Source organism: Streptococcus suis, assembly GCF_016743335.1.
GTDB lineage: Bacteria > Bacillota > Bacilli > Lactobacillales > Streptococcaceae > Streptococcus > Streptococcus suis_Y.
Genome location: NZ_WCJE01000015.1, coordinates 1 through 50,791 on the forward strand (window position 1 = coordinate 1; position 50,791 = coordinate 50,791).

The following is a 50,791-nucleotide window of genomic DNA, read 5'->3' on the forward strand; positions in this document are numbered from 1 at the left end:
ATTATATTGATGGAGAATTACTCAAGAGGCTGAAGAGGACGGTTTGCTAAATCGTTAGGTCGGGTAACTGGCGCAAGGGTTCGAATCCCTTATTCTCCGTAGTGAACGAGATTATCGCTTGATATTCTCGTTTTATTGTATCTTGGTGAGGGTCTATTATGAATAAATTTTCAAAATTAGTAGTAGTTGTTTCTATCTTTTTATTACTGTCATTTTCTCTTTTGTTTGTGACTTTCTCTAAGGGGTTACAGGTACCATATTTAAATAATATCGTTAGGGTTGTTGTAACGCCAATTCAAGCGGTTATTTCAGTGCCTACTAGATTTTTTTCTGAGCAGAAAGATGTCTTGACAGATTTGATGAACGCTTACGAGGAAAATAAACAATTAAAGGAAGCTATTATGAGCCTTGAAGGGATGGCTGCTGAAAATACTAGCTTGAAAGAAGAGAATGCATCACTTCGTAGCAGTTTAGGTGTGGTATCTGATTTTCCTGAAAAACAACTTATTCCAGGATCAGTTTTGGTGAGGACTCCTTCAGCGTGGTCGGAGCATATTGCAATTAATATTGGTGAGACTAGTGGTGTGACATCTAATGCACTTGTGGTTGCTAATGGTGGATTAGTTGGAATCGTGAGTTCATTGAGTTCAGATTCGGCGGTTGTTACCTTATTTACGAATTCGGATGAATTCACGAAGTTGCCTGTGAAAATTTCTGTTGATTCTAAGGAAATTTATGGTATTTTATCGGGCTATGATGCAGATACAAATAGTTTTATCATTAATCAGTTGAACTCAGCTGATGAAATTGCAGTGGGTAGCAATGTTGTAACGAGTGATTTGGCTGGTGCGACTTCGGCAAATATCCAAATTGGTAAAGTTTTATCGGTTAAATCAAATAGTAACAGTTTAAATAGAGAAGTATATGTTGAGCCGACAGCTAGTTTTTCAAATATTTATTCGGTTTTAGTGGTAGGTCAAACAAATGCGCAATAAAATGATAGAAATATTCATGTTTCCCATCTTGTTCTTTATTTTATTACTTGATGGACAGATTTCAACGTTGGTAACAAATTGGTCGGTCGGATTATTTACTATTTCAAGTCATTTGGTACTTATGTTAGCTATTTTTTATGCTAACTATGTATCTCTTGGTTTTTCATTATTCATATTTACTTTGCTAGGTTTGGTATATGATATTAGTTATCTTAATCTGATTGGTATTGCTACTACAACTCTTCCTTTAGTTTTATATTGCATCTATTTCTTCTTTCAAGGTGCTGTCAGCAGGCGAGGAATTAATATTTTGATTTTACTAGTAGCTATTTTTCAATTTGAATTTATTAGTTATTCATTTGCTCGCATTTTTCATATAACAAACTTGTCTGTGTTTATCTTTGTTTTTAATAAATTACTTCCAAGTCTACTATTCAATTTGGCCTTATTTTTCGTACTACAACCGTTATTTGAGCGTTTGTTTGGAATAACAAACAAGACATAGAAATGTAATAATTGCGTAATATACTTACGCAATTTTTTTGATAAAATGAGAGAGTCAGAAAGTATAGAGGAGTTATGTTCGGATATGAAGAAAAAAATCTTGGCTACAATTATGTTGAGTACAGTTGTTCTATCTAATGCTAATTATGTAGCTGTGATTAGTGCGAATGATGTAGATGGTCAGATTGCAGCAAAAAATCAGCAGATTAGTGAGTTGACAGCACAACAAGCTGAAGCTCAACAACAAGTTGATGCTATTCAAGGACAAGTTGATGCAATTGTTAGTGAACAGGCGAAATTAACAGAAGAAAATACTCGTTTGGAAGCAGAATCGCAGACATTGGCGGCAGATATTGAGCGTTTGTCAGCTGATATTGTGTCACGTGATGGTGCTTTAAAGGAGCAGGCGCGTAGTGCTCAAGTTGATGGCTCTGCTTCAAGCTATATTAATACAATTTTAGATTCAAAATCAATCGTTGATGCTGTTTCTCGTGTTAATGCAATGCGTGAGATTGTTTCAGCTAATAACCGTATGTTGGAACAACAAAAAGCTGATAAGGAAGCAATTGTTGAAAAACAAAAGGCAAACCAAGAGGCAATCACTACTTTGGCAGCTAATCGCCAAAAATTGGAAGATGACGCCCAAGTATTGCAAGTGCGTCAGGCTGAATTGGAAGCTGCTAAGTTAAATTTGGCTGTGCAGAAAGCTACTGCTGAAGATGAGAAAAATTCATTGTTGGCGCAAAAGGCAGCTGCAGAAGAAGCAGCTCGTCAAGCGGCAGCTCGTCAAGCGGAGTATCAAGCACAACAGGCAGCCCTAGCACAGCAACAAGTAGCCTCAGTATCAGCACCAGTCGTGTCAACGCCAGTAGAAACTACAGTGACTGAAACGTTAAGCACACCTACAACGTCTACATCATCAGGTTCAGGTAGTTCAGCGGCAGCAAATAATGCGCGTTATGACGCTTCTTCTTACCCTATCGGTGAATGTACTTGGGGAGTTAAATCACAAGTCTCTTGGGTTGGTCCATACTGGGGTAATGCTAACCAGTGGGTGGCTTCAGCTCGTGCTGAAGGTTTCAGCGTTGGTACAACGCCACAAGTTGGTGCAGTTGCTGTTTGGGTAGGTGGAACGTATGGTCACGTTGCTTTAGTAACAGCAGTTGAAAGTTCTACAAACATCCAGGTTTCTGAATCAAACTATATGGGTCGTCGTTATATTGGTAATCACCGTGGTTGGTTTAATCCTACAACAACATCTGAGGGTGCGGTTTACTATATTTATCCATAATATTTTATCCTTGGTTTATCCAAGGATTTTTTATATTAAAATCTTAATGACACAAACATCTTTCATTTTTGTTTGAAAATTGATTCAAAAAGCGTTAAAATAGTTAAGTAGAAAAATTTAGGAGGCTATCATGGCGTTTACCGACTTAAAGTTGTTTGCACTATCGTCCAATCAACAATTAGCTGAGAAGGTTGCAAAGAAAATTGGTATTCCCTTAGGGAAATCAAGTGTTCGTCAATTTTCAGATGGTGAGATTCAAGTGAATATTGAAGAATCAATTCGTGGTACACATGTATTCATTCTTCAGTCTACTAGCTCTCCAGTGAATGACAATTTAATGGAAATTTTGATTATGGTTGATGCTCTAAAACGTGCATCTGCTGAATCAGTAAACGTTGTAATGCCTTACTATGGCTATGCACGTCAGGATCGTAAAGCTCGTGCTCGTGAGCCAATCACTTCAAAATTAGTTGCCAATATGTTACAAACAGCGGGAGTCAATCGTTTGTTGACAATTGATTTGCATGCTGCGCAGATTCAGGGATTCTTCGATATTCCTGTTGATCATTTGATGGGTGCTCCATTGATTGCGGATTATTTTGAACGTCGTGGTATGGTCGGTGATGGCTATGTGGTTGTATCCCCTGACCATGGTGGTGTGACACGTGCCCGTAAGTTAGCACAGTTCTTGAAGACACCGATTGCTATTATTGATAAACGCCGTAGTGTTGATAAGATGAATACATCAGAAGTGATGAACATTATTGGCGATATTAAGGATAAAACTTGTATCTTGATTGATGATATGATTGATACTGCGGGTACCATCTGTCATGCAGCGGATGCTTTGGCAGATGCAGGGGCAACAGCTGTTTATGCTTCATGTACGCATCCAGTATTGTCAGGGCCTGCTATGGATAACATTAGTAAGTCAGCAATTAAGAAATTGGTTGTTCTTGATACAATTGAAATTGCAGAAGATCGCTTAATTGATAAAATCGAACATATTTCAACGGCAGAATTATTAGCGGAAGCGATTATTCGTATTCATGAAAAACGTCCTTTGTCACCTTTGTTTGAGGCAAGTCGTGTTAAATAGGTATGAGAAGAGTCAAATGACTCTTCTTTTTTACATTTATTTTCAAAATGTATTATAATAGTTTTATATGTTTTTGAGGTGGCAGAATGGATTTATTAAATCGTTTTAATAAGAATTTGAATCGGATTGAGGTTTCGATGATTCGTCAGTTTGATCAGTCTATTTCGGATGTTCCCGGGATTTTGAAACTGACCTTGGGAGAGCCTGATTTTACAACGCCTGATCATGTTAAAGAAGCGGCTAAGGCTGCTATTGATGCTGATCAGAGTTATTATACTGGAATGGCTGGTCTTTTGGAGTTGCGCCAAGCAGCAGCTGAGTTTGTGGCTGAAAAATATAATTTAAACTACAATCCAGAAAATGAAATTCTCTCTACAATCGGTGCGACAGAAGCTCTGTCAGCGAGTTTAGTTGCTATTTTAGAGGCTGGGGATACAGTTCTTCTGCCTGCCCCTGCCTATCCTGGTTATGAACCGATTGTCAATATGGTGGGAGCAGATATCGTTGTAATCGATACGACGGCAAATGATTTTGTTTTGACACCTGAGATGTTGGAAGAGGCGATTATTGAGCAGGGGGAAAAGCTAAAAGCTGTCATTCTCAACTATCCTGCCAATCCAACAGGTGTTACCTACTCACGTGAGCAGATTCAGGCCTTTGCGGATGTCTTGCGTAAGTACCCTGTCTTTGTCCTGTCCGATGAGGTCTATGCGGAGTTGACTTACACTGGTCAGCCTCATACTTCGATTGCGGAGTTTTTGCCAGAACAGACCATTTTGATTCAGGGATTGTCCAAGTCCCATGCTATGACAGGTTGGCGGATTGGCTTGATCATGAGTCAGGCTCCGATTATCGCTCAAATTATCAAGAGCCACCAGTATCTTGTGACAGCGGCGTCAACTGCTATGCAGTATGGTGCGGTTGAAGCCTTGAAAAATGGTAAGGATGACGCTCTTCCGATGCGGGCGGAGTACGTCAAGCGTAGGGATTACATCATCGAGAAGATGACGGACCTAGGCTTTGAGATTATTAAGCCAGACGGTGCTTTCTATATCTTTGCAAAAATACCTGCGGGTTACAATCAAGATTCCTTTAGTTTCTTGCAGGACTTTGCGAGAAAGAAAGCGGTGGCCTTTATTCCAGGAGCGGCCTTCGGTCAGTATGGTGAAGGCTATGTGCGAATTTCCTATGCAGCAAGTATGGAGAAGATTCAAACAGCCATGGCTCGTTTGAAGGAATATCTAGAAGAAAATGGAACGAATTGAAACCAGAGGATTAGTCCTATATAATCGGAATTTTCGAGAAGATGACAAGCTGGTAAAGATTTTTACGGAGAAGGCAGGCAAGCGAATGTTTTTCGTGAAACATGCCTCTAAATCCAAGCTGGTAGCTTCTATCCAGCCTTTGACCTATGCGGATTTTATCGTTAAAATCAATGATGATGGTCTGTCTTATATCGAAGATTTTCATCAGGTACAGCCCTTTAAGAATATTAACGGTGATATTTTCAAGCTTAGCTATGCTACCTACATCTTGGCCTTGGCCGATGCGGCCTTGCAGGACAAGGTCTATGACCCAGCTCTCTTTGCTTTTTTGGTCAAGACCTTGGACTTGATGGAGTCAGGTTTGGACTACGAAGTTCTGACCAATATCTTTGAAATTCAGCTCTTGGGTCGATTTGGGATCAGTCTGAATTTTCACGAGTGTGCTTTTTGTCATCGGGTTGGCTTGCCTTTTGACTATTCCTACAAGTACAGCGGTGTCTTGTGTCCGCAACACTATCAGGAAGATGAGCGACGGGCCTATCTGGATCCCAATGTTCCCTATCTACTTGATCAATTTCAGGCTATTTCCTTTGATGACTTGGAAACCATTTCGATTAAGTCTGAGATGAAGCGAAAATTACGGCTTTTTATTGACCAAGTCTACGAGGAATATGTGGGGATTCACTTGAAATCCAAGAAATTTATAGATGATTTGTCTTCTTGGGGGCAGATTATGAAATCAGAAGAATAAGAACAGCCTTCTCAATGGAGAGGGCTGTTTTGTAGATATTCAGTTAATTCTGTTTGGGCTTGGTGTGGTGTCAGGACAGCTAGGAAGGAGAGGTGGCTACGGAAGCAGACTTGGTAGTCAGGCTCTTCATCAATCAAGATGAGCAGTCCAGTGTCATCTCGCTGGCGAATGGTTTTTGCTACCTTCATTCCATCCCAGAATATGTTTTGAGGGGTATTTATGATAAAATAGTAGTTAATTTGATGGGCGACGGGAAAATCTTCCTTGTGTTTGACTTGGAAGGATCGCCCAAGTTGGTTTAAAATCCTTTCTATCGTGTTTGGATAGAAGAATGGTTTTAGGATATAGATCATGTAGGCTTCTTTCCTTTCTTTGATATATCTTAGTATAGGAGATTTTAGAGTAAATAGGGTGGAGCTGTCATGAACAGTCTTTATTTTGTCATGAATGGGGGATGAGATGTTACGGATTTTTATCTTGGAAGATGATTTTATGCAACAAGCTAGGTTGGAGCAGGCGATTGAGGAAGCTGTAAAAACGAGTGACGTTGCCTATAAGACCTTAGAAGTTTTTGGTAAACCTCAGCAGTTATTAGAGGCTGTGACAGAGACTGGAAATCATCAGCTCTTTTTCCTAGATATTGAGATTAGAGGTGAGGAGAAGAAAGGGATGGAGATTGCACGGGAGATAAGAGCGCGTGATCCGCATGCTGTGATTGTTTTTGTGACGACGCATTCGGAATTTATGCCTTTGACCTATAAATACCGTGTGTCGGCTCTTGATTTTATTGATAAGGGGTTGGATGAGCCTGCCTTTAAGGAAGCGGTGGCAGATGTTCTCCAACATGCTTATAGTCATATCAGTCAGACTGTGAGCGATGATGCTTTTGTTTTCAAGAGTGAGTTTTCTCAGATTCAAGTTCCTTTTTCAGATATTTTGTATTTTGAAACCTCCTCAACGCCTCACAAGGTTGTCTTGACAACCAAGTCAGGTCATACGGAGTTTTATGGCAAGGTGTCAGATATTGCGAAAACAGATGAACGCTTGTACCAGAGCCATCGGGCATATGTGGTCAATCCAGCTAATATTCTTCGTGTGGATGCTGTGGAGCGGATGGTGTATTTTGAACAGGAGGAATCTTGCTTGGTCTCTCGAATGAAACTGAAAGGTTTGCTAGAGAGGGTTGGGAAATGATGGCTATTGGTTTAGTATTTCTAGTGTCCTTCATCGACTGGTTTATCAAGCTTGGAGTTTTTAATCAGTTGAGTCAGCTGAGCTTGAAATGGTGGCGGATATTGGCTCTGTCTGGTCTCTATTCTTTGTTGACCCTTGTTTTTCCAGATATAGTTCTTTACCTAGAACCCTTGTATTTCTTGGTTTATCTCTTGGTGTTTCAGCGGTCTTGGACTTGGTCTCAAGCCTTGTTCTACGGTTTAGCACCTTTTGTCTTAGTTGATTTATTTCAGCGAACCTTTGGGATTTACCAGCTTAAGTGGACAACCTTTCAACTATGGCAGACGAATCTGGAATGGCTTGATATTCTCTTTGTGGTAGTGGTCCTTTTGCTCTTTATTCCTTTTTATCGGACCTTTATCCGTTTGCTGGGAATTGATTTTCAGCACATGAAGAAGGTCTTTGCCTATCCTAAGTTTAAAAAGAGTCTCAAGAACCTAATTTATTCTATGCTCTTCTATGTTGTTGTGGTGCATGCGTTGCTCGTTTTTGGGCAATCAGTAGGCGAAATGGACTTTTCGGTAGCTATTGGCATAGGGGACAGTCAGGTTTATCTAGATTTTATTAAGATTTATTTTGCTTACTTTATCGGTAGTCTCTTTTTCCTTAATACCAAGCTAAAAGAGCAGTTGACTGAGGAATTGCAGGAAGCCAAGGATGCTCAATTATCTTCTTTAGAAGACTACAGTCAGCATGTGGAAAGCCTGTATAAGGACATTAGAAGTTTTCGACATGATTATACCAATATCTTGGTCAGTCTCAATGAAGCTATCAAGCAGGAAGATGTCAGTGAAATCAGGGCTATCTATCAAACGGTTTTAGTAGGGACAGACCAGAAATTTTATCAAGATGCCTATGATATTGGAAATCTAGCTCATCTGGATAATACTGCGATGAAAAGTATTTTATCTGCTAAGCTGATGGAAGCTCAAAGTCGGGGGATTCAGCTTACCGTTGAGATAGAAGAAGCCAGTACCGCTCCAGTAGGAATCGAATTGCTGGATATGGTGACTATCTTATCAATCTTTTTAGACAATGCCATAGAGGCAGCCAGTTTGTCAGCTGAGAAGAGTCTGCTTGTGGCCTATTTTGAAGACCAAGGTGAAAAAATTCTTATCATCGAAAATAGCACAGCAGAAGAACGGATTCAGACAAAATCTATCTTTTCTTATGGGAAATCCAGCAAGGGAGAGGGGCGAGGGATTGGTTTGGCCAATGTGCAGAAAATCCTGTCACACTATCCATCTATTAGACTGGTGACGACTAGTCAGGCTTTTCGATTCCGTCAAGAACTACATGTGCCACATACGGTTAAAACATAATATTTACCGTTCATGACAAATAAACGACCATTCATTAGAGTGGTCATTTTTTATTGCTCTTTTGGGTTATACTTTTCTTGTAAAACAAATCAATACTCTTCGAAAATCAAAATCAGGCGGATTTGATGACTGAAAAGCTCCAGTGGAGGTTTTCAGCCTGTTACTTGAAAATAAGAAAAGTAACAGAGGTCTATCTGCATCATATTGACACGAACGATGTTCGTTCCATCTCCAACCTACAAAGGTTCCCGGAACCTTTGTAGCGAGCCTGATTTTGATTTTCATTGAGTAGTAGTCCTAAGGAGTTAAATTATGAATCTGTTTCCTTCAGTATTTCAATCCGTTTTTAAAAGACGTGATGTGAATATTCTTTTAGCCTTTGCCTTCTTGCCCTTGTTGATATCTAGCTTATCAGGGGTAGGAGAAGCTCGAATCAACATAGATGTGACAAGAAGTTGGCTTTCCTTTATCGTGTCGGCTTTGGATTTGCAATACCAGTTGGTCTTACCTGCCTTAATCATGGGCTTTATCGTATCGTCGGTCTTTCGCGATGAGATTAGTTCTGGAATCCTGTTTCTTTACAAGGATATCAAGAAATCCAGCATTCTTCACGCCAAGTTGCTCAGTCTCTTTGCTGTCTATATGATTTACTTCTTTGGGACGGTTCTTATCGCTAGCCTGACCTATGTCGTTACTATTGTTCCCCAGTATGGTTTCCACTGGCTTCCTGCTCATCAAGCTGCTTATAGCTGGCTCTATATCTTGGCGATAATTGGCATAAATCTGATATTGATCAATCTGGTAGCGGCAGTATCCATCAAGCGAACAACCATAATGGCTGTCTTGTCAGGGGTATTCTTTAACCTCACTGCTCAAATTGCTCCGCTATTAAATGGCTTCCGCTATACTTTTCCACAGACCTATGCGAGCAAGCTGGCTGGACAGTTTCCATTTGGACTTGCCCTTGCTATTAGTCTAGGTTTGATCCTGCTATATTTTGGATTGGCTTATCGTTCGGCACGCAAGAATTTTGAAAAAATTGAATATTAAAAGATACCTAAGAAAGAGAGAAGAACAATGCTTACAATCAAGAACCTATCAAAACAATTTGCTGGAAATGACTTTTACTCATTAAAAGATGTGAGTTTGGAGATTAAAAAAGGTGAAATCGTCGGCCTGATCGGCAAAAACGGAGCTGGAAAATCGACCTTGATGAAATTGATGGCTAAATCTCTCAAGCCGACAACAGGAACCATTACCTATAATGGTGTGGATATTCATACAGCAGATAACTTGCTCAAAGATTTTGGGATTATGATTGACCCTGTTTTCTATCCAGAGATGTCGGTTATTGATAATTTGAAGTTTTACCTGACCTTGCACGGTAGGACAGAGATGTTTCCAAATATTGAAAAGACTCTCAAGCTCTTAGATTTGTGGGAGGCGCGCAACCGTAAACCAAAAGGATTCTCATTTGGTATGAAACAGCGGACGGCCTTGGCTATCGCGATGGTAGCAGAGCCAGACTTCCTTATCTTGGATGAGCCTTTTGTGGGCTTGGACCCTGTCGGTGTCCAACAGTTGATCGATATTCTCAAATCTTGGTCACAGGAACGCAATATCTCTATGTTGATTTCCAGTCACCAGCTTGGCGAGTTGGAGGCTCTCTGTGAGCGTTATGTCTATATCGAAAAAGGTCAGTTGGCAGATGAGTTTGCTGGGCAGTCAGCTCCAAGCGTCTTGGTAGAGGTCAATAGCAGAGCAGATAAGAAAGCTCTCTCTACCTATCTGACAGAAACGATTACTCTGGATGGGGATGTCCTAGAGATTTCTACTCAGGCAAGCAGTGGAGAACTCAATGCTGTCTTAGCCTACCTAGCTAGTCAAAACTTGATCAGCAAGCTTCATGTAAAAGAAAACCACTTGAAAGAAATTTTTAGTCGAGGTGAATAGTATGTTAGCAATTTTTAAACCTGTTTTTGCCAGTGTTTGGAAGAGGAAGGAAACCAAGATTTTCCTTGCCTTTGCCTTCCTCTTTCCGACCATTTTTCTGGCTTCAACCTTTTTACCAAAAGGTTCCAACTTTATGGTACCACATGTGCCGAATGGCTATCTTTTATCATTCGTTGCTCTAACTAGTGTAATCTTTCAATCTGCTTATAGCTTTGTTCTCCCGATTTTAGCCCTTTTTTATCTAACTTATACGGTCTTCAAGGGTGAGGCAGATAGCCATACCATGTTTCTCTATAAGGATATCAAGCGTCAGGACATCTTTTGGGCCAAGGTCTTGAGTCTGGTGACGATTGTCCTCATCTATACAGGAATCTTTCTATTGGTGATGGTAGTTTATTACTACACACGTATTGGTCATTTGGACTATGCGACCTTGACTTTCTGGGATTATTTGAATGCGACAGAAAATGCAGGATTTGCACAAAGTATCCTTGGTGTTATGCTAGATATGTTGGTCTGTGTCTTACTGGCTGCTTGTGTTTCCTTGTACTCAGGGGTCGGAGCGACTATGGCAGTTGCCTTTGGTTACTCACTTGGGTCAAGTATTTTAGGTGTATTTGGTTTGGCTAGTTTCTTTCCAACTGGTAACATTGATACCTTGTATGAAGGAGCAAGCCTGTTTTCAACACTAGGAACATCTGTTTTGGTTACTTTGGTTTATTCTACGGTATTAGCCTATCTGACCTTAAAGTATTTTAAAAAGATGGAATTTTAAGATATTATCCCTTTTCTTGCGAGAGAAGGGGATTTTTGTTTTGCTCTGCTATTTTCAATATCGTCATTTAGTTTTTCTTTTATTACTTCGTTAACTCGCCTTGCCTAACTCCAGTTATGCCTGCGGCTCGTTGCCTAGTACTAAAAGTAAACTAAAAGACTATAATAGGAAAAAAGTTAAAATCGTGCTATAATATCTCTAAGACTAAAGTGAAGGAACTAGATAGATGAAACGTATTGCAGTAGATGCTATGGGTGGGGACCACGCCCCTCAGGCAGTGGTAGAAGGTGTCAATCAAGCCTTGGCTGCCTTTCCAGATATTGAGATTCAACTTTATGGTGATGAGGCTAAAATCAAGCAGTATTTGACAGCAACAGAGCGAGTCAGCATCGTCCATACGACGGAGAAAATCAATTCAGATGATGAGCCAGTTAAGGCCATTCGTCGGAAGAAAGAGGCTTCTATGGTTCTAGCGACCAAGGCTGTCAAGGATGGTCAAGCAGATGCGGTCTTGTCGGCAGGAAATACAGGTGCTCTTTTGGCGGCAGGCGTCTTTGTCGTCGGTCGCATCAAGAACATCGACCGTCCTGGTCTTATGTCTACCTTGCCGACTATGGACGGTAAGGGATTTGATATGATGGACTTGGGGGCAAATGCTGAAAATACAGCTCATCACCTCTATCAGTATGGTATTCTTGGTTCATTTTACGCGGAGCATGTGCGTGGTGTCAAACAACCTCGTGTGGGACTTTTGAACAATGGTACGGAAGATACCAAGGGAACGCCAGTTCACCAAGAGGCCTATAAACTCTTGGCGGAAGACAAGTCGATTAACTTTATTGGCAATGTGGAAGCGCGTGAGTTGCTTAACAGCGTGGCGGATGTGGTCGTGACGGATGGTTTCACGGGAAACGCTGTGCTGAAAACCATTGAGGGGACTGCAAAATCCATCGTTGGCCAGTTGACGGGCTCTATCAAAAATGGCGGTCTGCGTGCTAAATTGGGTGGTTTGTTAGTCAAGCCAACTCTTAAAAAGGCATTGGGGGCTATGGATTATAAAACAGCAGGTGGTGCTGTCTTGCTTGGTCTGAAAGCTCCTGTCATCAAGGCGCACGGCTCTAGCGATGCCCAGTCGATTTTCTATACCATTAAGCAGACACGTTCTATCTTGGAGGCTGGTATTGTCGAAAAATCGGTGGAGAAATTTTCAGTAGTGGAGGACAGCCATGACTAGAGAGCAGGTCTATCAGCGGGTTGTTGAATTGATTCAAGATGAAAAGGGAGAAGATTTTCAAGTTCAACCTGAATCTACTTTGGCAGATAATATCGCAGCGGATTCGGTGGAAATCATGGAATTTGTTTTGACTTTGGAAGACGAGTTTGGTGTCGATATTCCTGATGCGGCTATTGAGCGATTTGAAACCTTGTCTGATATTGTGGATTTTATTTATGAAGAATTACAGAAACGTTCGTAGTTTACGGGCGTTTTTCTTTATTTTTTTAAAAAATACCGTCAAATGCTTTTTTACACGAATGTTATGTGATAGAATAAACGAAAAGACTAGAATATTTTATGAAAGGCGAACATTTTAATGAAAACAGACCTTCTCTATTCAGGAAAAGCCAAAGACATCTACGCTACGGCTGACAGCGACCAGATTGTTGCAGTTTACAAGGACCAGGCAACGGCTTTTAATGGTGGCAAGAAAGAACAGATTACTGGCAAGGGGCGACTCAATAATCTGATTTCATCTTTGATTTTTGAAAAGTTGAATGAAGCTGGAGTCAAGACGCATTTTATCAAGCGTTTGTCGGATACGGAGCAGTTGAATAAGAAGGTGGAGATTATTCCTCTTGAGGTTGTTTTGCGAAATGTGACAGCTGGGTCTTTCTCAAAACGCTTCGGTGTGGAGGAAGGGATAGTCTTACCTACTCCTATCGTGGAATTTTACTATAAAAAAGATGAGTTGGACGATCCTTTTATCAACGATGAACACATTGCCTTTCTAGAACTGGCTAGTCAGGATCAAATCGCCTATATCAAGGAAGAAACACGTCGTATCAATAGTTTCTTGAAAGACTTGTTTGCTCAGATTGGGCTAACTTTGGTGGACTTCAAACTAGAATTTGGGATTGACTCTTCTGGTCAGATTTTATTGGCGGATGAGTTTTCTCCGGATAATTGTCGTTTGTGGGATGCGGATGGCAACCATCTGGACAAGGATGTTTTTCGTCGGGGGCTCGGGGAATTGACCGAGGTTTACGAGGTCGTATTGGCAAAATTACAGGAAGTGAAATAAGGATTGGAAGATATGGCGAAGCGGATTTTTGTTGAGAAGAAGGCGGATTTTCAGATTAAGGCGGAGGCTCTTCGCAAGGAGTTGACTCATAATTTACAGTTGACAAGTTTGACGAGTGTACGTCTGGTGCAGGTTTATGATGTCTTCAATTTGGAAGAGGGCTTGCTGGAGCAGGCCATCAAGCACATCTTTACTGAGCAGGTGACGGACAAGGTCTTGTCGGAAGCTGAGCTTGATTTGGAGGAGGCTGTTTATTTTGCGATTGAGGCTCTTCCTGGGCAGTTTGACCAGCGGGCTGCAAGTAGTCAGGAGGCTCTTCTCTTATTGGGCAGTCGTCAGGAGGTGCGTGTCAATACAGGTCAGCTCTATATTTTGAACGGTGATGTGCAGGAAGAAGAATTAGCTGCCATCAAGAATTATTTGCTGAATCCTGTGGATTCGCGATTTAAGGATATGGATGCTCCTTTGGTGGCTCAGGAGTTTTCGGTGTCAGATACAGTCATTCCAAGCTTGGACTTTTTTGATAGCTACGGGGCAGAGGAATTTGCGTCTTACAAGCGTGAGGCTGGTTTGGCTATGGAAGTGGAAGATCTGCTCTTCATTCAGGATTATTTCAAGTCAATCGGTCGAGTGCCAACCGAAACAGAGCTCAAGGTCTTGGATACTTATTGGAGTGACCACTGCCGTCATACGACGTTTGAAACAGAACTGAAGTCTATTGACTTTTCAGCTTCAAAATTCCACAAGCAATTGCAGGCGACTTATGACAAGTACCTGGCGATGCGGACAGAATTAGGTCGGACAGATAAGCCACAGACGCTCATGGATATGGCGACGATTTTTGGTCGTTATGAGCGGGCAAATGGTCGTCTGGATGACATGGAAGTGTCAGATGAAATCAATGCCTGCTCGGTGGAGATTGAAGTGGATGTGGACGGCGTGAAAGAGCCGTGGCTCCTCATGTTCAAGAATGAAACCCATAATCACCCAACAGAAATCGAGCCTTTTGGTGGTGCCGCAACCTGTATCGGTGGAGCCATTCGTGATCCTTTGTCAGGTCGTTCCTATGTTTATCAGGCCATGCGAATTTCAGGTGCGGGTGATATCACCCAACCCCTGACGGCGACTCGTCCAGGGAAATTGCCACAGAAAATCATTTCAAAAACAGCGGCACATGGTTATTCTTCATACGGAAACCAAATCGGTCTTGCGACGACTTATGTACGGGAGTACTTCCACCCAGGTTTTGTCGCAAAACGGATGGAACTTGGTGCCGTAGTCGGTGCTGCTCCTAAGGAAAATGTCGTTCGTGAAAAACCAGTCGCAGGAGATGTGATCATCTTATTGGGAGGCAAAACAGGTCGCGACGGTATCGGTGGGGCAACAGGTTCGTCCAAGGTACAGACAGTCGAGTCTGTGGAAACAGCTGGTGCAGAAGTCCAAAAGGGAAATGCCATTGAAGAACGCAAAATCCAACGCTTGTTCCGAAATGGTGCCGTGACTCGTCTCATTAAAAAATCCAATGACTTCGGTGCAGGCGGTGTCTGCGTAGCCATTGGGGAATTGGCGGACGGTCTTGAAATCGACTTGGACAAGGTCCCGCTCAAGTACGCAGGCTTGAACGGAACGGAAATTGCCATTTCTGAATCACAAGAGCGGATGAGCGTCGTTGTTCGTCCTCAAGATGTCGATACCTTCATCGCAGCCTGCCGTCAGGAAAATATCCATGCGGTTGTTGTAGCCAAAGTGACTGAAAAACCAAATCTAGTCATGACTTGGAATGGCCAAACGATTGTTGATTTGGAACGTTCTTTCCTTGATACAAATGGTGTTCGTGTAGTAGTTGATGCAAAAGTAGTTGACAATGCTGTCAACTTGCCGGAAACACGTACAACATCTGCTGAAACGCTACAAGAGGACTTGAAAAATCTTCTTTCAGATCTTAACCATGCCAGTCAAAAAGGTTTGCAGACGATTTTCGACTCATCTGTTGGTCGTTCAACCGTTAATCACCCTCTCGGGGGTCGTCACCAATTGACACCGACAGAAAGTTCGGTACAGAAACTACCTGTCCAACACGGTGTGACGACGACGGCTTCTGTCATGGCTCAGGGCTATCATCCTTATCTGGCAGATTGGTCACCTTACCACGGAGCAGCCTATGCGGTCATTGAAGCGACAGCTCGCTTGGTGGCAACAGGTGCTAACTGGTCCAAGGCTCGCTTCTCTTATCAAGAATATTTCCAGCGAATGGACAAGCAGGCAGAGCGTTTTGGTCAGCCAGTAGCGGCTCTGCTCGGTTCGATTGAGGCACAGATTCAGCTTGGTTTGCCGTCTATTGGGGGTAAGGATTCTATGTCTGGTACTTTTGAGGACTTGACAGTTCCGCCGACTTTGGTGGCCTTTGGTGTGACAACGGCAGACAGCCGCAAGGTTCTTTCACCTGAATTCAAGGCATCTGGCGAGCACATTTACTACTTACCAGGTCAGATTTTGTCAGAAGACATTGATTTTGCCTTGATGAAGTCTAATTTTGAAGCTTTTGAAAAATGGCAGAGCGATTATGCGATTACGGCTGCTAGTGCAGTCAAGTACGGCGGTGTCTTAGAAAGTCTAGCCCTCATGTCCTTTGGTAACCAAATCGGAGCAAGAGTTGAGCTTGCCGACCTTGAAACTAGCTTGACAGGTCAACTTGGTGGCTTTGTCTTCACATCGCAAGAAGACATTCCAGATGCTGTGAAAATCGGTCAAACCACTACAGACTTTACACTGGTTGTCAATGGTGTCAACCTTGCTGGACAGGACTTGCAAGTAGCTTTTGAGGGCAAACTAGAAGAAGTTTACCCAACAGAATTTGAACAGGCGACAAACTTACAGGATGTTCCAGCAATTACCAGTTCATCGGTTATTCAAACCAAGGAAAGAGTTGAAGTACCTGTGGTTTACATTCCAGTCTTCCCAGGTACAAACTCAGAATATGATTCTGCCAAGGCCTTTGAACAGGCTGGTGCCAAGGTTAATCTGGTTCCATTTGTGACTTTAGATGCAGCAAGCATTGAAAACTCGGTTGACACCATGGTTGACAATATTGCTAAGGCGAATATTCTATTCTTTGCAGGTGGATTCTCCGCTGCAGATGAGCCAGACGGGTCTGCTAAGTTTATTGTGACCATCTTACGAAACGCCAAGGTCCGCTCTGCTATTGACAGATTTATCGAAAAAGGTGGCCTCATCATCGGTATCTGTAATGGCTTCCAGGCCCTTGTCAAATCAGGCTTGCTACCTTATGGAAACTTTGAAGAGGCGGGTGAAAGCAGTCCGACCCTCTTCTACAACGATGCCAACCAGCACGTTGCCAAAATGGTGGAAACGCGGATTGCTAATGTCAACTCACCGTGGTTAGCAGGTGTCCAGGTCGGTGACATTCATGCTATTCCAGTTTCCCACGGGGAAGGAAAATTTGTGGTGACTGACGAAGAATTCGCTATCTTGCGAGATAATGGTCAGATTTTCAGCCAATACGTTGACTTTACTGGTCAGCCAAGCATGGATTCTAAGTATAATCCAAACGGTTCTAGCCATGCTATTGAAGGAATCACCAGCCGAAATGGTCAGATTATCGGGAAAATGGGACACTCGGAGCGTTACGAGGACGGTCTTTTCCAAAATATTCCAGGTAAGAAAGACCAAGAGCTCTTTGTTTCAGCAGTTCGCTATTTTACAGGAAAATAACTATGACATACGAAGTTAAATCACTCAATGAAGAATGTGGAGTTTTCGGCATTTGGGGACATCCGCAGGCTGCTCAGGTGACCTATTTTGGTCTGCATAGCTTGCAGCACCGTGGGCAAGAAGGGGCAGGGATTTTAGCCAATGATGGTGGGCATTTGCGTCGCCATCGCGGAACAGGCCTGATTGCAGAAGTCTTTAAAAATCCAGCGGATTTAGAAGCCTTGACAGGAACGGCTGCCATTGGTCATGTCCGCTATGCGACTTCTGGCTCTGCTTCTATCAATAATATCCAGCCCTTCCTCTTTGACTTTGCAGATATGCAGGTGGGTTTGGCTCATAATGGAAATTTGACCAATGCAGTCAGCTTGAAGGCTGAGTTGGAAAAGAACGGTTCAATCTTTTCTAGTTCCTCAGACACAGAGATTTTGATGCACTTGATTCGCCGCAGTCACAATCCAGATTTTATGGGAAAAATTAAGGAAGCTCTCAATACTGTTAAAGGTGGCTTTGCTTACCTGATTATGTTGGAAGACAAATTGGTTGCGGCCTTGGATCCTAATGGTTTCCGTCCACTTTCAATTGGAAAGATGAAAAATGGTGCCTGGGTTGTTGCTAGTGAAACCTGTGCCTTTGAAGTAGTAGGTGCTGAGTGGGTTCGCGATGTGGAGCCTGGTGAGATTCTTATCATCGATGATAGCGGCGTTCACTATGACCGTTATACGACCGACACTCAGCTAGCAGTTTGTTCTATGGAGTATGTCTATTTTGCTCGACCAGACTCCGTCATTCATGGAGTCAATGTCCATACTGCCAGAAAAAACATGGGCCGTCGTTTAGCACAGGAGTTCAAACATGAGGCAGATATTGTCGTCGGTGTACCGAACTCCTCTCTCTCCGCAGCCAGTGGATTCTCAGAAGAATCCGGTCTGCCCAATGAAATGGGGTTGATAAAAAATCAGTATACCCAGCGGACATTTATCCAACCGACTCAGGAGCTTCGCGAACAAGGTGTTCGGATGAAATTGTCAGCCGTTTCTAGCATTGTAAAGGGTAAACGAGTAGTTATGGTTGATGATTCCATTGTCCGTGGCACGACCAGCCGTCGCATCGTTCAGCTATTGAGAGAAGCAGGAGCAGCAGAAGTTCATGTGGCTATTGGAAGCCCAGAACTCAAGTATCCATGTTTTTACGGGATTGACATTCAGACTCGTCGGGAGCTGATTTCAGCCAATCATACGGTTGAAGAAGTCTGTGAGATTATCGGAGCTGACAGCCTGACCTACCTTTCTCTTGAAGGTATGATTGAGGCCATTGGTATCGACACCGATGCTCCAAAAGGTGGACTCTGTGTGGCCTATTTTGACGGAGAATTTCCAACTCCTCTTTACGACTACGAGGAAGAGTACCTCCGTAGCCTAGAAGAGAAAACGAGTTTCTACATTGAAAATGTCAAGTAAAGACAGGGGTGTCAACGTTACTTGACAGACCTGTAAACTGTTGAAAGGAATTAAAATGACAAATAAAAATGCCTATGCCCAGTCGGGCGTTGACGTCGAAGCTGGCTATGAAGTGGTTGAGCGGATTAAGAAGCACGTGGCTCGGACAGAACGTTTGGGCGTGATGGGAGCTCTTGGTGGCTTTGGCGGGATGTTTGATCTGACCAAATTGGATGTCAAAGAGCCAGTCTTGGTATCTGGGACAGATGGTGTCGGTACCAAGCTTATGTTGGCCATTCAGTATGACAAGCACGATACAATCGGGCAGGATTGCGTAGCCATGTGTGTCAACGACATCATCGCTACGGGTGCGGAGCCACTTTACTTCCTAGACTACATCGCGACAGGAAAAAATGAGCCAGCCAAGCTAGAGCAGGTTGTGGCCGGTGTGGCAGAAGGTTGTGTCCAAGCTGGTTGCGGCTTGATTGGTGGTGAAACAGCTGAAATGCCTGGTATGTACGGTGAGGACGACTACGATCTAGCTGGCTTTGCCGTCGGTATTGCGGAGAAGTCTCAGATTATTGACGGCAGCAAGGTCCAGGAGGGCGACATTCTTCTTGGCTTGGCCTCAAGCGGTATCCACTCCAACGGTTATTCCCTAGTCCGTCGTGTTTTTGCAGATGTTTCTGGCGACGCTCTGTTGCCAGAGCTCAATGGCAGAGCTCTAAAGGATGTCCTCTTAGAGCCGACCCGTATCTATGTCCAGCAGGTGTTGCCTCTGGTAAAAGCAGGGCTGGTCAACGGCATTGCCCATATCACAGGTGGCGGATTTATCGAAAATGTACCTCGTATGTTTGCTGACAACCTAGCAGCTGAGATTGAAGAAGACAAGATTCCAGTCCTTCCAATCTTTACAGCCCTTGAAACATACGGTCAAATCAAACATGAAGAAATGTTTGAAATCTTCAATATGGGGATTGGCATGGTATTGGCTGTCAGTCCAGAGCAGGTGGAGAAAGTCCGTGAATTGGTAGGCGAAGAAGTCTATGAAATTGGCCGCATTATCACTAAGGAAGACAAGAGTGTGGTCATCAAATGAAACGAATAGCTGTTTTTGCCAGTGGGTCTGGCTCCAATTTTCAAGTCATCGCAGAGCAGTTTGAAGTAGCCTTCCTCTTTTCAGACCGTAGAAATGCCTATGTCTTGGAACGGGCTGAGAAACTAGGTGTGCCAGCATTTACTTTTGAATTAAAAGAATTTGCGGATAAGCAGGCTTACGAAGAAGCCCTCATCCAACTCTTAGACCAGCACCAGATTGACTTGGTGGTCTTGGCAGGCTATATGAAGATTGTGGGTCCGACCCTGTTAGCTCAATATGAAGGTCGTATCATCAATATCCACCCGGCTTATCTGCCTGAATTTCCAGGAGCCCATGGAATTGAAGACGCTTGGAATGCAGGTGTGGCAGAAAGTGGCGTGACAGTCCACTGGGTTGACAGTGGTGTTGACACAGGACAAATTATCAAACAAGTCCGAGTGCCAAGATTGGCCGATGACACCTTGGAAGCCTTTGAAGCAAGAATACATGAAGCGGAGTACCAACTCTATCCAGCAGTCTTGGAGGAGTTAGGGGCAAATAGGAAAAGAGATTTTTGCGTTCAGCAGTTGAAATCATCTCCTTTATTTGCAATCTCTTTAGGAGGAAAAGAAATTTCTCATTCTAATTTTTGGGCATGGTTAATTGATTTAAAAGTAGATGGAATAAATCCATTTGTGGAAGTATTTATTCCATCCTTTTACTCCTCTGGTTATATTTATGAAAGTTGTATACGTGAGGAAGACCATAGGGATTTATCCATATATTACCAACAAAAAGGTCAAGGGAAATGCCATATTGTTGAGAATAAGTTAAAGTCTCTTCCTATTGGAGAACAACTGTTAAAGTATGAACAAAACTTTAAAAAGAAAAATTATGAATTTAGTTTAGGTACGATTACTGGCTTGACCAAAGTTCTGGAACTGCAAAGTTGGCAGTTTTTATCTTATAAAGTTATTTCAGAAAGAATTATCAACATACTAGAACATACTAAAGGTATTTCTAGTATCAATAGGGAACTGATTATGCTTTATGCCAACGATATTTCCTGTTTGAGTGATTTACTACTTGAGGAAATAGAATCTACTAAAGATAGATATGTTTGGAAAGGTTCTCGATATTTAGAAGAACTGAAATTTGACGATGTTTTCCTAAAGTATATTTCGAATGAAATAGCACGAGAAATTGAAAGAGAAGTAATGATTCCAGCGTTTCAATCAGAGTGGGGTCTCCCAAAAGTAGCAATTTCGTTCCATAATAAAAAAGCTACGATTGATATCAAGTATTATCAGCAATTTGATGATCAAGAAGTTGGTTTTATTGGAATTCAGATTGAAGGAAAACAGTTTCGATTACATAGTGGAGCCAGAACAGGAGAATCAAGTTTAGGAAATAAGGACAATCTATTTAACAAATTGCTCGAATTAGGATATCTTGAAAATTACAGCAATAAGGAAATTAGAGGTAGAGAATCTTCGTTGACTAAACAATATGGAAAGTATGGTCATGATATATATCAATACTGGAATATAGGGGATATGTCACGTAAAGAACTTATTATTTGTATAAAAGAAGAGCTTCCTAAAGTTATCAATACAATTACTAAAGGTTTAGATTTTATAAAGGAGAAATCATGACAAAACGTGCGTTAATTAGCGTATCAGATAAAAATGGTATTGTAGAATTTGCCCAGGAATTGACCAAGCTTGGTTGGGAAATTATCTCAACAGGAGGCACCAAAGTTGCCTTGGATCAGGCTGGAGTGACTACTATTGCCATTGATGATGTGACCGGCTTTCCTGAGATGATGGATGGCCGTGTTAAGACCCTGCACCCCAAAATCCACGGGGGCTTGTTAGCACGTCGGGATTTGGACAGCCATTTGCAAGCTGCCAGCGACCATGAAATTGGCTTGATTGATTTGGTGGTGGTAAATCTTTATCCCTTCAAAGAGACCATTTTGCGTCCAGATGTGACCTACGACTTGGCGGTGGAGAACATCGACATCGGTGGACCGTCCATGCTTCGTTCGGCAGCCAAAAACCACGCCAGCGTGACCGTTGTGGTGGATCCGGCAGATTATCCGACGGTTTTAGGGGAAATTGCAGAGCAGGGAGAGACGGCTTATGCTACGCGTCAGCGATTGGCTGCCAAGGTCTTCCGTCACACCGCAGCCTACGATGCCTTGATTGCAGATTATTTCACTAAGCAAGTAGGCGAAGACAAGCCTGAAAAACTCACCATTACCTACGACCTCAATCAGCCTATGCGTTACGGAGAAAATCCTCAGCAACATGCGGATTTCTACCAAAATGCCCTTCCGACAGCCTATTCGATTGCAGCTGCTAAGCAGTTAAACGGTAAGGAGTTGTCTTTCAACAACATTCGGGATGCGGATGCAGCTATCCGGATTATTCGTGATTTCAAGAACCGTCCAACTGTTGTGGCTCTCAAACACATGAACCCTTGTGGTATCGGGCAGGCAGAGACTATTGAGCAGGCTTGGGATTATGCCTATGAAGCTGACCCAGTATCGATTTTCGGGGGCATCGTCGTGCTGAACAGAGAAGTGGATGCTGCGACGGCTGAAAAGATGCACCCGATTTTCTTAGAAATCATCATCGCACCGAGTTACTCGGCAGAAGCGCTAGCGATTTTGACCAATAAAAAGAAAAATCTTCGGATTTTGGAATTGGCCTTTGACGCACAGGATGCAAGTGAAGTGGAAAAAGAGTTCACAGGCGTTGTCGGCGGACTCTTGGTGCAGAATCAGGACGTGGTGGTGGAAAGCCCAGCGGACTGGCAGGTGGTGACCGAGCGTCAACCGTCCGAGCAGGAGTGGGCTGCTATGGAGTTTGCTTGGAAGTCCTCCAAGTATGTCAAGTCCAACGGCATCATCATCACCAATGACAAGATGACCCTGGGTGTGGGGCCGGGACAAACCAACCGTGTGGCATCCGTCCGCATCGCTATCGAGCAAGCAAAGGATCGTTTAGAGGGAGCCGTTTTGGCGTCGGACGCCTTCTTCCCATTTGCTGATAACGTGGAAGAAATTGCAGCGGCAGGCATCAAGGCAATCATTCAGCCAGGTGGCTCTGTCCGTGACCAAGAGTCCATTGACATGGCCAACAAGTACGGCTTGACCATGGTCTTTACAGGAGTAAGACATTTTAGACATTGAGAATTTTGGATAAGTATAGCACCCCAGCTGGAGAAGTTGGGGTGGTTTTTGGTATAATTAAGATAAAACAATCGATAGTATTCTAGACGGAGGAAATCTTGGATTTACGGTTTAATATGGATTTGGTTTCAAAGTACTCTAGCAATAGTCAGAAAGCAAGAGTTCTGACGGAGAATTGGGTAAACCAGAATAGTTACTGTCCGAATTGTAGGCAAAAGCCATTGATTCATTTTGAAAATAATAGACCAGTTGCTGATTTTTTCTGTGTTGAATGTTCAGAAGAGTATGAACTTAAAAGTAAAAAGGGGAATTTTTCTTCCATTATCAATGATGGTGCTTATGAAAGCATGATAGAGCGTGTTCAGGCAGATAACAATCCTAACTTTTTCTTTCTAACCTATTCAAAAGAGTTTGCAGTTACGAATTTTTTAGTTTTGCCTAAGCAGTTTATTACGGTGGATACAATTATCAAACGTAAACCACTTGCCCCTACTGCCAAGAGAGCAGGTTGGGTGGGCTGCAATATTGATTTATCACAGGTTCCATCATACGGTCGTATTTTTTTGGTAAAAAATGGACATGTTAGAGAACCTGATCTTGTTTCCAAGGAATTTTCAGAAACATTGTTTATTCAAAAGCAAAGTATTGCAACGAGAGGCTGGTTGTTAGAGATTTTAAAATGTTTAGATCAAATTGAAGAAAAAGAGTTTACATTGGAAAGATTTTACCAATTTGAAAATGATTTGAAACAGAAATTTCCAAATAATAAACATGTCAAAGATAAAATTCGTCAACAGTTACAAATTTTACGTGACAAAGGTGTAATAGAATTTTCAGCAAGAGGAAGGTACAGAAAGCTATAATCAGATTTACGTGGAGAATTGCAATAAGAAGTAGAATATGATTTAAAATTTATGCAATATCATTGAAAGGATAGTCAATATGAGGGTATATGAAATTGTCTTTACCGAAACCTTATCAAAAGTAGTTAAGATTGAAGCAAAGAACTGTGAGGAAGCTCTACAAACAGCTCATGATATGTGTATGTCTGAAGAAATTATTCTGGATGCGAGTGACTTTGAAAGATATAATTATGGGCTTTTTATGGATTAAGTTTTGATATAGCTAATTGAATTCGATACAGGACATGTCTATGTTAATAAAATTGAGAATTCTAAAGCAATTTTGGTAACTGGTTACTGACACTGTCACTCAAACCTGTCCTTTTCCTAATTCAAACAACTATAGTTACAACGAACCATGATTTTTAATCTTAACAAGAGTATCTATATGATTTTGCTCACCTCGTGTGAGCTTTTTCCATTCCCGAACATTACCCGGCTTTTTCTATCAAAATCCGTCTGTTTTTGCTATACTGTTTATAGAAAATCCGTTTTTGAGGTGTGAAAAAATGAAACTTTTGGTTGTAGGGTCTGGTGGTCGTGAACACGCTATCGCAAAGAAATTGTTAGAATCTAAACAGGTAGAACAGGTCTTTGTAGCTCCTGGGAATGACGGGATGACTTTAGATGGTATCGAGTTAGTCAATATCGGAATTTCCGAACATTCTGCCCTGATTAACTTTGCTAAGGAACATGATATTGCTTGGACTTTAGTTGGTCCAGACGATGCTCTGGCAGCGGGAATCGTTGATGATTTTGAACAGGCGGGACTAAAAGCCTTTGGTCCTAGTCGTCTAGCCGCGGAGCTGGAGTGGTCAAAAGCCTTTGCCAAGCAAATTATGGTCAAATACGGCATTCCAACAGCAGCCTTTGGCACATTTTCCAACTTCGAAGAAGCCAAAGCCTACATCGAAGAGCAGGGGGCTCCAATCGTGGTTAAGGCGGACGGCTTGGCACTGGGCAAGGGTGTAGTCGTGGCGGAAACCGTCGAGCAGGCGCTCGAAGCGGCACGGGAGATGCTCTTGGACAACAAGTTTGGCGACTCGGGTGCCCGCGTGGTCATCGAGGAGTTCTTGGCGGGCGAGGAGTTTTCCCTCTTTGCTCTGGTCAACGGTGACCAGTTCTACATTCTGCCGACAGCCCAGGACCATAAGCGTGCCTTTGACGGCGACCAAGGTCCCAACACAGGCGGTATGGGGGCTTACGCACCTGTTCCCCACCTGCCTCAAAGCGTGGTGGATACGGCGGTTGACACCATTGTCAAGCCTATTCTGGATGGCATGATTGCGGAAGGGCGGTCTTATCTGGGCGTGCTCTATGCTGGTTTGATTCTGACAGAGCAAGGTCCCAAGGTCATCGAGTTCAACGCCCGTTTTGGCGACCCAGAAACCCAGATTATCCTGCCTCGCCTGACCTCTGATTTTGCTCAGAACATCGACGACATCCTCAACAAACGCCCGACACAGCTGACTTGGCTGGATAGCGGCGTGACGCTAGGCGTGGTCGTGGCTTCAAACGGCTACCCTCTGGACTACGAAAAAGGCGTAACCTTGCCAGCGAAGACTGAGGGCGATATCACGACCTACTATGCAGGGGCTCGTTTTGCGGAAAATAGCAGAGCACTGCTCTCAAACGGCGGTCGGGTCTATATGTTAGTCACCACAGCAGATACCGTCCAAGAAGCCCAGGAAAAAATCTACTTGGAGCTGAAAAATCAAGATACGACAGGCCTCTTTTATCGGACAGATATTGGAAGTAAGGGCCTATGAATCAATTGCCAATAGTTCTTTACCCTCCACTTTTTGTCCCTAAAAAAGTTGGAGAAAATATATGGATTGTTGACGGTGATACGGTTGATATGGATTTTAAACTGTTTACGGTTCCGTTTAGCACTCGAATGACGATTATTAAACTGGGAAACAGTGACCTTTGGGTGCATTCACCAGTCCATCTAACTAAAAAATTAAAAAAAGAAATTGACAAACTAGGGAAGGTAAGATACCTAGTTGCTCCCAATAAATTACATTATTCTTTTATCGAAGAATGGTGCCAGGTTTACGAGGGTGTCAGTGTTCTAGTAGCCAAAGGATTAGAAAAAAAGCTTGCAAGAAAATCAGCTATAAAAAATATCACTCACTTTGAAGATAATGCCTCACCTGTTTGGTTGAAGGAAATCGACTGTATTGTGTTTAAAGGCAGTTTTTATGTTGAGGAATTAGTCTTTTTTCATCAAAAAAGCAAGACTTTAATTGTAACGGACTTAATTGAAAATATTGAAACCAGAAATGTGTCACTCTTTCAAAAATTCTTGTTTAAGCTAGGCGATAATACCTATCCTGTTGGGCGTACACCTAGAGATTTACGGCTTACGTTTCTCTTACAGAAACACTTAGCGAGGCAGAGTTATCAAAAGATGAAGGACTGGCAACCTCACAATCTGATATTGGCACATGGACGTTGTTTTTTTGGAAACGCTATGGATCATTTGAGGCAGGCATTTTTCTGGTTAGAGAAATAGTTGAAAAAGAAAAGGAAGTGCAAATATGAACATTCCAATTTCCATTATCATGGGTTCTAGTTCTGACTGGAAAACCATGAAAAAAGCAGCCGATGTGCTGGACAAATTTGGCGTAGCCTATGAAAAGAAAGTAGTCTCTGCCCACCGCACACCAGACCTCATGTTCCGTCACGCCGAGGAAGCGCGTGGCCGTGGCATCAAGGTCATCATCGCAGGAGCGGGTGGTGCGGCTCATTTGCCGGGTATGGTGGCAGCTAAGACAACCTTGCCGGTCATCGGTGTTCCTGTTCAATCCCGTGCTCTGAGCGGAGTAGATTCGCTTTATTCTATCGTGCAGATGCCGGGCGGTGTGCCTGTTGCGACTATGGCGATTGGTGAAGCAGGTGCGACCAACGCAGCTCTGACAGCTCTTCGCATTCTCTCCATTGAAGACCAAACCATTGCGGCCCAGCTGGCAGATTTTGCCAAGGAACAAGAAAAAATTGCGGAGGCGATGACAGATGACCTCATCTAAGACAATCGGAATTATCGGTGGCGGTCAGCTGGGGCAGATGATGGCTATTTCCGCTATTTACATGGGTCACAAGGTGATCACGCTGGATCCCGCGGCGGACTGTCCAGCCTCCAAGGTCAGCGAGGTCATCGTCGCTCCCTATCACGATGTGGCGGCCCTCAAACAGTTGGCGGAGCGGTGTCATGTCCTGACCTACGAGTTTGAAAATGTCGATGCCGACGGACTGGACGCGGTCATCAAGGACGGTCAGCTCCCTCAGGGGACAGACCTCCTTCGCATTTCCCAGAACCGCATTTTTGAGAAGGATTTTTTGGCAAAAAAAGCTGGCGTGCAAGTCGCCCCCTACAAAGTCGTTACATCTAGCCTAGACCTAGAAGGTCTGGATCTCAGCAAAAACTACGTCTTGAAGACAGCCACGGGGGGCTATGATGGACATGGTCAGAAGGTTATTCGTGAAGCGGCGGACTTGGTAGAGGCTAGTCAGCTAGCCAACTCTGCCGAGTGTGTTTTGGAAGAGTTTGTGAATTTTGACCTGGAAATCTCCGTCCTTGTGTCTGGTAATGGCTCCGACTACACCGTCTTCCCTGTGCAGGAAAATATCCACCGCAATAATATTCTTTACAAAACTATCGTGCCTGCCCGTATTTCAGATGAACTAGCTGAAAAAGCCAAAAACATGGCCCTGCAAATCGCAGATAAGCTCCATTTGGCAGGCACCCTCTGCGTTGAAATGTTTGTGGCAGGGCAGGATATTCTGGTTAACGAAATTGCCCCTCGTCCTCATAATTCTGGACACTATTCTATTGAAGCTTGTAATTTTTCACAGTTTGATACCCATATACGGGGTATTCTCGGTCAGCCTCTGCCCCCTATCCGCCTGCTCTCTCCAGCAGTTATGATTAACGTTTTGGGACAAGATATGGAAGCAACCCAAACCTTTCTTCAAGAAAACCCTACCGCCCATCCCCACTTTTATGGTAAACTAGAAGCAAAGCACAATCGCAAAATGGGACACATGACGGTGTTGGGGGAAGATGCAAATAGCGAACGTTAGTTTTATCAGGGCATTCTGCTTTATTGAAACAAATACGAGAGGAGGATGAGATGAGGAAGTATCTTAAATTATTGATAACAAAAAATGATTTATTAAGTCTTGTTATAATTATTATTGCTTTAATTTTATCTTTACTAGGTTCATCTACCATTTTTGATAAGAATATTGACTTGAACTCTCAACATGCTTTTTTCATATACGCCACAGTAGCCACATTATCATCTGCTATTCTAGATCCTGTTTTTGAAATTCTTAAAGTAGAGAGTAGGAAGAAAAAACTATTCTCTATAACACTAGGTATAGCAATCAGTCTTACTATTTGGGTGATTAGCTTCATCGACAACTCTATATTTCAATATATTCAATCTATTTCCAAAAGAGGAGGATTTTCAGCAGTCTCACTTTCGCTTTTATTGTTAAATCTTGTTTATATAAATTACCAGCTACAAACGGAACAAGAAAATAAAAATAGGCAAGATAAAGAAAAGATACTGCGACTCTTGAAAGAGAATGAAGAATTTAGGAAGAAACATAGTGAAAGAAGAGGCGATAAGAATGGTGAATAAATTAAAATTAAGATTGTCTGCTCAAAAAGATAATTATACACTCTATACAAATTGGCAAATCGCAAAATTATCTAATGATTTTAGTGAATTCTATTATAAAACAATATTATTGAAAGATCTCTCCGAGTATCTTAGTCAAGGAGTTCAATTAAATGAAGTAATTATTTTTAATTCATCAATCAATATCAATAGTCAATATACAAAATATAAAAATCCTATTTTAAATTTGAATAATTCCAATGATGTTTTGAAATACTATCATCTAGGTTCTCCTGTGCCTCTATTTCCAAACAGACAAATTTTAGTAATACATGAATTTTTTGAAGCTTATCGACAGTATTATTCTATTGTTAACAGACATAAATTGTTTATTGGGAGTAAAAAAGAAGATTTATCAAAACTCTATGAAATATCAAAAAAAGAAAGCATCACAGAGTTCAATATTGTTGATTTTTTTATAAGTTCTATTACCGAGAGTAACATTGATAATGATAATAGAAAAAAATGTATCAAAGAGATTGATGGTGCATTCAAAAATTTCAATAGAGAATTTCAGAAGTCACTGGAAAATCATTTAGAGTATAAATCTGAACAGTTTAACTATATTTTTAACAGGTTTGAACGTCCGATTATTGGTGTTAAACTAGCTGATGACGAGATAAAACTATTAGGGAGTGACTTCTTTGTGCAGTCTGAATTTACTTATTCAAATAGTCGTTTTCTGGAAACAAATCTAATCAAACAAAACAGCCCATTGGAGATGACATTAACAATGTCACTACTTATTCTACCAAGTATTCTGATTATTCTAAGGGAGAAATGGATTCTTATGATAGCTCAAAATAAGAATGGAGAACTAGATCAAGAGATACTAAATCTAGAGAAAGAAATCAAGAAGATGGAGGCTAAAAGTCAACAAGAGGGGCTTTCTATAAATTCCCCCTCTCAATTACCTGATAGCCTACTTAACTCTGTTAACAAAAAAGGCAGGCAGGTCTTTGATGAATTGGATGTTGAAGTAATATAAGGGGTAAATCAAAATGATCAATCGTTATTCCCGCCCAGAGATGGCGGCTATTTGGAGTGAAGAGAACAAGTACAAGGCTTGGTTGGAGGTGGAAATCCTCGCAGATGAGGCTTGGGCTGAGTTGGGTGAGATTCCCAAAGAAGATGTGGCCTTGATTCGTAAGAAGGCGACTTTTGACATCGCCCGCATTTTAGAGATTGAAGAGGAAACCCGTCACGATGTGGTGGCTTTCACCCGTGCGGTTTCGGAAAGTCTTGGTGAGGAACGCAAGTGGGTCCACTACGGTCTGACTTCGACCGACGTGGTGGATACGGCTTATGGCTACCTCTACAAGCAGGCCAACGACATCATCCGTCGTGACCTTGAAAACTTCACCAATATCATCGCTGACAAGGCGCGTGAGCACAAGTACACCATCATGATGGGGCGGACCCACGGTGTCCATGCGGAGCCAACGACCTTCGGTCTTAAATTGGCAACTTGGTACAGTGAAATGAAACGCAATATGGAGCGTTTCGATGTGGCAGCTAAGGGCGTTGAGGCTGGTAAAATTTCAGGTGCGGTTGGAAACTTTGCCAATATTCCACCATTTGTGGAAGAGTATGTTTGTGGCAAATTGGGCATTCGTCCGCAGGAAATTTCGACTCAGGTCCTTCCTCGTGACCTTCACGCAGAATATTTCTCAGCCCTAGCCTTGATCGCAACGTCTATCGAGCGTATGGCGACAGAGATCCGTGGGCTACAAAAATCTGAACAACGTGAAGTCGAAGAGTATTTCGCCAAAGGCCAAAAAGGCAGCTCTGCTATGCCCCATAAACGCAACCCTATCGGCTCTGAAAATATGACCGGTCTGGCTCGCGTGGTGCGTGGTCACTTGGTGACGGCTTTTGAGAATGTGGCGCTTTGGCACGAACGCGATATTTCCCACTCGTCAGCGGAGCGGATTATCACGCCGGATACGACCATTCTTATCAACTATATGCTTAATCGTTTTGGCAATATCGTCAAGAACTTGACGGTCTTCCCTGAAAATATGAAACGCAATATGGAGTCAACTTTTGGCTTGATTTACAGCCAGCGTGTCATGCTTAGTTTGATTGAAAAAGGTATGACCCGTGAGGAAGCCTATGATTTGGTGCAACCAAAAACCGCACATTCTTGGGACAATCAAGTGGACTTCAAGCCCCTTCTTGAAGCGGATGAGCGCGTGACAGCCAAACTCAGCCAGGAAGAAATTGATGAACTCTTCAACCCAGACTACTATGCCAAGCGGGTGGACGACATCTTTGAACGACTTGGATTATAAAAAATCAAAATTCTTTGGATTTTCCAGAGAATTTTTTTATTTACTTGCGAATAAATAGTTGAAGGGGAGAACAAGCTCCTTCCGCTAGACCATCATTCGTAAGAGGATGAGCAGAAAGTCCAGCCTAGCTTCTCAGAGTTCGTATCAACATTTCAGCGCAGTGGTTGATTGGCAGATTCGTTCGCGTTTCACGCTCCAAATCTGACCTCTACGACTGATGCGAACAGAGTTCGCTTCATCTCCAACCTCAAACTCTCTCCCAGACAGTTTGAGCTGTGCGGGGTGGGAGTGAAACAGTCTGGGATAGACTGTTTCAGCTCAACAACTAGAAATAAAGACTTGTTGACGAACTCTTTAGATTGGTCGAGTTCTGTCCCACTCCCAAAATTTTACGAATAGATAAGTGTGGGGGAAGCAAGCTCACAACTTATTCAAAAAAAGTATCGTCATTTAGTTTTTCTTTTATTACTTCGTTAATTCGCCTTGCCTAACTCTAGTTATGCCTGCGGCTCGTTGCCTAGTACTAAAAGTAAACTAAAAGACTATAAAAAATTTTTTCAAAAAATGCAAACGATTTGCGAATAAGTAAGTGAGAGGGAAAACTCCCCTCAAGGAGATACACACTTGAAAAAAATAAATTATTTTCCAAATGATTTACGAATAAACAAGTGTAGGAAAAATGAAAGGAGAATGAATATGACACAATTTATGAATGAAACAAATCGAAAGTTTGAAGTAAGCCAACCAGAATTCATCACCGTTACATGGAAATGTACCATGAAATAATTAATAAAGTAAGGAGAAAACTATGACCCAATTTATGAATGACACAAGTCGTAAGTTTGAAGTAAGCCAACCAGAGTTCATCACCGTTACATGGAAATGTACAGTTGGATAAAATGATACATAGGTACGTTGATTCATTTTGTAGGTATAAAGTCTAGTGGAGAAAAGTAAATGAAAGAAGCAACTTATACATTATCTTGTGGTAAAGCTGATATAGGGAATAAAAATACTTCAAAGATTGAAGAAAAATTTGAAAGATATATGGAGGGAGTAGCTGAAAAATTAATCAAATCAGATAAAAAACGTATTGATAAATGGTTTTTTCATGTAAGAATTGAGGAATAAGTATGTTTAAGATGGTAGATGCCCAACAAGTAAATAACCAAATTTATGGATTTAAGATTCATATCTCAGCAACTGCTGAAAACTATAAGCAAGTTTTTCAAGTAGTCTATCCTTTACTAGTAGAAAGTAAGGTTTGTTTTAAATATATTGAAGAAGATGTAGATGTATTGCGAAACTTTTCAGAACTTGAAAGTCGAGCAGAGTCTGGGAAGTATTTTACAATTTATCCTAACTCCCATATTCATTTTTTGGAGTTACTAGAGCAGCTCTACCTGAACATACCTAAGGATTTACAAGGAATCTATATTTTGAGCGACCGTCCCTACAAGGATTCAAATATTATTTTTTATCGATATGGATTTTTTGAAGATCATTCTCAATACAATGTTAATGGAATTCCCACTTTAGAGGGACCAAATGGAGAGGTTTGGCAAGATTATCAGAAAGCTTATTTTGACTTGCCACCTTGGATTGACGATATTCAAGAGCCTCAAGTATTTCAGAAAAGTTATCTTGCAGAAAAATATCAAGTTACGGATTGCCTGCGTATGAGTAATGGTGGAAATGCTTACCGAGGTTTTGATAAGGAAACCAATCAAGAAGTTATCATTAAGGAAGCACGAGCGGAAGTCGTTTCATATGAAAAGATTACAAAAAAGATGCTGCGAGAAAATGAATACAAATATGCTAAGCACCTGCAAGCTTCTAATCGAACTCCTAAGATACTGGAAAGAGTAAAAGAGTGGATAAATGACTACTATATCTATGAAAGCATCAGAGGCCAGAATTTGCTAGACTATGCTAGTCCAATGTCACTCTTTACGTACAGTAGCGACACTCCTGGTGAAAATATTGATAAATTTCAACATTTTCTTTCTCTAACAAAACAACTGATACATTTTATTGACTACTTCCATAAACGCAATATTGTTTTAAATGATATTCATGCTAATAATTTTATTGTGTCAGAAGATAATAAATTGTATTTTATTGATTTAGAAAATTCTTATGAAAACGAAAATGATAATTTAATTGGAATATATAATGAAATTAGTTTGAAAGAATGGAATAGACTAGATGGAAAACTTGGGGATTGTCATAAACTGGCGAATTTAATCTTATTTTTACTAGGTCGTTTGCAAATAAGAAGTGGAGAGAAATATGAAGCTTGTTTAACAGATGATTTGCTAAGTAGATATGGTATAAAAACTAATCTATCCCAACTGATTTCCTATCTACTTTCTGACGAAGCAAGTATATCTGTTGCAAAAGAAAAGGTTGAAAATGTAAGAGCAGAGCTAGGAAAAGTCTGTTGTGAGTTAATACCTTATGAAGATTCAATGCCTGAAGTTTCCATTCCCATTAGTCAATTATTGGATTTAGATGGCTTATCCAGATATTTGCATTGTAAGGAAGATGAAGCTCGCTTGAAAATTCTTATTGATAGAGAAACCAATATGGGATTAGATGGCTTGGCTGGAGTTATCGTCTTAATGGAGGACGGGGATCTACCAGCTACCCATCAGCAATATGTTGTAACAAAGATTTTGGACAAAATTGTAGAAACAGAGTATGGACCATCAATTGCATATGGACTGGGGTATGCTTCGCCTTATCTAACTACAGGTGTTGCGGGGGTGCTTAAAGCCTTGCAGTATATTGGTTATCCGAAGTTCCTCGACCTATCGCAAGAATTAGTGAAGAGTTTGTTAGTTGAGTATGGTCAATATCCAGATTTTAGGCAAGGGATGTTGGGAGTTGCAGATACCTTGCTAGATATATTTAGTGCTACAACGGATCAGAAACTACTGGCAACCGTAGAGAAACAGTTAGTGATGGTTGCAATTAAGGCAAAGTATGATAAGAAATTACAAAAAGAATTACTTTATGTATTTTCACGTTACGGGAGAATAAAAAATGAATTTATTATTAAGGAACAAACTGTATAATGTATTAGCTGTTTCACGTTTACTCAATTCATTGGGTGCACACATTTATAACCTTGTTTTCGTGATCTATGCAGCTACTCAATTTCGCTCAACATGGGCGATATCTGTCGCTAATATAATTATGGTTCTCCCTACAATTTTTTCATTTTATATGGGGATTCAAGCAGATAAGACTAAGAAAAAGGCAAACGCATTGTTTTCAGCAGCCCTTGTTCAGACTGTGTTATTCTTTGTTATGTCATTCTTACTTCAAAGTACAACGATTGGAGTATTTGCTCTTGTTTGTGTGATGAATGTAATAACTGATTTACTGTCTGATTATTCTTCAGGTTTGAGGTTACCGATTATGCAGAAGAACTTGAAAGAGGACGAACTTATGGAGGCTTATTCCTTCTTTCAGTTCATTTCTTGTGTGAGTGGTATTGGTGGGCAGGCTTTAGGGTTATGGCTTCTATCATTGTCAGGTAATAATTTTAGTATTGTTGCGATGTTGAACGCTTGTTTCTTCTTTATTTCTGGAATTTTACTCTATACACATAAAAAACATTTGACGCATGATGAGATTGAAATAGCATCGTCACAATCCATCAAACAACAGCTAAGTGATGTGATTGATGGTATTAAGGTTGTTTTTGAAACCAATGCCTCTGGTAATCTTTTGACAACTTTAAGTTGTATTTTACTTATGAATGCCCTAGGTGGTGCACTTGGTTCTATCTATACTATCTATTTTCTAGATAAGAGCTTGTTTGGGATGACTTATGGTCAGAGTCTTTTGACTATCAATGCTATCTTGGTTGTGAGCATGATTGTTGGGAGCTTAACACCAAATGATTACTTTGCAAAGTTATCTCTTACAAAAATGATGATTTGTAATGCGATAGCATTGATCGGAATTGGTTTGAGCCATTTATTGGGGTTAAGTGAGTTTATTGGAGTAGTTTTTCTAGCATTTTCAGCCTATATCGGTGGAAAGGTCAATCCTAAAATTGATTCTCTATTACTAGCGAATACTTCGCCGGAACTACTAGCTCGAACAGATACTTTATTGACCATGTTATTTACACTTTCTCTTCCTGTGGGAACCATTCTCTTTTCTACATTAGCTACTATACATATTCATTTGACTTGGGGGATGTTTGCTTTTATTGGATTGCTTGCAACTATCTTGGCAGTCCAATCTCAGCTAGCAACTGAAAAATCTAAACTTGTATCTGTATAGAATGGTTTGTTACTCAAAATTCTTTGGATTTTCCAGAGAATTTTTTAGTTTTCCTTAAGTTTGACGAGTTATACTCTATTCAAGCTAGAAATAGCGAAATTTCTTTTTCATATAATCTCCAGAAAACAGTCAGCAAGAATTAGCTGACTGTTTTTGTATAAAAAATAAAAAAATCCTTGACTCATCCCCAGGGGAATAGTGTATGCTAGGACTATCAAAACAGATGGAGGTTGCTTATGCAGGTCAAAGATGTGGAGAAGTTGACAGGCTTGTCAACTAAGGCGATTCGGCTGTATGAAGAAAAGGGCTTGATTGAAGTGGCGAGAAATCCGCTCAACGATTACCGTGATTATTCAGAGGACAATGTGCGGCAGCTTCGCTTGATCAAGTTGCTCCGCTATTTTGAGTTTTCCCTAGCAGAGATTACGAACCTCCTAGCCTTGCCAGAGGAGGACTTGCAGTCAGCCTTGCGTGAGAAAAAGCAGGGAATTAACCAGCAAGCAGAAGAATTGGCAGACAAGGTTGATTTGTTGGACCAGGTGGTCAGGGATTTGGGTAAGAAAGAGGATTGGTTGGAAGAAGCACAGGAATCCATTGCTTTTGTGGAAAGCGGTGAATTTCAAGACTTCAAACAAGATTTAGAAGATGCCTTGCTGCCAAGTATTTGGATGACTCTCTTGCAGACCTTGATGTTATCAGGTCCGATCCTCTGGCTGTTTATTCGAATCCAAGAGGGTCGTCAGGAAAATCTTTTCCTACTAGCAGTGGTTTCCTTGTTAGCAACCGCTTGGATAACGCTTATCTGGCGAGACTACCTCGTAACCTGGTGGAAATATCGAGACAAGGTTCGTCAGAAGAATCGTAGTCAGGCCTGGTGGATTCCGATTGGTCTTATCTCCCTCGTAGGTGGGATTGCCTACTTTGTCCTTGTCGGCTGGTTGACCGAAAGATTTTTCCTACCAAGCGATTGGCTCTTCTATGAGTATTCGACTGGTCTGGGCGAGGTTGCTATATTTTTTATCATGGCTTTTCTCATTTTTCTTTTGGGAAAACTGGCGAGGCTGGTGAAGTTATCTTGGAAATACGGCTTGGGTCTGGCAGGCGGTTGTATCCTATTGACCGCTCTGCTGATTTCTACCACAGCAGCGGTGACCAAAGATCAGATTATCGACATCAATCTGCTGGCTCCGTCCAAGGAATATCTTTACAGCGATGTCAAGTCTGTCTGGACAGGCTTTGGGAACAAGCTAGTGACAGTGAACAGGGCTGAAAGGCAAGGGGAATTTAGCTATCAAATTCAACTGGATGGGAAAAAGATTGTGTTTATGCAACCAGCTGTTAATCAGAACTTGATCCCTGACGATACCTATATCGAGTTAGAGGAGTTTGATTGGCAGTTGATGAATCTGGAAATTCCCAAAGAAAGTTCAACAGAAGGCAGTCAGTACAACGATTTAGATTCGCACTACCTAGAGCGATTTTTGCGAATAGTGGAAAATAAATAAAATGAATTCTGTTTTAGTTTCCCTTAAGCTTGGCGAGTTATACTATATCCAAGCTAGAAATAGCAGAAATACTTTTCACCTAAAGGTGTCCCTAGCTCTAAGTCGCAAGCGACAAGAGCTAGGTATCATATAATCTCCTGAGAATACTGGACTCATTGAGTCTGGTATTTTCATTTTGTGCTATAATAGTCCCATGACTAGAATTTTAGATATGGAAAAAATGCAGGATGAGGAGTATGTTGAGCGTACCCTGCGTCCGCAGAAATTAAACGAATACATCGGTCAGGACAAGGTCAAGGACCAGCTCAAAATCTTTATCGAGGCAGCCAAGCTCCGTGATGAAGCCTTGGACCATACGCTTCTTTTTGGTCCTCCAGGTTTAGGTAAAACCACCATGGCCTTTGTCATTGCCAACGAACTGGGCGTTAATATCAAGCAGACCAGTGGTCCTGTTATTGAAAAAGCAGGTGACTTGGTAGCCCTTCTCAATGATTTGGAGCCTGGCGATGTCCTCTTTATTGACGAGATCCACCGTATGCCCATGGCGGTCGAAGAAATTCTCTACTCTGCTATGGAGGATTTCTACATCGACATCATGATTGGGGCAGGGGAGGCCAGCCGCTCCGTGCATTTGGAGTTGCCACCTTTTACCCTGATTGGAGCGACCACTCGTGCAGGCATGCTGTCCAATCCTCTGCGGGCCCGTTTTGGTATTACCGGTCATATGGAGTATTATGAATTGGCTGATTTGACGGAGATTGTCGAGCGTACGGCGGATATCTTTGATATGGAGATTACTCATGAAGCTGCTATTGAGCTGGCTCGTCGGTCTCGTGGAACTCCCCGTATCGCCAACCGTCTGCTCAAGCGGGTGCGGGATTTCGCACAGATCATGGGCGATGGCCTGATTGACGACACCATTACAGACAAGGCACTAACCATGCTGGATGTGGACCGAGAGGGGCTGGACTATGTGGACCAGAAGATTCTCCGTACCATGATTGAAATGTACGGTGGCGGTCCTGTCGGCCTCAACACTCTATCGGTCAATATCGCTGAAGAGCGTGAAACGGTGGAGGATATGTATGAGCCTTACCTGATTCAGCAGGGCTTCCTCATGCGGACACGGACGGGGCGGGTTGCGACAGCCAAGGCCTATGAGCACCTGGGTTATCCCTATACGGAAAAATAATGGCAGAGCAGATGAGACGAGTAGCTCGTTTATTTGGAGACTGGCCTGAGACGATTATCTGGACCTGTTTAGAAGGTGTCATGGGATACATTTATGTTGATGACAGCCAGTTGCCCCAGTCAGCCCTAGCTCTCTATGGACGGCAGAGCTTCTTTGTTTTTTTAGCTGGCCAGCCACATCGAGACTTGCTAAAAATGTGCGAGGGAAAGGATATTATACTAGTCCCCCAAAACCAAGCCTGGTCAGACTTGATGGAAGAAGCTTACGGAGAAGGAGTTCGTTTTTTTACTCGATACGCTACGAAAAAGGAAACTGAGTTTGACCTTGGGCATTTACAGAAACTGGTTGATGACTTGCCTGAAAGCTTTGATATGAAACTGATTGACCGTAATCTGTATGAGGCTTGTCTGGTAGAGGAATGGTCACGGGATTTGGTGGGCAATTATGTAGATGTGGAACAATTTTTGGACTTGGGGCTGGGCTATGTCATCTTGCACAAGGGGCAGGTGGTCTCAGGGGCTTCGTCCTATGCCAGCTATTCAGCTGGGATTGAGATAGAAGTGGATACCAGGGAAGACTATCGAGGTCTGGGTTTGGCAAAAGCCTGTGCGGCTCAGTTAATTTTAGCTTGTTTAGACCGTGGACTCTATCCAAGCTGGGATGCCCACACCTTGATATCCTTGAAACTAGCTGAAAAGCTGGGCTACCAACTGGACAGACCCTATCAGGCTTACGAATGGAGATAAGATGACACCGACATTTATTTGGGATTTGGACGGAACGCTTTTGGATTCCTATGAAGCGATTTTGGCTGGTATACAGGAAACCTATGAGCAGTTTGGCCTTCCTTTTGACCGTGAAGAAGTAAGAAAGTTTATTCTTCGCTATTCTGTCAAGGATTTGCTGGTGCGTGATGCGGACAAGTACGGGCTGGAGAGTGATGAGCTCAATCGTGTGCGTGCGACGTCCTTGAAGGAGAAGAATACGCAGATTCCCTTGATGGCTGGTGCGCGTGAAATTCTGGACTGGACAGCAGAGAAAGGAATTCAAAATTTCGTTTATACACACAAGAGTGACAATGCTTTTCAGGTTTTGGAGGATTTGGGTGTCCGTCAACATTTCACAGAAATCTTGACAAGCGATTCTGGTTTTGCCCGCAAACCAAGTCCAGAAGCTCTGCTATTTCTCATCGAAAAATACGAACTGAACAAAGAAAATACCTACTATATCGGTGACCGTTTGCTTGATGTAGAAACAGCTATCAACGCAGGGATTCAAAGCATCAACCTGCAAATTGATGGTGTGGAGAAGAATTGGAAGATTGTTTCTTTATTGGACATAAAACAAATGTTAACTGATGAATACAAATAAAAACAAACGTAAAACCGTTTGTTTTTTATTTAAAAACAGAAAAAGTATGGAAATTGAGTGATAATTTTGCTATAATATACAAAAGAATATTTGGAGGTATTTTATGAACGATAAGGAATTTGGACAACGTGTACGTCAACTTCGAGAAACCGCTAGTCTGACACGTGAACAGTTTTGCGATGACGAACTTGAGCTCTCCGTCCGCCAACTAACCCGTATCGAAGCAGGTACTTCTAAGCCGACTTTTTCAAAAATCCAGTATATCGCAACCCGCTTAGGCATGGGGCTCTATGAGCTTATGCCTGATTATGTGTCGCTACCTGAACGATATTCCAAACTGAAGTTTGATGTACTTCGTACACCGACTTATGAAAATGAGGAATTGATGGGAAAACGGGCAGATATGATGACGGAAATCTATGATGATTATTACGACGACTTGCCTGAGGAGGAGAAAATAGCGATTGATGCCATTCAATCCATTATTGATGTATTTGAAACGAAGACAGCAGAATTTGGTCAAGATATTCTAGAAGATTATTTTGAACAAATCCAAAGAAAACCCCAATTTTCAGCCAACGATTTGTTGATAATCCAGCTCTATTTAATCAATTTGAGAATGGAAGTTAAACAGAGTAGTGATTTTCAGCACTTTTTAGACTTGGTGGAAAAGTTACCAAGCCAAGTAGAATTAGTTGAATCTGGGGATTTGTTTATTTTAAGGGATGTGATGATAACTTCTGTTGGACTTTTGGGACAAAAGGAAGAATTTAGCTATATTCCTACACTCTTTGAAGCACTTGATAAGATAATGCAGAAGACCCAAGATTTTCAAAAGAAACCTATTCTTAATCTGCTTAAGTGGAAATATGAGTTGTTAATAAATAAAGATAAAGATGCTGCAACTGCCTTATATGAAGAAGCACTTCTTTTTGCAAGAATAATTGGTAATGCCCACCTAACGGCTAAATTAGAAGAAGAGTGGAGAAAAGATAGTCAATTATAGGACATTTTTGTCCTGTTGGAAAATTTACTAAGATTGTAAAATAGTTTTATCAAATGAAGGAGATAGAGCAATGATTACAATTCTTACAAAAGTTTTTCCATTTGGAGATTTCTCAACAAGCTGGTGGAATTTTTAACATTCACCTTGTTCAAAAAGCCAACATATGTTAGGCTTTTTTTGTTATACATAGACAGTATGTAGGAGGTGGTTGTGTTAGAAAATTGGTTAAACACCAAACAAGGTCAGGTGTTTCATTACAAGATGGAGAGGACTGAGGATGCTATGGGGTGGTTAGGTAATCCATATTTAAATTGTTAGAATTAGAAATAGATTGGTAGCAAGACGGTCTGTTATGTGACATTTTTGTCCTGTTGGAAAATTTACTAAGATTGTAAAATAGTTTTATCAAATGAAGGAGATAGAGCAATGATTACAATTCTTACAAAAGTTTTTCCATTTGGAGATTTCTCAACAAGCTGGTGGAATTTTTAACATTCACCTTGTTCAAAAAGCCAACATATGTTAGGCTTTTTTTGTTATACATAGACAGTATGTAGGAGGTGGTTGTGTTAGAAAATTGGTTAAACACCAAACAAGGTCAGGTGTTTCATTACAAGATGGAAAAGATTGAGTATGCCCTAGAACTGCTAGGGAATCCCCAGTTTGCAGTTCCGGTCATTCATGTTGCTGGAACCAATGGAAAGGGATCGACCATTGCCTTCATGCGCCAGCTCTTTCAGGTACATGGCTTGCGTGTTGGAAGTTTTGTATCCCCCCACATGGTGAGTGTGCACGACAGGATTTGTATTGACAGCCAGCCCATTTCAGACCATGATTTTCAGCACTATTTACAGAAAGTCTACGACTTGGAGCAGGAAGTCGCCACTCGTTATGAACCTTTTCGCTATTTTGAGGTCATGGTGCTCATTATGTTCCTCTATTTCGAAGCTCAACAACCCGATGTGGCACTAGTAGAGGTGGGCATCGGAGGACTTTTGGATACGACTAACGTCGTGGCACCGGCTCTCAGCGTCATCACCTCCATCGGCATGGACCATCAGGATTTACTAGGCTCGACTTTAAGGGAAATAGCAGAGCAGAAAGCAGGGATTATCAAGGAAAGCGTGCCTGTCGTCCTTGGACCACTTTGTCCAGAAACCACAGCCATCTGTCGCCAAATTGCCCTTGAAAAACAAGCTCCACTCTACCAATTTGGTCAGGAATTCACCTATAAAGCAGGACAGTTCAGCAATCCGGACATAGACCTGTCAGAATTGGTTCTGGGTTTGGCTGGTCATCACCAAGAAGAGAATGCGGCTGTAGCCCTACAAACTTTTCTACTCTATATGACTAGTATCCAAAAAGACATTCAACCTCAGTTGATTCAACAAGCCCTTGCCCAAACCAGCTGGCCGGGTCGTTTGGAATTGGTTGCTCAAGAGCCAACAATCTATTTGGACGGAGCCCATAATGTCCCAGCTATCGAACGCTTGATTGAATTTATTCAGGAACAAGAAGAGCCTGTTACCATTCTCTTTTCAGCTCTTCGGCGTAAGGATTTTCAAGAAATGCTGGAATTATTGGAAGAAAAATTACCACATACTGCCCTTGTATTAACCAGCTTTGCTTATGATGGTGCCTTGTCTGAGGAAAACCGACAAGGACGAGATTATGTTGAGAATTATCAGCAGTTTATAGAAGACTGGCAATCTAGCAAGCAAGGGATTTTGATTGTCACAGGCTCTCTCTACTTTATCTCAGAAGTTCGTCGGATGTTTAAAAAATAACTATCATTTTGCGAATAAATAGGTATGACACATGCAGAAAAAGTAGCCTTTTTAAAGGAATTTGAAAAAACCAAACGCCATACCTTCCGTCAATTAGAGCAGTTTGCAAAAATTTCCAGAACTCCCGATAGGAAATGACATCGGGAGTGCTTTTTGATATAATAAGGAAAGCAAATCCAAGGAGAAGAAAATGACAGAATTAGATGTAGTTTCGGACGTAGTTACTCATCCTGAGGAAACTTATCGGCGTAGTCGTAGAGCATCACGCAGACAGCAAGTGCAACTGAATGGTGAATTTCATGAAAGAGTATTAAAGACAAAGTATTGGCCAGCTCTTGTTTGGAGCTTAGTTTTAAGTGTTTTTAGCGTAGCCAATCCACTGCTAATGCCATTTGCAACCAATATACAAACTCAAAATTTATATGCAGGGATGGCAATGGCAAATGGACAAATCCCTTATGGTGATTTCTTTGGTACAAGCGGGTTATTATTCTACTTACTTGCTTTCTTAGGTCATCTGGGAGGAACTTTCATTATCTTTGGAATCCTCCAGTTTATAGCGTTACTGATAGCGGGAATCTATTTCTATAAGATTGTAGCTTATTTTAGTCAGTCAGAACACCTAGCGACAAGTTCTAGTCATTGGTTCTATATATTTATTTTTGCACTTGGTTTTGGAGGGATGTATGCAGAAATGTTTGCTCTTCCGTTTCTTTTGACTAGTGTGTGGTTTCTGGTCCGCTATTTTGAAAATGCAGTGCGTGATGAGGCGTTTATCCTCTACGGAATCGATGCGGCATTGGTATTTTTAATTTACCCAAAAAGTCTGATCCTTTGGTTAGTTGCGGGTCTAGTTTTATTTATTTTTAATATCCAACACCGCCAAGTTACTCGAGGAATCTATCAATTATTAGCGACCATTTTTGGTTTTCTTCTGATTCTATATGCGGTAGGTTATTATGCTTTTGAGGCGCAGATTCTGGGGACAGCTATTCAACAAACTTTCCTTTATAACTTACAGTTAGACTTTCACCATTCCTATCTATATTTAGCCTTGGCGATAGTGTCTGTATTTTTACTCTTATCTGGATTCTTTAAAAGTTTCATCCAAATGGTGTTTTCTTTCAAACAAGGAAGACATACTTATATAAAAGTTCTCCTATTATTGACTTTCTTAGTTCAATGTGTCTTTATTATTGGGAATGCAAACTTTCAATGGAGCCAACTCATTCTTCTTTTACCGTATGGTTTTGCGATGTCAGTCGTTTACCTGCGTGATGAGGATGTAGAAGATTATCGTGGGTATTTGCGTCGTCAATTCTTTCTTCCATTAGCTATTTGCTTGGGTATTATCGCTCAACCTGCTTATCTTTATTTGGTACAGGGAGATTTGAGAACTGACCGTGAACAAGTTGCCAATTACATTGGTGAACAAACAAAAGATTCGGATAAGATTTATGTTTGGGATAATAGCGCAAGCATCTATCTTTCAAGTCAACGTTTATCTGCCACAACGATTACTACAGCAGAACCCTATCTGAATACTGACGACAATAAAAATAGCTTGATGTATGACATCAATAAAAATGAGGCAAAATTTGTAGTCGTCAATAAGACTTTGCCAATTCTAGATGAAATCAAGACAAATTTAGAATCACAGTACCAGTCTGTTCAGACAACGGATTACTTTACGATTTATCAAAAGAATGAATGATTGCTCAGGCAGTCATTTTTTCTTTAGCCTATCTGGGAAAAGGAGGGAAAGTGGATATGTGGTATAATGGAAAAATAAGCATTCGGGAAAAATTATTAAAGAAATGTAGGAGAAATGATGTCACATATTATTGAACTACCAGAAATACTAGCCAACCAGATCGCGGCTGGTGAGGTCATTGAGCGACCAGCCAGTGTGGTTAAGGAGTTGGTGGAAAATTCCATTGACGCAGGGGCTAGTCAGATTGAAATTAGTGTTGAAGAGGCTGGCCTTAAAATGATTCAAATTACGGATAACGGTGAGGGGATTGCCCCTGATGAAGTAGCGCTTGCCCTCCGCCGTCACGCTACTAGTAAGATAAAAAATCAATCGGATTTGTTTCGTATTCGCACCCTAGGTTTTCGTGGAGAAGCTCTGCCTTCCATTGCTTCTGTCAGTCATATGATCATTGAGACAGCTACGGCAGACTCTGCACACGGACTTCATTTGGAGGCCAAAGGTGGTGTCATCGAGAAAGAGGAGCCAGTTAGTCGTCCAGTTGGCACACAGATTACTGTTTCGGATTTATTTTACAATACCCCTGCTCGTCTCAAATACGTTCGCAGTCAACAGGCTGAATTATCACATATTGTTGATGTTGTAAATCGATTGAGTCTAGCTCATCCGGAAATAGCCTTTGCCTTAGTAAACGAAGGACGAGAATTAATTAGAACTGCAGGGACAGGGAAACTTCGTCAGGCAATTTCAGGGATTTATGGGATTGCTTCTGCCAAAAAAATGGTTGAAATTGAGGCAGAAGATCTGGATTTTCAGATTTCAGGTTATGTTTCCTTGCCAGAGTTGACTCGTGCCAACCGCAACTACATTTCCATTTTCATCAACGGTCGCTATATCAAGAATTTTTTGCTGAATCGAGCGATTTTGGAAGGTTACGGCAGTAAGTTGATGGTTGGACGCTTTCCATTGGCAGTCATTTCTATAGAAATTGACCCCTATCTTGCTGATGTCAATGTGCATCCGACCAAGCAGGAAGTTCGCATCTCCAAGGAAAAAGAACTCATGACCTTGATTCGAGAGGCGATTAGTCAAGCGCTTAAAGAGCAGGACTTGATACCAGATGCTCTTGAGAATTTAGCTCAGTCAAGTACTCGACCAAAAGTAAAAGCAGAGCAAGGCACCTTACCACTCAGAGAGCCAAAAATCTATTATGATACGATTAAGCAAGACTTCTTCTTAAAACCAGAAGTGGTCGCCGAGGAGATCAAACCCTTGGAGGAAGACAAACAGGCTCCTCAAGAAGCACCCGAGGAAAATGCGGTCAAGTCTGTCCAATTTGCAGAACGCCAGACAGCTGAAAGTGCAGACCCAGAACACCCTAACTTGAGTGCTAAAGAGTTGGCTAAATTAGCAGACAAACTAGACCAAGAAGAAACCTCAACCTTTCCAGAATTAGAATATTTTGGACAGATGCACGGCACTTATCTCTTTGCACAAGGGAAAACAGGCTTGTACATCATTGACCAACACGCCGCACAGGAGAGGGTCAAATACGAATACTACCGTGAGAAAATTGGACAGGTTGACAATTCAGCTCAACAGTTATTGGTGCCCTATATTTTTGAATTTCCGCAGAATGATGCCCTTGACCTCGTCCACAAAATGGATGCCCTTCGTCAAGTTGGTGTCAACTTGGAAGAATATGGAGCTAATCAATTTATTCTGCGTGAACATCCTATTTGGATGAAGGAAGAGGAGATTGAGTCTGGCATTTATGAGATGTGCGACATGTTGCTCTTGACGGATCAGGTGTCAATCAAGCAGTATCGGGCAGAACTGGCTATCATGATGTCTTGTAAACGGTCGATCAAGGCCAATCATGCTTTGGATGATTATTCGGCGCGTGATTTACTGAGACAATTGTCTTACTGCCAAAATCCCTATAACTGCCCGCACGGTCGTCCAGTCTTAGTACATTTTAGCAAATCGGATATGGAAAAAATGTTCCGTCGCATTCAAGAAAATCACACGAGTTTGCGAGAGTTGGGCAAGTATTAAGGATTTTAACACCCCTGTAAAAGCATTTGGACTAGCTATTTTTACTGCCAGCTTGTAAAGTAAAGGAGGAAACATGACCAATCTTGGACAGCTCATTCACATGGAGCGAACAAAACGACAGGAATCGCAAGAAACCTTGGCAAAAGCAATCGGAGTGTCACGGCAAACAGTCTTGAACTGGGAAAAAGGTCGCACTCTACCAGATAGTGCCAGTTTAGTCAACATTGCCCGCCGTTATCACCTGTCTTTTGACCAGCTAATCGGCCTACAAGTTAAGGAGAAGAAAAGACGAGTTTGGATAAACTACCTCTTTCTCTTAATCCTATTCAGTCTGGGTATCTTTGTTGGTGGTAACGCCACTCTCTTGCTTCCTTTCCTTATCGTTTTTTTCCTCATCGGCTTCCTTATCCAAGAACTCATGTTAACCAAATCTTTATAAAGCGAGGTCATCGTATGGTCCGAAAGGATAGACTATTTATTGCATTTATTGTTCTTTGTTTGCTTAATCTGCTGATCAAATTTCACCGTTATTTAGGTCTTAGCCCGACCTATAGTCTTTATTACCAGCTTGCTAGTTTTGTCTTGCTATTTGCACTCGGCATATACCACTATAGAAAGTTGCTTTGGACTGATTTTGGAAAAATGTGGAGCTGGAAACTGCTTTATCAATTCCCTTTGTTTTATCTTGCAGATTTTTTGGTCATGTATGGAGGAAGTTTTCTCCAATACTTGATAGTGAAATCATTCCATATCTCAGAAGGTATAGGTAATGTCACAGCAGTTAATAAGATAAGCCAAATCGTCCCACTTCCAATCTTTTTGCTGATAGTGGGGATCATCGGTCCGATTGTTGAAGAACTTTTTTATCGAAAATTTTTACAGGATAGTCTGAAAAATGTTTTAAATCCATGGTTTGCTATTGTCTTGCAAGGTTTCATTTTTGGCTTAGGGCATGCTAAATCTTTGGATAGTTCAGAAATTATCAACACGATTCCCCAGATTTGTTCGGGTATTTACTTGGGTTATCTCTATCACAGAACAGGCAATCTTTGTTATCCGATGCTCGTTCATTGTGTAGGAAACCTCTCCGTCGGATACTGAAACACGGCTTCGCTATCAATAGCGAGGCTTTTATGATACAATAATGGGACTAAATTAATATTGATTAGGAAAAAATATGTACGACTATATTAAAGGAATTTTAACAAAAATAACTGCAAAATATATTGTGGTAGAAACGCAAGGAGTAGGCTATATCTTGCAGGTTGCTAACCCCTACGCCTATTCAGGACAAGTCCAGCAAGAAGTGACTGTCTATACTCATCAGGTGATTCGTGAAGATACTCATTTGCTCTACGGATTTGCTACAGAAAATGAAAAATCTGTCTTTCTGAGTCTGATTTCAGTATCAGGTATTGGTCCAACAACGGCTCTGGCTATTATTGCTGTTGATGACAATGACGGTCTGGTGCGTGCTATTGAGCAGAAAAACATTACCTACCTGACCAAGTTTCCAAAGGTTGGCAAGAAAACAGCCCAGCAGATGATTTTGGACCTGGAAGGCAAGTTTGTCATGAGCGAAGAAGCGGGTCCTGTTCAACAAGTAGCACCATCCAGTGAAAATATCGCCCTCGAAGAAGCCATGGAAGCCATGGAAGCCCTTGGTTACCGTCCAGCCGAACTCAAGAAAATCAAGAAATTCTTCGACGGCACCAACGACACCGCAGAAAACTACATCAAATCAGCCCTTAAAATGCTGATGAAGTAATAAGATACAAAGGACGTAAAGGATAAAGAGAAAATAGACGGCCGAACAGAAATTTTGCTAGAAATTTCGTTGTGAGACCTCCGCAATGACAACTAGGTAAAAGGCGAGTTTTGACGAAGCCTTTTGCCAGATGTCAACTGCGTTATTCGGTGATATTTAGGATTCAGTTTGACAATTTTGCAAAGTATCGTAGTCGTGTTTCAGTCTGTTTATCCTGATTCGCACTTTAGTTATTCACGAAAAGGAGTTTCTATGTCCCGTTGTGCTTGGGTTAATCTAAATAATCCACTTTATATTGCTTACCATGATGAAGAATGGGGCAAGCCACTTCACGATGAGCAGGCTCTTTTTGAGTTGCTTTGTTTGGAATCCTACCAAGCAGGACTTTCCTGGGAAATTGTTCTCAATAAACGCCAGGCTTTTCGCTCTGCTTTTTTCAACTATGATATTCAAAAGGTTGCGGCCATGACAGATAGCGAGTTAGACGGTCTTCTTGCCAATCCCAACATCATTCGTCATAAGGCAAAGCTGTACGCTACCCGCGCCAATGCTCAGGCCTTTCTTCGAGTACAGGAGGAATTCGGTACGTTTGATACGTATCTTTGGGAATGGGTTAACTTTACATCTATCGACAACCCTGTCAAGTCCTTCCGAGAATTGCCGACCAAGAACGACTTGTCTGAGCGGATTTCAAAAGATTTGAAGAAACGAGGTTTCAAGTTTGTAGGGCCTGTCTGTATTTACTCCTATTTGCAGGCTTCAGGTCTGTTGAATGAACATGAAGAAACTTGCGAGATTGGAAAGAAATTACGAACTAATTAGATGAGCGAGCAATCGCACCTTAGACAGAGGAGGAATATGAAAGCAGAACTAATCGCCGTCGGAACCGAGATTTTGACAGGTCAAATCATTAATACCAATGCTCAGTTCCTTTCGGAGAAATGTGCAGAGCTGGGAATTGATGTTTATTTCCACACAGCTGTTGGAGATAATGAAAACAGGCTTTTGTCTGTACTGGAGATAGCCAGCAAGCGTAGTGAGCTGGTCATTCTCTGTGGAGGACTTGGTCCAACAGAAGATGACTTGACCAAGCAGACCTTGGCGACCTTTTTAGGTAGAAATCTTGTGTTTGATGAGTTGGCTATGGCAAAATTAGACCGTTTCTTTGCCAGTCGCCCAGGTCGTGTCCGTACACCAAATAATGAACGTCAGGCACAGATTGTGGAGGGAAGTCAGGCGCTACAGAATCCAGCTGGTTTAGCTGTTGGTGGTATGATTGAGCAAGATGGTGTAACCTATATTGTTTTGCCTGGCCCACCAAGTGAGCTCAAGGCCATGTTTTCTGAGAGTCTCTTACCTTTACTGTCCCAATCTCAGCAGCAACTTTATTCGCGTGTCCTACGCTTTTTTGGAATTGGCGAAAGCCAGTTGGTGACTGTTTTGGCGGACTTGATCGACAAGCAGACAGATCCAACTCTTGCTCCTTATGCAAAAGTTGGAGAGGTGACTTTACGCTTGTCCACCAAAGCGACCAGCCAAGAAGAAGCAAATCTACGTTTGAATCAGTTGGAAGAAGAAATCTTACAACATGACAAACTGGCAGACTATTTCTATGCCTACGGAGAGGACAATAGTTTGGTCAAAACGGTAGCGACTCGTTTGGCGGAGAAAAGACAAACCATTGCTATCGTCGAACAGGGGACAGGTGGTCTCTTGCAAGCTGAATTGAGTTTGGCTTTGGCTGACCAGCCTTATTTTAGCGGAGGAAAAGTCATCGGTCAGCTAGGGACAGAATCGGGCAGGCTATCAGAGGAAGCTGACTGCATTCGGCAGGAGCTGCAAGCTGATTTAGGTTTGGCTGTGTCTGTGTTTATCAAACCGGAATCAACAGAGGACAACGTACTTGCAAAAGTATACCTCACTTTGGCTACGACCTCGGGTATTTCCCAAAAAGAGATAGATTTAGGTGGTTATTCGTGGCAATACCTTCGCCAGCTTGCTTGTCTGCAGGCCTGGGATTTTGTACGAAACACTTTGTGAAATAGCAGATATTTGCTATAATAGTTTGACTAAGAAAAGAGGAGAAAATCATTGGCTAAGAAACCAGGAAAAAAATTAGAAGATATTACAAAGAAATTTGGCGATGAGCGTAAAAAAGCGTTGGATGATGCCCTAAAATCAATTGAAAAAGATTTTGGTAAGGGCGCTGTCATGCGTCTTGGTGAGCGTGCTGAGCAAAAAGTTCAAGTCATGAGTTCAGGTAGTTTGTCAATCGACATTGCGCTTGGAGCAGGTGGCTATCCGAAAGGTCGTATCATTGAGATTTATGGTCCAGAGAGCTCAGGTAAGACAACTGTTGCCCTTCATGCAGTAGCTCAAGCCCAAAAAGATGGCGGTATTGCTGCCTTTATCGATGCAGAACATGCCTTGGATCCAGCCTATGCAGCAGCTCTTGGTGTCAATATTGATGAGTTACTCTTGTCACAGCCAGACTCAGGGGAACAAGGTCTTGAAATTGCAGGTAAGCTGATCGACTCTGGTGCGGTTGACTTGGTTGTTGTTGACTCGGTTGCAGCCCTTGTACCACGTGCAGAAATCGATGGCGATATTGGTGATAGTCATGTTGGTTTGCAGGCTCGTATGATGAGTCAGGCCATGCGCAAACTCGGAGCATCTATCAACAAAACTAAGACAGTAGCTATTTTCATCAACCAATTACGTGAAAAAGTCGGTGTCATGTTTGGTAACCCCGAAACAACACCTGGTGGTCGTGCGCTTAAATTCTATGCATCTGTCCGTATGGATGTTCGTGGAAATACACAAATCAAAGGAACAGGCGACAAGAAAGACCAAAATGTTGGTAAGGAAACCAAGGTGAAAATCGTGAAGAACAAGGTGGCTCCACCGTTTAAAGAGGTTGTTGTTGAAATCATGTACGGTGAAGGAATTTCTCGCACAGGTGAATTGATTGAGATTGGTAGCAACCTCGGCATCATCCAAAAAGCAGGTGCTTGGTATTCATATAATGGAGAAAAAATTGGTCAAGGTTCTGAAAATGCTAAGAAATTCTTAGCAGATAATCCAGCAATCTTTGATGAAATTGACCGTAAGATACGTGTTCATTATGGATTGATTGAAGGTGAGGAAGCACCAGAAGTCGTGACAGAGGAACCCCCTGTTGCAACTGAAGAAGTCCAAGATGTTATTTTAGACTTGGATGGCGGCATTGAATTAGAAGAATAAAAGCGAAAAAGTTTGGGGAGACCAAACT

At 41.8% G+C, this 50,791-nt stretch carries 45 protein-coding genes, 1 tRNA gene and 1 pseudogene; 46 read left to right on the forward strand and 1 reads right to left on the reverse strand.

Annotated elements, in window-relative coordinates; genetic code table 11:
• The first annotated feature begins 11 nt into the window (after nt 1–11).
• The 7 genes from F9856_RS05810 to recO all read left to right on the forward strand — a co-directional run bounded on the left by F9856_RS05810 (nt 12) and on the right by recO (nt 5,905).
• Nucleotides 12–99, forward strand: a tRNA-Ser gene (locus tag F9856_RS05810).
• A 59-nt stretch (nt 100–158) separates the two neighbouring features.
• Nucleotides 159–995, forward strand: coding sequence for a rod shape-determining protein MreC (mreC, locus tag F9856_RS05815; protein ID WP_202106026.1), 837 nt, complete (start codon nt 159–161; stop codon nt 993–995).
• Nucleotides 985–1,500, forward strand: coding sequence for a rod shape-determining protein MreD (gene mreD / locus F9856_RS05820; protein WP_004195373.1), 516 nt, complete (start codon nt 985–987; stop codon nt 1,498–1,500). The genes mreC and mreD overlap by 11 nt, the downstream gene beginning before the upstream one ends.
• Before the next feature lie 84 nt (nt 1,501–1,584).
• Nucleotides 1,585–2,790 (forward strand): peptidoglycan hydrolase PcsB, encoded by a 1,206-nt coding sequence (gene pcsB, locus F9856_RS05825; protein WP_202106027.1) that lies wholly within the window; start codon nt 1,585–1,587, stop codon nt 2,788–2,790.
• 130 nt (nt 2,791–2,920) lie between these two features.
• Nucleotides 2,921–3,889, forward strand: a complete 969-nt coding sequence (locus F9856_RS05830) for a ribose-phosphate diphosphokinase (protein WP_024376872.1) — start codon at nt 2,921–2,923, stop codon at nt 3,887–3,889.
• A gap of 86 nt (nt 3,890–3,975) precedes the next feature.
• On the forward strand, nt 3,976–5,154 hold the full coding sequence (locus F9856_RS05835) for a pyridoxal phosphate-dependent aminotransferase (RefSeq protein ID WP_202106028.1): 1,179 nt from the start codon (nt 3,976–3,978) through the stop codon (nt 5,152–5,154).
• Nucleotides 5,141–5,905: a DNA repair protein RecO gene (recO, locus tag F9856_RS05840; protein WP_202106029.1), complete on the forward strand. Its 765-nt coding sequence runs from the start codon at nt 5,141–5,143 to the stop codon at nt 5,903–5,905. The genes F9856_RS05835 and recO overlap by 14 nt, the downstream gene beginning before the upstream one ends.
• Nucleotides 5,906–5,916: 11 nt before the next feature.
• Here the strand turns inward: recO and F9856_RS05845 are convergent, their stop codons facing one another.
• The gene (locus tag F9856_RS05845; RefSeq protein ID WP_202106030.1) at nt 5,917–6,258 is read right to left on the reverse strand and encodes a hypothetical protein; all 342 of its coding nucleotides are present in this window, start codon (nt 6,256–6,258) and stop codon (nt 5,917–5,919) included.
• A gap of 106 nt (nt 6,259–6,364) precedes the next feature.
• Here F9856_RS05845 and F9856_RS05850 point away from each other — a divergent pair, with 106 nt between their 5' ends.
• The 39 genes and pseudogenes from F9856_RS05850 to recA all read left to right on the forward strand — a co-directional run bounded on the left by F9856_RS05850 (nt 6,365) and on the right by recA (nt 50,763).
• A complete protein-coding gene (locus F9856_RS05850) occupies nt 6,365–7,099 on the forward strand; it encodes a response regulator transcription factor (protein WP_105256573.1) in 735 nt (244 codons plus the stop codon).
• Nucleotides 7,096–8,460: a sensor histidine kinase gene (locus F9856_RS05855; protein ID WP_202106031.1), complete on the forward strand. Its 1,365-nt coding sequence runs from the start codon at nt 7,096–7,098 to the stop codon at nt 8,458–8,460. The genes F9856_RS05850 and F9856_RS05855 overlap by 4 nt, the downstream gene beginning before the upstream one ends.
• Nucleotides 8,461–8,772: 312 nt before the next feature.
• The gene (locus F9856_RS05860; RefSeq protein ID WP_202106032.1) at nt 8,773–9,510 is read left to right on the forward strand and encodes a hypothetical protein; all 738 of its coding nucleotides are present in this window, start codon (nt 8,773–8,775) and stop codon (nt 9,508–9,510) included.
• Between the two features lie 27 nt (nt 9,511–9,537).
• On the forward strand, nt 9,538–10,413 hold the full coding sequence (locus F9856_RS05865; RefSeq protein ID WP_202106033.1) for an ABC transporter ATP-binding protein: 876 nt from the start codon (nt 9,538–9,540) through the stop codon (nt 10,411–10,413).
• 1 nt (nt 10,414) lies between these two features.
• Nucleotides 10,415–11,188 (forward strand): hypothetical protein, encoded by a 774-nt coding sequence (locus F9856_RS05870; protein ID WP_024379946.1) that lies wholly within the window; start codon nt 10,415–10,417, stop codon nt 11,186–11,188.
• A gap of 226 nt (nt 11,189–11,414) precedes the next feature.
• Entirely contained in the window at nt 11,415–12,422 is a 1,008-nt protein-coding gene (gene plsX, locus F9856_RS05875) for a phosphate acyltransferase PlsX (RefSeq protein WP_024399255.1), read from the forward strand.
• Nucleotides 12,415–12,663: a phosphopantetheine-binding protein gene (locus F9856_RS05880; protein ID WP_105096691.1), complete on the forward strand. Its 249-nt coding sequence runs from the start codon at nt 12,415–12,417 to the stop codon at nt 12,661–12,663. The genes plsX and F9856_RS05880 overlap by 8 nt, the downstream gene beginning before the upstream one ends.
• Nucleotides 12,664–12,780: 117 nt before the next feature.
• Nucleotides 12,781–13,488 carry a phosphoribosylaminoimidazolesuccinocarboxamide synthase gene (gene purC, locus F9856_RS05885; RefSeq protein ID WP_202106034.1) on the forward strand — a complete coding sequence of 236 codons (708 nt, stop codon included), beginning with the start codon at nt 12,781–12,783 and terminating at the stop codon, nt 13,486–13,488.
• A 12-nt stretch (nt 13,489–13,500) separates the two neighbouring features.
• Nucleotides 13,501–17,220 carry a phosphoribosylformylglycinamidine synthase gene (locus tag F9856_RS05890; RefSeq protein ID WP_202106035.1) on the forward strand — a complete coding sequence of 1,240 codons (3,720 nt, stop codon included), beginning with the start codon at nt 13,501–13,503 and terminating at the stop codon, nt 17,218–17,220.
• A gap of 2 nt (nt 17,221–17,222) precedes the next feature.
• Nucleotides 17,223–18,677 (forward strand): amidophosphoribosyltransferase, encoded by a 1,455-nt coding sequence (purF, locus tag F9856_RS05895; RefSeq protein WP_202106036.1) that lies wholly within the window; start codon nt 17,223–17,225, stop codon nt 18,675–18,677.
• Nucleotides 18,678–18,732: 55 nt separating this feature from the next.
• Complete coding sequence (purM, locus tag F9856_RS05900) at nt 18,733–19,755, forward strand: phosphoribosylformylglycinamidine cyclo-ligase (RefSeq protein ID WP_202106037.1); 1,023 nt, start codon at nt 18,733–18,735, stop codon at nt 19,753–19,755.
• A pseudogene (gene purN, locus F9856_RS05905) lies at nt 19,752–20,300 on the forward strand (phosphoribosylglycinamide formyltransferase); the annotation flags it as partial. The gene purM and the pseudogene purN, both read left to right, overlap by 4 nt.
• Before the next feature lie 1,085 nt (nt 20,301–21,385).
• Nucleotides 21,386–22,933 (forward strand): bifunctional phosphoribosylaminoimidazolecarboxamide formyltransferase/IMP cyclohydrolase, encoded by a 1,548-nt coding sequence (gene purH, locus F9856_RS05910; protein ID WP_202106038.1) that lies wholly within the window; start codon nt 21,386–21,388, stop codon nt 22,931–22,933.
• 98 nt (nt 22,934–23,031) lie between these two features.
• Nucleotides 23,032–23,796 (forward strand): DpnI domain-containing protein, encoded by a 765-nt coding sequence (locus tag F9856_RS05915; RefSeq protein WP_202106039.1) that lies wholly within the window; start codon nt 23,032–23,034, stop codon nt 23,794–23,796.
• A gap of 79 nt (nt 23,797–23,875) precedes the next feature.
• Nucleotides 23,876–24,046: a DpnD/PcfM family protein gene (locus tag F9856_RS05920; protein WP_202106040.1), complete on the forward strand. Its 171-nt coding sequence runs from the start codon at nt 23,876–23,878 to the stop codon at nt 24,044–24,046.
• A 298-nt stretch (nt 24,047–24,344) separates the two neighbouring features.
• Nucleotides 24,345–25,604, forward strand: a complete 1,260-nt coding sequence (gene purD / locus F9856_RS05925; RefSeq protein ID WP_202106041.1) for a phosphoribosylamine--glycine ligase — start codon at nt 24,345–24,347, stop codon at nt 25,602–25,604.
• Complete coding sequence (locus tag F9856_RS05930) at nt 25,601–26,353, forward strand: DUF4336 domain-containing protein (protein ID WP_004195421.1); 753 nt, start codon at nt 25,601–25,603, stop codon at nt 26,351–26,353. Before purD ends, F9856_RS05930 begins: the two co-directional genes overlap by 4 nt.
• 25 nt (nt 26,354–26,378) lie before the next feature.
• On the forward strand, nt 26,379–26,867 hold the full coding sequence (gene purE, locus F9856_RS05935) for a 5-(carboxyamino)imidazole ribonucleotide mutase (RefSeq protein ID WP_024383089.1): 489 nt from the start codon (nt 26,379–26,381) through the stop codon (nt 26,865–26,867).
• Complete coding sequence (gene purK / locus F9856_RS05940; RefSeq protein WP_202106042.1) at nt 26,854–27,921, forward strand: 5-(carboxyamino)imidazole ribonucleotide synthase; 1,068 nt, start codon at nt 26,854–26,856, stop codon at nt 27,919–27,921. Before purE ends, purK begins: the two co-directional genes overlap by 14 nt.
• Nucleotides 27,922–27,971: 50 nt before the next feature.
• Nucleotides 27,972–28,487 carry a hypothetical protein gene (locus F9856_RS05945; RefSeq protein WP_202106043.1) on the forward strand — a complete coding sequence of 172 codons (516 nt, stop codon included), beginning with the start codon at nt 27,972–27,974 and terminating at the stop codon, nt 28,485–28,487.
• A complete protein-coding gene (locus F9856_RS05950; protein WP_328708145.1) occupies nt 28,456–29,514 on the forward strand; it encodes a hypothetical protein in 1,059 nt (352 codons plus the stop codon). Before F9856_RS05945 ends, F9856_RS05950 begins: the two co-directional genes overlap by 32 nt.
• Nucleotides 29,515–29,527: 13 nt before the next feature.
• Entirely contained in the window at nt 29,528–30,820 is a 1,293-nt protein-coding gene (gene purB / locus F9856_RS05955; protein WP_202106044.1) for an adenylosuccinate lyase, read from the forward strand.
• 957 nt (nt 30,821–31,777) lie between these two features.
• On the forward strand, nt 31,778–31,951 hold the full coding sequence (locus tag F9856_RS05960) for a hypothetical protein (protein WP_171942859.1): 174 nt from the start codon (nt 31,778–31,780) through the stop codon (nt 31,949–31,951).
• 2 nt (nt 31,952–31,953) lie between these two features.
• Nucleotides 31,954–33,900, forward strand: a complete 1,947-nt coding sequence (locus tag F9856_RS05965) for a protein kinase family protein (protein WP_202106045.1) — start codon at nt 31,954–31,956, stop codon at nt 33,898–33,900.
• A complete protein-coding gene (locus tag F9856_RS05970) occupies nt 33,869–35,122 on the forward strand; it encodes a hypothetical protein (protein WP_029173233.1) in 1,254 nt (417 codons plus the stop codon). The genes F9856_RS05965 and F9856_RS05970 overlap by 32 nt, the downstream gene beginning before the upstream one ends.
• A 236-nt stretch (nt 35,123–35,358) precedes the next feature.
• Nucleotides 35,359–36,627, forward strand: a complete 1,269-nt coding sequence (locus tag F9856_RS05975; RefSeq protein ID WP_202106046.1) for a MerR family transcriptional regulator — start codon at nt 35,359–35,361, stop codon at nt 36,625–36,627.
• Nucleotides 36,628–36,820: 193 nt separating this feature from the next.
• Nucleotides 36,821–37,819, forward strand: a complete 999-nt coding sequence (ruvB, locus tag F9856_RS05980) for a Holliday junction branch migration DNA helicase RuvB (RefSeq protein WP_202106047.1) — start codon at nt 36,821–36,823, stop codon at nt 37,817–37,819.
• Complete coding sequence (locus F9856_RS05985) at nt 37,819–38,565, forward strand: GNAT family N-acetyltransferase (RefSeq protein ID WP_202106048.1); 747 nt, start codon at nt 37,819–37,821, stop codon at nt 38,563–38,565. Before ruvB ends, F9856_RS05985 begins: the two co-directional genes overlap by 1 nt.
• A gap of 1 nt (nt 38,566) precedes the next feature.
• Nucleotides 38,567–39,190 carry an HAD-IA family hydrolase gene (locus tag F9856_RS05990; RefSeq protein ID WP_202106049.1) on the forward strand — a complete coding sequence of 208 codons (624 nt, stop codon included), beginning with the start codon at nt 38,567–38,569 and terminating at the stop codon, nt 39,188–39,190.
• A gap of 103 nt (nt 39,191–39,293) precedes the next feature.
• Nucleotides 39,294–40,196, forward strand: coding sequence for a helix-turn-helix domain-containing protein (locus tag F9856_RS05995; protein WP_024399278.1), 903 nt, complete (start codon nt 39,294–39,296; stop codon nt 40,194–40,196).
• Between the two features lie 566 nt (nt 40,197–40,762).
• The gene (locus tag F9856_RS06000) at nt 40,763–41,983 is read left to right on the forward strand and encodes a bifunctional folylpolyglutamate synthase/dihydrofolate synthase (protein ID WP_419248126.1); all 1,221 of its coding nucleotides are present in this window, start codon (nt 40,763–40,765) and stop codon (nt 41,981–41,983) included.
• 190 nt (nt 41,984–42,173) lie between these two features.
• Nucleotides 42,174–43,697, forward strand: coding sequence for a quinol oxidase (locus tag F9856_RS06005; protein WP_202106051.1), 1,524 nt, complete (start codon nt 42,174–42,176; stop codon nt 43,695–43,697).
• Nucleotides 43,698–43,814: 117 nt separating this feature from the next.
• Complete coding sequence (mutL, locus tag F9856_RS06010; RefSeq protein ID WP_202106052.1) at nt 43,815–45,752, forward strand: DNA mismatch repair endonuclease MutL; 1,938 nt, start codon at nt 43,815–43,817, stop codon at nt 45,750–45,752.
• 73 nt (nt 45,753–45,825) lie between these two features.
• A complete protein-coding gene (locus F9856_RS06015; RefSeq protein WP_024399282.1) occupies nt 45,826–46,191 on the forward strand; it encodes a helix-turn-helix domain-containing protein in 366 nt (121 codons plus the stop codon).
• 14 nt (nt 46,192–46,205) lie between these two features.
• Nucleotides 46,206–46,853, forward strand: coding sequence for a CPBP family intramembrane glutamic endopeptidase (locus tag F9856_RS06020; protein WP_172048526.1), 648 nt, complete (start codon nt 46,206–46,208; stop codon nt 46,851–46,853).
• A 76-nt stretch (nt 46,854–46,929) separates the two neighbouring features.
• Nucleotides 46,930–47,520, forward strand: coding sequence for a Holliday junction branch migration protein RuvA (gene ruvA / locus F9856_RS06025; RefSeq protein WP_105100574.1), 591 nt, complete (start codon nt 46,930–46,932; stop codon nt 47,518–47,520).
• Between the two features lie 252 nt (nt 47,521–47,772).
• Nucleotides 47,773–48,342, forward strand: coding sequence for a DNA-3-methyladenine glycosylase I (locus F9856_RS06030; protein WP_202106053.1), 570 nt, complete (start codon nt 47,773–47,775; stop codon nt 48,340–48,342).
• 36 nt (nt 48,343–48,378) lie between these two features.
• Nucleotides 48,379–49,560: a competence/damage-inducible protein A gene (locus F9856_RS06035; RefSeq protein ID WP_105156831.1), complete on the forward strand. Its 1,182-nt coding sequence runs from the start codon at nt 48,379–48,381 to the stop codon at nt 49,558–49,560.
• 51 nt (nt 49,561–49,611) lie between these two features.
• Nucleotides 49,612–50,763, forward strand: a complete 1,152-nt coding sequence (gene recA, locus F9856_RS06040; RefSeq protein ID WP_172063701.1) for a recombinase RecA — start codon at nt 49,612–49,614, stop codon at nt 50,761–50,763.
• The last annotated feature ends 28 nt before the right edge of the window (nt 50,764–50,791 follow it).

What these genes read in the sequence shown, in the direction of transcription:
- purE (WP_024383089.1), top strand. Translation starts at nt 26,379, where the DNA reads ATGAACATTCCAATTTCCATTATCATGGGTTCTAGTTCTGACTGGAAA.
- ruvA (WP_105100574.1), top strand. Translation starts at nt 46,930, where the DNA reads ATGTACGACTATATTAAAGGAATTTTAACAAAAATAACTGCAAAATAT.
- purC (WP_202106034.1), top strand. Translation starts at nt 12,781, where the DNA reads ATGAAAACAGACCTTCTCTATTCAGGAAAAGCCAAAGACATCTACGCT.
- F9856_RS05995 (WP_024399278.1), top strand. Translation starts at nt 39,294, where the DNA reads ATGAACGATAAGGAATTTGGACAACGTGTACGTCAACTTCGAGAAACC.
- mreC (WP_202106026.1), top strand. Translation starts at nt 159, where the DNA reads ATGAATAAATTTTCAAAATTAGTAGTAGTTGTTTCTATCTTTTTATTA.
- F9856_RS05975 (WP_202106046.1), top strand. Translation starts at nt 35,359, where the DNA reads ATGCAGGTCAAAGATGTGGAGAAGTTGACAGGCTTGTCAACTAAGGCG.
- F9856_RS05990 (WP_202106049.1), top strand. Translation starts at nt 38,567, where the DNA reads ATGACACCGACATTTATTTGGGATTTGGACGGAACGCTTTTGGATTCC.
- F9856_RS06015 (WP_024399282.1), top strand. Translation starts at nt 45,826, where the DNA reads ATGACCAATCTTGGACAGCTCATTCACATGGAGCGAACAAAACGACAG.
- recO (WP_202106029.1), top strand. Translation starts at nt 5,141, where the DNA reads ATGGAACGAATTGAAACCAGAGGATTAGTCCTATATAATCGGAATTTT.
- purM (WP_202106037.1), top strand. Translation starts at nt 18,733, where the DNA reads ATGACAAATAAAAATGCCTATGCCCAGTCGGGCGTTGACGTCGAAGCT.
- F9856_RS06030 (WP_202106053.1), top strand. Translation starts at nt 47,773, where the DNA reads ATGTCCCGTTGTGCTTGGGTTAATCTAAATAATCCACTTTATATTGCT.
- mutL (WP_202106052.1), top strand. Translation starts at nt 43,815, where the DNA reads ATGTCACATATTATTGAACTACCAGAAATACTAGCCAACCAGATCGCG.
- F9856_RS05970 (WP_029173233.1), top strand. Translation starts at nt 33,869, where the DNA reads ATGAATTTATTATTAAGGAACAAACTGTATAATGTATTAGCTGTTTCA.
- F9856_RS05890 (WP_202106035.1), top strand. Translation starts at nt 13,501, where the DNA reads ATGGCGAAGCGGATTTTTGTTGAGAAGAAGGCGGATTTTCAGATTAAG.
- F9856_RS05965 (WP_202106045.1), top strand. Translation starts at nt 31,954, where the DNA reads ATGTTTAAGATGGTAGATGCCCAACAAGTAAATAACCAAATTTATGGA.
- F9856_RS05855 (WP_202106031.1), top strand. Translation starts at nt 7,096, where the DNA reads ATGATGGCTATTGGTTTAGTATTTCTAGTGTCCTTCATCGACTGGTTT.
- F9856_RS05870 (WP_024379946.1), top strand. Translation starts at nt 10,415, where the DNA reads ATGTTAGCAATTTTTAAACCTGTTTTTGCCAGTGTTTGGAAGAGGAAG.
- ruvB (WP_202106047.1), top strand. Translation starts at nt 36,821, where the DNA reads ATGACTAGAATTTTAGATATGGAAAAAATGCAGGATGAGGAGTATGTT.
- F9856_RS05835 (WP_202106028.1), top strand. Translation starts at nt 3,976, where the DNA reads ATGGATTTATTAAATCGTTTTAATAAGAATTTGAATCGGATTGAGGTT.
- F9856_RS05930 (WP_004195421.1), top strand. Translation starts at nt 25,601, where the DNA reads ATGAATCAATTGCCAATAGTTCTTTACCCTCCACTTTTTGTCCCTAAA.
- F9856_RS05945 (WP_202106043.1), top strand. Translation starts at nt 27,972, where the DNA reads ATGAGGAAGTATCTTAAATTATTGATAACAAAAAATGATTTATTAAGT.
- F9856_RS05985 (WP_202106048.1), top strand. Translation starts at nt 37,819, where the DNA reads ATGGCAGAGCAGATGAGACGAGTAGCTCGTTTATTTGGAGACTGGCCT.
- F9856_RS05865 (WP_202106033.1), top strand. Translation starts at nt 9,538, where the DNA reads ATGCTTACAATCAAGAACCTATCAAAACAATTTGCTGGAAATGACTTT.
- purK (WP_202106042.1), top strand. Translation starts at nt 26,854, where the DNA reads ATGACCTCATCTAAGACAATCGGAATTATCGGTGGCGGTCAGCTGGGG.
- F9856_RS05830 (WP_024376872.1), top strand. Translation starts at nt 2,921, where the DNA reads ATGGCGTTTACCGACTTAAAGTTGTTTGCACTATCGTCCAATCAACAA.
- mreD (WP_004195373.1), top strand. Translation starts at nt 985, where the DNA reads ATGCGCAATAAAATGATAGAAATATTCATGTTTCCCATCTTGTTCTTT.
- F9856_RS05920 (WP_202106040.1), top strand. Translation starts at nt 23,876, where the DNA reads ATGAGGGTATATGAAATTGTCTTTACCGAAACCTTATCAAAAGTAGTT.
- pcsB (WP_202106027.1), top strand. Translation starts at nt 1,585, where the DNA reads ATGAAGAAAAAAATCTTGGCTACAATTATGTTGAGTACAGTTGTTCTA.
- F9856_RS06035 (WP_105156831.1), top strand. Translation starts at nt 48,379, where the DNA reads ATGAAAGCAGAACTAATCGCCGTCGGAACCGAGATTTTGACAGGTCAA.
- purD (WP_202106041.1), top strand. Translation starts at nt 24,345, where the DNA reads ATGAAACTTTTGGTTGTAGGGTCTGGTGGTCGTGAACACGCTATCGCA.
- purF (WP_202106036.1), top strand. Translation starts at nt 17,223, where the DNA reads ATGACATACGAAGTTAAATCACTCAATGAAGAATGTGGAGTTTTCGGC.
- F9856_RS05860 (WP_202106032.1), top strand. Translation starts at nt 8,773, where the DNA reads ATGAATCTGTTTCCTTCAGTATTTCAATCCGTTTTTAAAAGACGTGAT.
- F9856_RS05845 (WP_202106030.1), bottom strand. Translation starts at nt 6,258, where the DNA reads ATGATCTATATCCTAAAACCATTCTTCTATCCAAACACGATAGAAAGG.
- F9856_RS06005 (WP_202106051.1), top strand. Translation starts at nt 42,174, where the DNA reads ATGACAGAATTAGATGTAGTTTCGGACGTAGTTACTCATCCTGAGGAA.
- F9856_RS05880 (WP_105096691.1), top strand. Translation starts at nt 12,415, where the DNA reads ATGACTAGAGAGCAGGTCTATCAGCGGGTTGTTGAATTGATTCAAGAT.
- F9856_RS05850 (WP_105256573.1), top strand. Translation starts at nt 6,365, where the DNA reads ATGTTACGGATTTTTATCTTGGAAGATGATTTTATGCAACAAGCTAGG.
- purB (WP_202106044.1), top strand. Translation starts at nt 29,528, where the DNA reads ATGATCAATCGTTATTCCCGCCCAGAGATGGCGGCTATTTGGAGTGAA.
- F9856_RS06020 (WP_172048526.1), top strand. Translation starts at nt 46,206, where the DNA reads ATGGTCCGAAAGGATAGACTATTTATTGCATTTATTGTTCTTTGTTTG.
- F9856_RS05960 (WP_171942859.1), top strand. Translation starts at nt 31,778, where the DNA reads ATGAAAGAAGCAACTTATACATTATCTTGTGGTAAAGCTGATATAGGG.
- plsX (WP_024399255.1), top strand. Translation starts at nt 11,415, where the DNA reads ATGAAACGTATTGCAGTAGATGCTATGGGTGGGGACCACGCCCCTCAG.
- purH (WP_202106038.1), top strand. Translation starts at nt 21,386, where the DNA reads ATGACAAAACGTGCGTTAATTAGCGTATCAGATAAAAATGGTATTGTA.